Source organism: Bacillus sp. B2-WWTP-C-10-Post-4 (assembly GCF_009183805.1).
Lineage (GTDB): Bacteria > Bacillota > Bacilli > Bacillales > Bacillaceae_G > Bacillus_A > Bacillus_A cereus.
Map to the genome: position 1 here is coordinate 1 of NZ_WEII01000020.1, position 47,529 is coordinate 47,529.

A 47,529-nucleotide genomic window follows, 5' to 3' on the forward strand; every position below is an offset into this window, starting at 1 on the left:
GTGTATTATATGGTTGATATCTTTAGCAGATTCCTTGAGGTAACGAATAATATTTTATGGTCATATATTCTTATTGCAATGCTAATCGGCTTCGGTCTTTACTTCTCTTTTAAATTAAAATTTGTCCAAATTACTCATTTCAGTGAGATGGTCAGCTTAATTAGTAAAGGGTTTAATCGAAAAGAAAAAAAGAAAGATAGCATCTCACCATTCCAAGCATTTTGCTTAAGTGCAGCAGCACGTATCGGTATCGGAAACTTAGCTGGTGTAGCATTAGCAATTTCAATGGGTGGACCTGGCGCAATATTTTGGATGTGGTTTATCGCAATTATCGGAGCAGCTACTAGTTTTGTAGAATGTACACTTGCGCAAATTTATAAAGTAAAAGATGGAAGTAGGTTCCGTGGTGGACCAGCATATTACATGGAAAAAGGGTTAAACAAACGCTGGATGGGCGTCTGGTTTTCACTTCTTATTACAGTTGCGTATGGATTAATTTTCAATTCAGTGCAAGCAAATACAGTAACAATAGCGTTTGAAAATGCTTTTGGACTAGAGCGAACAATCGTAGGAGCTCTATTAGCCTTATTAGTTGCAGTTATTATTTTTGGTGGCATTAAGAGCATTTCACGTATTACAGAAATGATTGTTCCGCCAATGGCAATCGTTTATATCGGCGTGGCTATTTTTGTCGTTATTAACAACTTCAGTATGTTACCAAGCATTTTCATGGAAATCTTTAACGGTGCATTCGGTTTAGACCAAGCCATCGCTGGTGGTATTGGAGCAGCAATCAAGTTCGGAATTCAGCGCGGTTTATTCGCTACAGAAGCGGGAATGGGTAGTTCTCCTAATGCAGCCGCAACATCTGATGTATCTCACCCTGTAAAACAAGGGCTTGTTCAAGCGTTAGGCGTTTTCGTAGATACATTCTTAGTATGTACATCAACAGCATTTATCGTATTATGTTCTGGACTTTACAAAGGATCAAATTTAGAAGGTATCGAATTAACACAAAACGCATTAAGTTCACAAATTGGACCGTGGGCAAGCACTTTCTTAGCGATTATTATTTTCCTATTCGCTTTCAGTTCACTTCTAGGAAACTACTATTATGGTGAAACAAATATCGCATTCATTAAAGAAAGTAAAACATGGTTAATGATTTATCGTGTTGCAGTTGTCGGAATGGTATTCTTCGGATCAATCGCTGCTCTTAAAACAGTTTGGAGTTTAGCTGATTTATTCATGGGACTAATGGTATTCACAAACTTAATTGCCATCTCATTCCTTAGCAAATTTGCTTACGCTGCATTAGTAGACTATTTGAAGCAAAAGAAACAAGGAAAAGATCCTGTCTTCGTTGCAAACTCTATCCCTGGCTTAAAGAATACAGAGTGTTGGGATGGGCAAGATGTAGAAGAAAAACAAAAGGCTGTTTAACAAACAAAGGCCCTATTACTTCACCGTAATAGGGCCTTTTATTTACAACAGTTCATAATTTGTTCAAATTAATTCCAGCAAAAGGGTTGATTTATAGAAATTACTAGATTATAATAATTATAATCTAGTAATTGATATCACATAACAACTCAAAAGGAGATTGATCATAATGAACAAACAAGTAATCGAAGTATTAAACAAACAAGTAGCAGACTGGAGCGTTTTATTCACAAAACTTCACAACTTCCATTGGTACGTAAAAGGACCTCAATTCTTCACATTACACGAGAAATTCGAAGAACTTTACACAGAATCAGCTACTCACATCGATGAAATTGCAGAACGTATTTTAGCAATTGGCGGCAAACCAGTAGCAACAATGAAAGAATACTTAGAACTATCTTCTATTCAAGAAGCAGCATACGGAGAAACTGCAGAAGGGATGGTCGAAGCAATCATGAAAGACTACGAAATGATGCTAGTCGAACTGAAAAAAGGCATGGAAATCGCTCAAGACTCTGACGATGAAATGACATCTGACCTACTACTAGGCATCTACACAGAACTAGAAAAACACGCTTGGATGCTACGTGCGTTCTTGAATCAATAATAATTAAAAGCGGAAGCGGCTCGTTCAGAACAGGAGGGTGTTGGAACTCCTGATTACGAGGCGCTTTTTGCCTCGAATGAAGGAGTGAAACAACCGACTGTTCTAGCCGCTGGAGCTGGATATCACTTAAAAGCGGAGGTAGCTTGTTCAGAATGTGAGAGGGATGGAGCTTTTGACGTAGAGGCGCTCTTTGCCTCGCAGGAAAAAGCGAAGCCACCGAACATTCTAGCTACCGGAGCTGGATATTACTTTAAAGCGAAAGCGGCTTGCTCAGAGTCGCTTTTTTCTATAGATTGGTCGCGCATGCTGGTACATGAAATTTATATCAGCGATTTTTCCAATATATCGGCGATTCCCCCCAACATATCAGCGATTTTCCAATTATATCGGCGATTCCCTCCAATATATCAGCGATTTTTTAATTATATCGACTTATCGACAAATCACGACAATATTAACAAACACCTCTCTCCTACTTTTATCAATATATTACAATCTCATCTATGTTAAAATATAGGCAACACCCTTTAGCTTTTCCAAATTCATCATTTACTACTTAAATGACGGGAGTGGTTCAGTTGAAAGACTACTTAATTAGAGCATTTTTTGCGTTAATAACAGTTGGGATTCTCTTACTTATAGCTAATATTTTCAATATACGTGTCGAGGTTAAGGACTATGCTTTCCTCGTTGTCGTAGCAATTGGTGGCGGCTGGGGTGGCTGGTACCTGTATAAAAAACAAAGCAATCAAAATGATAAAGGCATTCCAAAGTAATACGGAATGCCTCTTTTTATTGCCTTCTGTAATAAATAATGAAATTCAGACCACTAATACAACCAATCGCAATAAACATGTTAAAACTCTGCACATCTCCGGCTAGATTATACTCATCAACGATGAATCCAGACATAAACAACGTTATCGCGGAAACACCGATACACAATACCGAGATAACTCAAAGTGAAAATTTATTAATCAACTCTTTCTTCTGTCTCAAAACAATTAGCATAACAAGAATAGATGCTGCTAAAATACTTTTAAAAACCGGTCTTAAATACACAAACTCCTCCATCTCTTTCTCCTTTTCCAAAAACATTACATCTAAAAATTAACATATTTAACCAAATTAAAAACACATGCCATCTTAAATTAAAACGACATGTGTTTCCGTATTTGCTATGATAGTTGCTTCCACTTCGTTCCCAAAACAGGACGCTCATAATTTTGGATTGCATGAATTAGTTTATCTGCTGTCTCTGCTGAAACGATCAATTCTTTATTTGATGGATTCATAAATCCTTCTTCTGCTGCACGTTCAACCATTTGCAAAATTGGTCCATAAAAACCTTTTATGTTTAATAAACCAACCGGCTTATTATGTATACCAATTTGTGACCAACATACAACTTCAAATAGTTCTTCAAACGTTCCGTATCCGCCTGGAAGCGCAATAAAAGCATCTGCAAGCTCTGCCATTTTAGCTTTACGTTCGTGCATCGTCTCTACTTCAATTAATTCTGTTAATCCTGTATGCACAATTTCTCCTCGGAATAGACCGCGCGGCATAACACCTGTTACACGTCCACCTAAACGAAGAACTTCGTTTGCTACTTCTCCCATTAATCCGACACATGAACCACCGTATACGAGCTCATAGTCGTTCTCAACAAACATTTTACCTAACTGAATTGCCTGCTCTTTGAATTCTGGTCTCTCCCCTAAATTAGAACCTGCAAACACACAAAGCTTTCTCATACCTACACCCCGAAACTATATATTGTTATGATACAATGAACATTGTACAACATATTGAGGAGATGAGGAAGAAATGGATATCGTTGCATTTCAAAGATGGGTTGAGGAATTTTACGAAAAACGAAGCTGGTCACAGTATAATGCCTTTATTCGCTTAAATTTCTTAACCGAGGAAGTTGGGGAAGTTTCACGAGTCGTTCGTGCTATTGAAATTGGCCGCGATCGCCCTGATGAAGATGCGAAAACAGAAGAAGAGCTAAAACAAGAACTAAAAGAAGAACTTGGCGATGTACTATCTAACCTTATTATTCTTTCGCAAAAATATGATTTAGACTTACAAGACATTATGGATGCACACGTCACAAAGCTTTCGAAAAGGTTCGAAGTATCTAAATGAGAATATTATCAATTATGGTATAATATTCTTGTCACAATACTAAGGGGGATTTTATGTTATCAAAAAAATTGCACGACGCATTAAATGAACAAATGAACTTTGAATTTTACTCTGCCCATGCTTATATGGCAATGGCTGCTTACTGTACAGCTGAGAGCTATGATGGATTCGCTAACTTTTTCCTTGTACAAGCTGAAGAAGAACGTTTCCACGCAATGAAGCTTTACAACTATATTAATGACCGCGGAGAGCGCGCTATTATTACTGGATTTGATAATCCGAATAACGAATACGAATCTGTATTAAACGCTTTTGAAGTCGCACTTGAGCACGAGCGTGAAGTAACGAAACGTATTTACAACTTATCTGATATCGCTTGGGACGAGCGTGAACATGCAACAATTACATTCTTAAAATGGTTCGTTGACGAACAAGTTGAAGAAGAAGCTTCATTCGATAGCATCATTCAAAAATTAAAACGTATTACAAGCGATTCAAACGCACTGTTTATACTAGATGCTGAATTAGAGAAACGTACATTTACGCCTCCAGCTGAATAATATTTCAATCACCTTAATACATGTATTAAGGTGATTTTTTTGTTTGCTCTCTATCTTAAAATCACCTTAAATTTCCTCATATTTGACATAGTGCCAGCTATAAAATGGTATTATTTTCAATATAAAAACGAATATACGAGGAGAGGAAAAATGAATCAACGTGTAGAAGCTGTTGATGCAATTCGTGGTTTCGCTTTGTTTGGCATTTTACTAGTCAATATGACATTAATTCAATTCGGGTTCTTCACCAGTGAAAAACCAACTTATCTATTCGGCGATCTTGATAAAGGCGCTAATTGGTTTATTCAATTCTTCGGCACACATAACTTTATATCCCTATTTTCTTTTCTATTTGGGCTTAGCATTATTTTGTTACAAAAAAGTATTATCGCAAAAGGAAAAAAATTCTTCCCCACATACATAAGACGTATTATCATTCTTTTACTACTAGGCTACATTCACGGCACTTTTGTTTGGGAGGGCGATATTTTATTTGCATACGGAATAATCGGGATTTTCTTAATGATGTTCATCAATCGAAAACCGAAAACTTTGCTCATTTGGGCGATTATTCTACTCGCACTTATTACACTTATGTCTTATCAAACTGATCCATCTACAAATACAGATGATTTTGCACCTTATACTGAAAAAGAACATAAAGTCCATCAAACTGGAAGCTATATGGATCACGTCAACTTTAGATTGACTGAAAATCCTTTTGATTACATGGGAATTGACGGTGCATTCGGATTATTTTTCATATCAGTTTTCGCAATAATTTTTATGTCTCCACTGTTCCTACTCGGAATGTATGTAGGGAAAAAAGGCTGGCTATTTGAGGTCAGTAAACATATACCTGCTGTCAAAAAAATATGGTTTGCCACCGGTCTCTTCTCTTTTACAATTAAAATCTTAGCTATGTTCGTAAAGCACCCGCTTTTAATTATGCTACAAGATGGCCTTACACCAGTAACTATGACCTTCTTTTACGGAAGCACAATCATTTTATTATTCCATTACAAAAAAGCAACCCGTCTACTAACATACATGGCGAACATGGGGAAAATGTCCGTTAGTAATTACTTAGCGCAATCTATTATCGCAACAACCATTTTTTACGCATATGGATTTGGCTTATACGGGAAAATTGGCTATTTCTTTGGTATTCTTTTAACCATCGGAATTTATACGATTCAATTATTCGTTAGCACCTATTGGCTCCAAAAATACCGAATGGGGCCAGTGGAATATGCGTGGAGACTAGGAACTTATTTAGAGAAACCACGTTTTAAAAGAGACTTGGATAAAGCAAGTTAAACAAAAAAGCAATGAGCCTACGCTCATTGCTTTTCTTAATTTATTAAAGCATAACCCCAACGATAATCGCTGATAATATACTTACTAACGTTGCACCGTATACAAGTTTTAAACCGAATGATGATACAACGTTTGCTTGTTTGCCATCGATACTCTTCGTTGCACCTGCGATAATTCCGATAGATGAGAAGTTCGCAAATGATACAAGGAAGATAGATAAAATACCTACTGTACGAGCTGATAAATCACCAGCTACTTTACCAAGGTCAAGCATTGCAACGAATTCGTTCGTTACTAATTTTGTTGCCATAATTTGTCCTGCTTGTAGCATCTCTGATGTTGGAATACCCATTACGAATGCTAATGGTGAGAAGATATATCCTAAAATGCTTTGGAACGTGATTCCGAAAATTGAATCGAATACACCGTTAATTGCTGTAATTAATGCTACGAAACCGATTAACATCGCCGCTACTGTTACAGCGATTGAGAAACCAAGCATAATATATTCGCCTAACATTTCAAAGAATGTTTGTTTCTTGTCTTCTTGTAATTCTAAAATATCGTCTTCTTCTTTTACTTCATATGGATTAATGATATGAACGATAATGAATCCACTGAATAAGTTTAATACTAGTGCTGTTACTACATATTTTGGATCAATCATTTTCATATAAGAACCGACGATTGACATCGATACTGTAGACATTGAAGATGCACAAAGTGTGTATAAACGATTTTTCGGTAATTTGCTTAGTTGATCTTTTACTGTAATGAATACTTCCCCTTGACCAACGATTGCAGCTGCTACCGCATTATATGATTCTAGTTTTCCTAAACCGTTAACTTTACTTAATAGGAAACCGACTGCACGAATGATAATCGGTAAAACTTTAATATGTTGCAGAATCCCGATTAATACTGCTAAGAAAATAATCGGTAATAATACTGTTAAGAAGAATGGTGCTTGTCCATCGTTTGCTAGACCACCAAATACGAAATTAACCCCAGCTTCCGCAAATTTTAAAATAGCGCCAAATCCATCTGCGATTCCTTTTACTAATACGAATCCGACCTTTGTATTTAGTAAGAAATACGCAAGTACCAATTGAATGACAAGCATAAGTGCAATTGGTTTATATTTAATTTTCTTACGATCTGAACTGATAAGGAAACCTAGTACAAACACTACAAGTAAACCGACTAGAAACATTACGAACTTCATATGTGAATCCTCCACTTCTCCCACGAGTTATTGGTCGTATAACGAATGACGTCTGACCATTGTTGTTAAAAAAATTTAAAACCCCTAAAACTATTCAACTGTCATCTAAAATCAGTAAGCGTTTACATAAATTGCAATTTATAAAAGGTAGCTTCTTCTCTCCTACCATAATTGAAAGTCTGAAATTGATACCACCTACAAATCAAATTGTAAGCGTTATCTAGACGAAATGCAATATAAATTTTAAAAGATTTTTATATGTTAATATATTCCTAATTAATTGGTTTTTTCATGCAAATTTACCATAAAAATAGCCCTAGCTATGAGCTAGGACCATCTTTTTTTATAACATAACACCAACGATAATCGCTGATAGAATACTTACTAATGTCGCACCGTACACAAGGCGTAGACCAAATGATGATACAACATTTGATTGATTTTCATCGATACCTTTCGTTGCACCTGCGATAATTCCGATAGATGAGAAGTTCGCAAATGATACAAGGAATACAGAAAGGATACCAACTGTACGAGCCGATAAATCACCAGCTACTTTTCCAAGATCAAGCATCGCAACAAACTCGTTTGATACTAATTTTGTTGCCATAATTTGTCCCGCTGTTACCATCTCAGCTTGCGGGATACCCATTACGAATGCTAATGGTGAGAAAATATATCCTAAAATAGCTTGGAATGTAATACCGAACATTGAATCAAACAAGCTATTAATTGCTGTAATTAATGCTACGAAACCAAGTAACATAGCTGCTACTGTAATCGCAATCGTGAAACCAAGCATAATGTACTCGCTTAGCATTTCAAAGAATGATTGTTTTTTCTTATTTTCTAATTTCAGTGTATCTTCTTCTTCTGTAATATCGTACGGGTTAATAATATGAATGATAATGAAACCACTAAATAAATTTAATACAAGTGCTGTTACTACATATTTCGGTTCGATCATTTTCATATAAGAACCAACGATTGACATCGACACTGTCGACATAGAAGATGCACATAATGTATATAAACGATGTTTTGGGATTTTACTTAATTGATCTTTTACTGTAATAAATACTTCTGCTTGTCCAACAATGGCAGCTGCTACTGCATTATATGATTCTAGTTTTCCTAGACCATTTACTTTACTTAACAACGTACCAATAGCACGAATAAATATCGGTAAAATTTTAAAGTGTTGCAGAATTCCGATTAAAACCGCAAAGAATACGATTGGTAATAGCGCTGTTAAGAAGAATGAAACCTCTCCTTTATTAACAAGACCACCAAATACGAAAACGATTCCAGCTTCCGCATATCCAAGAAGTGCGCCAAATCCATCTGAAATTCCTTTTACTAAAATATAACCAACTTGCGTATTTAATAAGAAATAAGATAATGCTAGCTGAATAATAAGCATAATTGCGATTGGTTTATACTTAATCTTCTTTCGATCGGCACTTATAAGAAAACCGAGTACAAATACAACGAGTAATCCTACAAGGAACATAACAAACTTCATTAATAAAATCCTCCATTTAACTCTTCATTAACGTTGAACGTCTGACCATTCAAAACAAGAAATAATCCGAACTTTCCATTTCTCCTCCGTAACCTTCGATTGGATAGGAAATGTCATGAAAACTCTTGTTTCAAAGGCATTTTCCATTCTAACATAAATCACAACTCATATCCGCACTTTTCTTTAAAAAATTACATTTAATTATGAAATGCTCATAAATGTTCGTCTTTTACCATCTATAAACAACTGGATAAAACAAAAAATGAGCATCAAGTTTCACTTGATGCTCACCTCATTATACTGCTTTTTCTTTATCAGCTACTGCTGACTTATCCCAGCACTCTGTATTTTTCAAACCTGGAATAGAATCCGCATAGAATACCGGATCTTTCCCTTGTTTCTTTTGCTTTACGTAATCTGATAATGCCGCAAAAGCATACTTAGAGAGGAATACAATCGCCACTAAGTTAATAACAGCCATAATACCCATGAATAAATCTGCTACATCCCAAACGATTTGAATTGTCGCTACAGATCCTAACATAACCATACCAAGTACAGCAATGCGGTACGCTGTTAATAGCACTTTACTTCCATTTAAGAATTCAATATTTGTTTCACCATAGTAGTAGTTACCTACTAATGAACTAAATGCAAACAAGAAGATTGCAACTGCTACAAATATAGAAGCCCATGGACCGATATGTTGACTTAACGCCTGCTGCGTTAATTGAATTCCATTTAAATCAGCTGCATTATGCACATCTGATAAAAGAATAATAAATGCTGTACAACTACAAATTAATAATGTATCTGTAAATACCCCTAAAGTTTGAATGAAACCTTGTTTAACTGGGTGCGTTACGTTCGCAGTCGCTGCTGCGTTCGGCGCACTACCCATACCTGCTTCATTTGAGAATAATCCGCGTTTTACCCCTAGTAAAATCGCGGCTCCTAGTCCCCCACCTACTACTTCTTTAATTCCGAAAGCATGTAAGAAAATCTCTTTAAATACATACGGAATTGCCGTAATGTTTGTTACAACAACGAATAATGCCACTGCTACATAAATAATTGCCATTACTGGAACAATCATTTCAACCGCGCGAGCAATTCGTTTTACTCCGCCGAAAATAATAACTGCAAGTAAACCAGCCATAACAAGACCTACTAACCTACTATCTGTTTTGAATGCCCCATCAAAGGCAGCCGCTACAGTATTAGACTGTACAGCATTAAAAATTAATCCGAAACTTACTGTTATTAGAACAGAGAACACAACACCTAACCAGCGTTTCTTTAAACCCTTTTCCATATAATACGCTGGGCCCCCACGGAATGCATTCCCATCTTTCACTTTATAAATTTGCGCTAATGTGCTCTCTACAAATGCAGAAGCACCCCCAATTACCGCGATTAACCACATCCAAAATACTGCTCCTGGACCACCCGCTGAAATTGCGATAGCTACACCAGCTAAGTTACCAGTACCTACACGAGAAGCTGTACTCATACAAAATGCTTGGAATGATGATACGCCGCTCTTCTCTTTTTGTGCTTTCCTCGTTTTCGAGCTTGCTCCATCCCCAAGTAATCGAATCATTTCACCGAAGTAACGAACTTGGACAAATTTCACACGAAATGAAAAATAGAGCCCTAACCCAATTAACATCGCAATAATGACATATGACCAAAGGATATTATTTACATCCCCAATTACCCTAGCTAAAAAATCCATATTTGCATTGCCCCCTCTTCCTAACAATAAGAAAATTATATTCTAAAAACTTTTAGTAATCAAGAACTTTATGTTAGGTTTTATGACATGAATACGTTAACTATCTTAACATACGTGTTTTTTCATAAAAATATAGCTATTACATGCATTTATCCAATACTCAATCTCTTATCCTCTTCGACCAGCCATACTTTTAAAACAGTACGTTCCCCACAAATAACGAGAGGAACAAACAAAAAAGTTATATTAATAATTACCCCTCACCCTTTTCATCATTTACTACAACAAAAAAGGCGAGCATCAAATTTACCTCGATGCTCGCCTTTTCAATTACACTGCTTTTTCTTTATCTGTTACCACTGGCTTATCCCAGCACTCTGTATTCGTTAAACCAGGAATAGAATCTGCACTGAAGACTGGATCTTTCCCTTGTTTCTTTTGCCTTACATAGTCTGTTAATGCCGCGTACGCAAATCGGCCAAGAAGTGTAATCGCAATTAAGTTCGTTATTACCATTAGACCCATAAATAAGTCTGCCATATTCCATACAACTTGAAGCGTCGCAACAGAACCGAATAATACCATTCCAACTACCGCAACACGGTAAATTGTTAACCACGTTTTACTTTGCTTAATAAATTCAATATTTGTTTCACCATAGTAGTAGTTTCCTAGAAGTGAACTGAAAGCGAATAAGAAAATAATAATCGCTAAGAAACTGCTCGCCCATGGGCCAATTTGTGAGCTTAATGCATTTTGTGTTAATTCAATACCTTCTAAGTTCGTTGCTTTATATACACCAGAACATAGTACGATAAATGCTGTTGATGTACATACTAAGAATGTATCTACTAAAACGCCGATTGTTTGAATAAAACCTTGTTTGGCTGGATGCGTTACATCAGCTGTTGCTGCCGCGTTCGGCGCACTACCCATACCTGCTTCGTTCGCAAATAACCCGCGCTGAATACCATATTTCATCGCAGCACCGATACCACCGCCTACAGCTGAATCTAAACCGAATGCACCTTTAAAGATTTCTGTAAACACATCTGGTAGTAAATAGAAGTTTTTAATAACAACGAAAATCGCTACTGCAATATAAAGAATTGCCATTGGCGGAACAATCATTTCCGACATACGCGCAATACTTTTTACACCACCAAAAATAATAACCGCAACTAATACTGCTAATACAATCCCAACAACGTAACGCTCAATACCAAATGCATTTTTAAACGCTAATGTAACTGTATTTGCTTGTACTGAGTTGAAAATTAAACCGTAACTAATTGTAATCAGAATAGAGAACCAAATCCCCATCCAACGTTTATTTAAACCTTTTTCCATATAATAAGCAGGACCACCACGGAATCCACTGCCATCTTTTATTTTATAAATTTGTGCAAGCGTACTTTCGACGAAACTTGAAGAAGCCCCGATAATCGCAATAACCCACATCCAAAATACTGCTCCAGGTCCTCCCATAGAAATAGCTAACGCTACACCAGCTAAGTTACCTATACCAATACGAGCTGCAGAACTCATACAAAATGCTTGGAAAGAAGATACACTGCCTTTTTTACGCGTCTTTCCAGTTAACCCATCACTCATTAAACGAATCATTTCCCCTAAATGAGTAATTTGTACGAATTTCAATTTAATAGAAAAATAAAGACCTAAACCAATTAACATTGCAATAAGAATATATGACCAAAGAATTGTATTCGTTGACGAAACGAATTGTTCCAAAATATTCATACAATTAACCCCTCCTTTTCTCCATAAAACGAATTATATTTAAAAAACATTCAAAAATCAACATTTTTCGACAATTTGCAATTTCCAAATATTAGCCAGGTTCACAGTAACAATATCTTTATGACTGACTACCCTCCCTCTAACTGTGCATACTAAAACAAAAAATAAATCTACAAACTACCCCATTGACAAAAGTGTCTAACTGTAACTATAATGATTACATCAGGTTGTAACAAACCTTATTACAACACATTCATTTACTTTCAGATATACACTTTAACAAAACACTTTGGAGGGATTTATTATGAAAATCGGAATTATCGGAGCAACTGGTAAAGCAGGAAGTCGTATTTTAAAAGAAGCATTGGATCGCGGACATGAAGTAACTGCAATCGTAAGAAACGCTGCAAAAATTACAGAAGAAAACGTAAAAGTTTTAGAGAAAGATGTATTCTCTCTTACGTCTAACGACCTGCAGGCATTTGACGTAGTTGTAAATGCATTCGGTGCTCCAGCAGGCGAAGAACACCTTCACGTAGATGCAGGAAACGTACTTATTGAAGCTATGAAAGGTGCACCAAATACAAAATTACTTGTAGTTGGAGGCGCTGGAAGCTTATTTGTAGACGAAGAGAAAACAACACGTGTATTTGAGACACCAGGTTTCCCGAAAGAATATCTTGCAACAGCTCAAAACCAAGGTAAAAACTTAGAAATCTTACAACAAACAAATGACATCACTTGGACATTCATCAGCCCTTCTGCACTATTCGCATTAGGAAAACGTACTGGTTCTTATAAAGCTGGTAAAGACAACCTTCTTGTGAACGCAAAAGGTGATAGCTACGTAAGTTACGAAGACTTCGCAGTTGCAGCACTTGATGAAATTGAAAACCCAAAACATGTAAACGAACGCTTCACAGTAGTTTCTGAAGCTGAATAATAAAAAAATCTCGTAAAACATAATGTTTTACGAGATTTTTTTATTGTTACACTTGTTCTAAACCATTTGGAGTAACCTTAAAGGAAATTTCTTTAAACTTTTTCTTATCTCCTTTTCCAACGAACTCACTATTTTTGTACCAGCTTAAACGATCTGATTCAGCATGATACACTTTTACTACATCACCATACTCGAACATCATACCATTTACTTGCTCAGCAAAATTCTTTGAAGTTTCTTGTCCTTCTGCTGTTACATGTTTTTTCTCCGTTCCATTTTGATCATATAGGGTAATTCCCATATATAATTCATTTTTAAAGTAACTATGAATTTGTTCATTTGTATGCGTTACATGTAGCTTCTTATCTTCATGATTGAACGTTACAATAGAACGAACAACATTACTAAGCCCTTGATATACAATGCTATCTCCATATGTTACTTCTACGGGCACTTCCGTTACTTTCTTATTCCCAAAACGATCTTTCGTTTCTACTTTTACTGTTTGTTTTCCGATTTTTGTTGTATTTGGTTTTTCTACAAATCCAATTACTTCTCCATCTTTCACTTGAACAAAGTTTTTTGCATCTAATTTATCAGCGTTTGTTCCGATTACTACTTTTTGCGGTATAGCTGTTACTTCTTGTCGTGCTTCCATTCTCTCGAAACCTTGCTCTGTCACTTTAAAGGATACTTCATGAACACCATACTGCGTATCTACTAGTTCATTCTTTTTATACACTTTAAATCTATCAAATTCTCTTTGGTATACTTTCACAACATCACCGTATTCAAATTTCATTCCATTGAATTGTTCTGCGAATACTTTCGTATTCTCCGATGCTCTTACCGATAAAGCTTTCTTCTCTTTTCCATCTTTATCATATACAGTCATCCCCATATACTTCTCATCTGCAAATGAAGTATGCATTGGACCTTCTGAATCTGTTGTACTAAATGTCTTTTCTTCATGATTTAACGTTACAACCGATTTAATATTGCTTCCGCCGTGCCATGTACCAAAGAACATAATACTATCTCCGTATATTATTTCTAACGGTACTTCTGTTACTTTTTTATTACCAAGGCGATCTTTCGTTTCCACTTTCACCTTTTGTTCACCGATTTTTGTTGTATTTGGCTTTTCTACAAATCCGATTACTTCTCCATCTTTTACTTCAACAAAATTTCTCGCGTCTAACTTTTCGCTATCAGTTCCAATTACTACTTTTTGTGACATTGCTTTTACTTCTTGTTGAGCCGCCATTCTTTCAAAGCCTTGCTCCGTAACTTTAAAGAATACTTCATGAACGCCATACTGCGTATCCACGAATTCATTCTTTTTGTACACTTTAAATCGATCAAACTCTCTTTGATATACTTTTACTACATCACCATACTCAAAAGTCATTCCATTGAATTGTTCTGCAAATGCTTTTGTATTTTCAGATGTTTTTACAGATACTACTTCCTTCTCTTTTCCACCCTTATCGTATACAGTCATTTCCATATACTTCTCATCTGTAAATGAAGTATGCATTGGACCTTCTGAATCTGTTGTACTAAATTTCTTTTCTTCATGATTTAATGTAACAATCGATTTAATATTCGTTCCGCCGTGCCATGTACCGAAGAACATAATGCTATCTCCGTAAATTACTTCTACAGGAACTTCTGTTACTTTTTTATTACCAAAGCGATCTTTCGTTTCTACTTTTACTTTTTGTTCACCGATTTTCGTTGTATTTGGCTTTTCTACAAATCCGATTACTTCTCCATCTTTTACTTGGACGAAGTCTTTTGCATGTAATTTTTCAACAGCTGTTCCGACTACTACTTTTTGTGGTACTGCTGTTACTTCTTGTAAACCATCAATTAATTCATATCCTTGTGGGGTAATTTTAAATAGTTTTTCCTTTTTCTTTTTAGCTTCCCCTTGATCTACAAGTTTATTATCATCATACCATTCTAAATATTGAGGCTGGATATGATATACCTTAATCATGTCTCCATACTCGAACGACATTCCATCTAACTCTTTTACGAAATTTTTTAATCCTTCATGCCCTTCCGCGGAAACACTCTTCTTTTCATTTCCATTTGCATCGTAAATCGTAACACCTATATATTTTTGGTTTCTATAACTATGCTCCAATATGTTCCTTACTAATGTCGCATTAAATTTCTTATCCTTATGCTGTAAGGTTAGTACCGAGTTTGTGTTCCAATATGTTTTAAATAACATACTATCTCCGTATACCCCATTCACAGAAATAGGAATCGAATTGACATTTTCATTTTCATCTATAATTTCTACATATACAATTTGTTTTCCAGTTTCCTGTTTAGACCATCTGATTTCCCCAGATACTTTTACATTTTCACCCAAGTTTTGTACTAGCTCACTTGCTTTTTTCTCATCTAATTCTTCTCCTGAGCCCGTCCCTATTACAACATCCGGTACCGTATTGACAGCTTCCCCATAAGGTACTTTATATGGTTTCACTTGCTTCTCACGAATAGGAGCATTATCTCTCGATAACCATATTTCGTTTTTCGGTTCAGGTAATTGTAGTTTATCTACTTTTTCTACAGTGTAAGACTCTGCATGTAACCCCCATTTTGCAAAGTAAGGAATCAAATTTTGTCCTGATACTTTGGAAGCCATATAAATAAATAACTGTTTCTTCTCTCTATCGGTAATAACTTGGTCTGAATCTAACAATGGGTAATCTGCATCTGACATCACTCTATACATTTGGTGCAGCCTTGGATAGAACTGATCACCATAAATCAACTGTAACTGCCAGAACATAATAAGTGGATCTGATTTATCAAAATCTTTTTTCTCATCTGGTTGATTCAAATATGCAAAAGCTTTCTCATATCGTCCATCTACTTCCATCCGTGATTTATTTCCAAGAGCCGTTTGCACAGCTAGACTATAAATGTTAACTGTAGTTTCTCCCATTCCTGTCCACTGCCAAGGTTCCTGTTGATGTAAGTGACCAACTTCATGCCATGGCCCCCACCCATCCTTCGTAAGTTCTTCCGTATTCAATATCTTATTCATAACATCTGGGACATAACCAGTATGATAATCTGTAGCAAACATGTGATCCCTTTTTTCCGGGATTCTTTTTTCAACAAACTGTACATAATGGCTCGGAGACTTTGCTACTCCCATACCATCTTCAGATAAACCAGCTACCGAGTTTTCCATTCTAATAATCTTATCATGCAATTTCATTAACTCTACCGGGTCTGTATCTCCCATATGTTTTTTCACAGCATCATAACTCGCCGTAACTAAACTTCTCTCTCCCTTTAATTCTACTGCGTAAGGATTTTTATACTTTTCCAGCATTTCATCCCAATCTGTTTTCGTATGTTTTCCTAATATAAATAACGGGAAGTGACTACCACCTTTTTCAACTTTTGCAGTTACCTCTCCACTATCATTTAAATTATAAAAATACAAAATCCCACCATTAGGTGACTTAATTACATTCTTACCTGGTTTCAAATCAAACTCTTTAAAACCTTCTACATCATAAGATCTCGTTCCTATAAAAGCTTTAATGGACTCTTTCCCTTGTATTTCAATCGTAATTTCTTCATTAGGTTTTGCATAAATTCCAGTTGGTTCATTAGCAGATAAATTAAAATTCTGCTTTAAGCGCACTCTCTCTTCTTCCACATCACCTTTCCCCGGCAACTGAAATACCCTCTGTTCAAAATTACTCGCTTTATTCTCTTCCAACTGCCCGCCCCTATTCTCTTCCAAAGGCGCCGCATACCCGTTCGATGCTTCGAAAGCTACTGGCGATAATAATGTAGATATACATATTCCAGCTACTAATACCCTACTCGTCTTTTTCTTCGACATAATCTGTGTCCCCTGTTCCTTTATTTAGATAAATTACCCTATATATTCATCTAATAAGTAATCCTATTATTTATATAAAAACATTTAATGAATGGACTAACACCTCGCGCACCTGTATCTATTACTACCGCATTTCTCTCCATGCATTCGCTTTCTTACATTGTAAAATTTTTATGTAATATGCCCTCCTCACTTCTCTCTATTTGTGATGAGTTCTCTTGCTACATAAAAAAAGAGAATAGTAAAAGATATTTTTCAGTATTGTCATCTATACATCTAAAAATAAAAACAGCAATAAAAACTTACATTTTCTTCATATATGACCATCTATAGGTAGTTTTTCCAAATGAATTTTACACGCTTTTACCTTCATTTAATAGCCTCCCTCCAAGAATAATATTACAATTTTGTGAATTTAATCTATTAATCGTAACGTCAGGATTTTATTATATTTATATTATTTTTAAATATAATTTAACCTTTAAAAACACTATTTCTATCCATTTTATTTTTTTCAATATAACTTTTATCCTCACATACAAAAAGCATTGGCATATGCCAATGCTTTTTCATTATCTCTTTTGATTCGGTTTATGCGGTTCATTTGGAGTATATGGCTTATTTGGTTTATTTGGAGCCTCAGCCTTTTTCCAACTTACCGCTAACTCTGGACTTGTTTTTTCTTCACTACGCTCAAGTAATACTACTGCATTTTGAATAGTCGGTGTACCTTTATGCGCAATCCCTTGTAATTTCGTTAAATTTCCTGATACTTTAAAGCTAAATCCACCAGCTGGTGTTTGTTTCGGAATTAAAATGCGGAACTTTTCTCCTACATTAAATTCTGTTTTTGTTTCGCCTTTTTCATTTGCAAATTTCACGCCCGCTGGCGCACCTGTTGCTTGCACTTTATACGTTCCGCTTTTTGCATTTGTTTCTACTGTATATAAACCTGTTTCAAAGAAATCATTTTTTAATACTGCTTCTTGTTCTTCTGTAGGAGTTACACTCATCGTAATTTCTTGTAACTCTTCACTAGCGCTTGCTTTTGCAACGATGTCTTTCGTTACTTTCTCTACATTTTTATTGCGGAAATCTAAATCATTAATATCGATTTGTTTTAACGCATTCCACACTGCAAGCTGCGTTGCGTAATGTGCTTCTCTCCAATCAGAAACACCTAATTCTTGTGGACTCTTTTGTGGATATCCATTCAATAGTACACGGTATACGTTAATATCCACTTTCCCCATTTCCGGTAAATCTTGACCGCTTGGAGATTTCAAATCTACATTTAAGCAAAAAGCAATTTTGCCATCTGCGGTTTTAATAAGCTCTGTTCGAATTGGTTTCTTCTTTGACTTACTATAACTCCAATTCATTTCATACTTTGTATGGTCCATAACTTCTGCAAATGCTTTTTGAAGCGGGAATAACACAAATAAAACACTTAAAAACATAGCTAAAATCTTGAACGATTGCTTTATATTCATGTTTACAGCCCCTTATCACAAACTTAATACTAAGTAGTATTTATTTAGAAACTATTTTTATGCACAAAAAAAGAGTGCTTTTACGCACTCTTCTTTCTTACTTTAATCTTAGAAATCGAAGTTATCAGGATCCGGACCAACGCGGTGATTTTGATTTAACGCATCGATTTTTTCCATATCTTCTTTCGTTAATTCGAAATTAAATATATCGGCATTTGCAATAATGCGGTGTTCTTTCGTTGATTTTGGAATAGTGATTACTCCATTTTGAAGATCCCAACGTAAAATAACTTGCGCTGTTGTTTTACCGTGTTTCTCAGCAATTTCTTGTAATTTTTCATTATCTAATAATTGACCTTGCATAAGTGGTGACCATGCTTCCATTTGAATACCTTGTTCTTTACAGAAAGCTTGTAATTCTTTTTGTGTTAAACGAGGGTGGTATTCTACTTGGTTAATCATTGGTTTAATTTCTGCATCTTTCATTACATCTTGTAAGTGATGAATTTGGAAATTACTTACCCCAATTGCACGTACGCGTTTTTCTTTATAAAGTGTTTCTAACGCTCTCCACGTATCTTTGTATTTCCCTTCTACAGGCCAATGAACAAGGTATAAATCTAAATAATCCAGCTCTAATTTTTTTAAGCTTTCTTCATATGCAGCAAGTGTCGTTTCATATCCTTGATCCGAATTCCACACTTTTGAAGTAATGAATAAATCTTCACGAGAAATGCCTGCTTCTTTTATACCTGCGCGAATTCCTTCACCTACAGCTTTTTCATTTCCGTAAATTGCAGCTGTATCAATGCTGCGGTATCCTGCTTTAATCGCCGATTTCACTGCTTCTACAAGTTCTGGTCCATCCTCTACTTTAAATACACCTAAACCGAACCAAGGCATTTCTACACCATTATTTAATACTGTTTTACTTTGTAAGTTTTTCATTTTATTTTCTCTCCTTTTATTTTACTTGATCTCTTTTTTCTAATGTCATACTCCACGCAGTTAAAACAACAGCACCTACTACCATAATTCCACCTACCCAAGCCGTATGAATTAATCCTAACGAGTTCGTTACAATACCGCCCAAGTAAGCACCAAGAGCAATTCCTGCGTTAAATGCTGCAATGTTAATCGCCGATGCTACATCAACAGCGCTAGGTACAAACCTCTCAGCTAATATAACAACATACACTTGTAGCCCTGGAACATTCATAAATGCGAATAGTCCCATGAAAATAATTGTGATGAATCCAGCGACTTTAAATGGCGCTGTAAATGTTAAAACAAATAATACAATCGCTTGAATAAAGAACATGTAAAATAACGCTCGAATCGGATTATGATTTGATAATTTTCCCCCGACCATATTCCCAATCGCAATTGCAATTCCGTATACTAACAAAATAATTGTAACGGTACTTGCTTTAAATCCTGTTACTTCTTGTAATAACGGAGATAAATACGTAAATGTTACGAACGTTCCCCCGTATCCTAATGCAGTAATAATAAATACAAGTAACAGTCTTCCATTCGTAATCAGCTTAAATTGATCGCGAAATGATACAGACGTACCTTTTTTTAAATTAGAAGGAATTAGCATACTATTGGCGATTAAAGCAACGATTCCAATGGCCACAATAACAATAAACGAGGCCCTCCAGCCAAATTGTTGACCGATAAATGTTCCAATTGGTACACCTGTAATAGTCGCAACAGTTAAACCAGTAAACATAAATGCTATTGCACTTGCACGTTTATTCTCAGGTACAAGCGCAGCCGCAATTGTAGATCCAATTGACATAAAAACACCATGCGCAAATGCAGATACAACCCTCGCAATAAGTAACACAGTAAAACTTGTTGCTACCGCCGCAATGCCATTACCAATAATGAAAATAATCATAATCCACATTAATAACGTCTTTCGCGACATACTAGCTGTTAATGACGTTAATACTGGAGCACCAAACGCTACTCCTAATGCATATAAAGAAACAGTTAACCCCGCTGTTGTAACAGAAACATGTAAATCCTCTGAGATAGATGGTAATAAGCCGACACTAATAAATTCAGTTGTACCAATTCCAAACGCACTAATTGCTAGTGCTAATAAAGCAAACATACTTCTCCGATTCGTCTGCATAACCGAAGAAGATACTGTATATGAATTCAATTGAACTCCTCCTTAATGCGAGAAATCCAATCATAATAGTATGATAAAAAGGCCTTTTTATCTTCTACAAAAATAACTTTACTGTTGATATATGCTATTATGAATGGCTTTACTCTTTTTTTGAAGAACGCACTTAAAAGTACGATAGGTACCCAAAAGTAACATAGGCACTTTTTAGTACCGTACTACTCATTTCTCTCTTACGTATGCTATTATGGAACATATTCAACATGATAAAAAGTACGTACTTTAAAGTGCTATAGGCACTTTTTAGTAACATTTAATTGTTTAGCTTCTTTTGTTGGAGAACTTAAATCTACATTCATCAAAGGAGATTTTTATATGAAGAAATACAATATTCCCGTTGAAGCGACTTTAGAGGTTATCGGTGGAAAATGGAAGGTTGTTATCCTTTGTCATCTAACGAAAGGCACAAAAAGAACGAGTGAACTAAAACGTTTAATGCCTGGGATTACACAAAAAATGTTAACTCAGCAATTACGTGAATTAGAAGACGATGGGGTTATTCAAAGAAAGGTATACAATCAAGTACCACCAAAAGTAGAATATTCACTTACAGAATACGGTTGGTCTTTAGAGTCCATTCTTGATTCTCTTTGTACTTGGGGCGAATGCCATCTTGAAAAAAGCGGTAACACATCGATGCTAATTGTAGAAGGTGAATAATAGGAAAAAGGAAAAAACGAACATGAATTTGTTCATTTTTTCCTTTTTTTCTTTATATGTATATACATTTCTAACTGGAACAAAATATTTTATACGCTTTCATACCTTGTCAGCACTACGTTATACACTCAATATCAAATAATTAGGAATCATTTTTATGTTAACATAGGTGTATATAGTATATAATATAGGATATATATTATATACACTTTCCGGTAACGGAGCTTTTCCATTATGCGGACAAGCCATGTATCGGACAGTTCATAAATAATAGGTAAGACGTTATGGTTTTAGATTTATGTTTGCAGCTTACTTGCTGTCATAAATTTAAAGGCATTTTATTGTGTTTTGTGAAACTTTGTATAAAGTTTCGTAAACGTTTACTATCTTACTTATAAAAAATAAGAGTATTGCTATCGTAAAGGAGAATTGGAGATGCCAGAAACTATGACTCAAACAAAGCCAGAACAAGAAACTGTACAAATTTCTGCTAGCCAAGGACAACTTGATGTACTTGATCAGTTGTTAAAACCTGAGGTACAAGAATCATTAACAACACTAGTAGAACAGCTTCCAAAATTAACTGAGCTTGTTAACATTTTAACTAAGTCTTATGACTTCGCTCAAACTGTTGCTACTGATGAAGTATTAAAAAGCGACACTGTTGGTGCAATTACAGAGCTTGTAGAACCTGTAAAAGATACAGTGAAAAGCATGGCTGCAACTGCAATCGAAGCGAAAGATCGTGCTGAAGAAAGCAACGAAGTTATCGGCCTATTCGGTCTGTTAAAATTACTAAAAGATCCACAAGCACAAAAAATGTTCCGCTTTGTGAACGCATATCTTCAAATTAGTGCAGAACGTAACAATAAATAATTTAACTTATAACAACAATTAGTAAAGACGGGGGATATCATACTATGTCAAAACAAATTGTCATCTTAGGCGCTGGTTATGGCGGTCTTCTTGCCGCTTTAAACGTACGTAAATATTACAGCAAATCAGAAGCACAAGTTACAGTGATTAACCAATACCCAACACACCAAATCATCACTGAACTACACCGCCTTGCAGCTGGTAACGTGTCTGAGCAAGCAGTTGCAATGCCACTTACAAAGCTTTTCAAAGGGAAAGACATCGATCTTAAAATCGCAACAGTTGAGTCATTCTCAGTTGATAGCAAAGAAATCAAACTAGCTGGTGGCACTACTTTATCTTACGATGCACTTGTAGTTGCTTTAGGAAGTAAAACTGCTTACTTCGGTATTCCAGGACTAGAAGAAAACAGCATGGTATTAAAATCGGCTGCTGATGCAAACAAAATCTACAAACACGTTGAAGACCGTATTCGTGAATACGCGAAAACGAAAAACGAAGCTGATGCTACAATCGTAATCGGTGGTGGCGGATTAACTGGCGTTGAGCTAGTTGGTGAGCTTGCTGACATTATGCCTAAACTTGCAAAAAGCCACGGCGTAAATCCAAAAGAAGTGAAACTTCTTCTTGTTGAAGCAGGTCCAAAAATCCTTCCAGTATTACCAGACCACTTAATCGAACGTGCAACTACTAGCCTAGAAGCACGCGGTGTTACATTCTTAACTGGTCTTCCTGTAACAAACGTTGCTGGCAATGAAATCGACTTAAAAGACGGTCAAAAACTTGTTGCTAACACATTCGTTTGGACAGGCGGCGTACAAGGTAACCCATTAATCGGTGAATCAGGTCTTGAAGTTAACCGTGGACGTGCAACAGTTGATGCATACCTACAATCTACTTCTCACAAAGACGTATTCGTTGCTGGAGACAGCGCTGTTGTCTTCGCTCCAGACGGACGTCCATACCCACCAACTGCACAAATCGCTTGGCAAATGGGTGAGTTAATTGGATACAACTTATACGCAGCACTAGAAGGCAAAGCATTGGAAGAGTTCGCACCTGTAAACTCTGGAACACTTGCTAGTCTAGGACGTAAAGATGCGGTTGCTACAATTGGAGCAAGCAATACTCCACTTAAAGGCTTACCAGCATCATTAATGAAAGAAGCAAGTAACGTTCGTTACTTATCACACATTAAAGGTCTATTCAGCTTAGCTTACTAAGCTGAATATAAGCCCGAATCATGCCCTGCATGGTTCGGGCTATTTTTTATCCGTAATTTTCTCTAACTTATTTATTCGTCAAAAAAATTATATACCCTTTAAATTTATCTAAATATACTGACTTTTTCAATAAAAGCTGTCCCGTTCGGAACAGCTCTTATTGTCGCTTTTTGTCGGTAAATTGATATATTGGGAAAATCGCTGATATATTCGGATTTGCGCTGATATATTTCAAAAATCGCCGATATAATTTGAGTTACGGTCGATATATTCGAAAAATCGCCGATATATTTTCCAGCCTTACTCATTATCCCAATTTAATTAAACTGTAGTTCTTCTTCCCTTTACGAATAATAATAAATCTTCCATCAAATGAATTTTCTACAGTAACATCTGTACCCACATCTGTTACTTTCTCACCATTCATAGAAATCGCACCATTATTAATGTCCTCGCGTGCTTGTCGTCTAGATGGTTCAATCCCTAAATCGACTAGCCACTCTACGATGTTTTTCGTCTCTTTTGAAGACTGGAATGTTGGCATTTCTTTAAAGCCTTGTTCAATTTCATCAGCTGTTAACGATTTAATATCTCCGCTAAATAACGCTGCTGTAATTTTCTCAGCTTGCAGGAACGCCTCTTCTCCATGAACAAATTTCGTCATTTCTTCCGCTAACACTTTTTGCGCTTCACGTTTATGAGGTTCCGCTTCTACCTTCGTTGCTAATTCATCAATACGCTCTTTCGTTAAGAACGTAAAGTATTTCAAGTATTTAATTACGTCACGGTCATCTGTATTTACCCAGAACTGGTAAAATTCAAACGGTGTCGTTTTTTCAGGATCAAGCCAAACCGCACCACCCGCTGATTTACCAAACTTCGTACCGTCCGATTTTAATAATAACGGAATCGTTAATCCGAATACTTTCGCCTCATGACCTTCTAACTTACGAATTAAATCTAAACCACTCGTAATATTTCCCCATTGGTCACTACCACCAATTTGCAGCTGAACATCCTCTTTCGTGTATAAATGGTGGAAATCCATCGCTTGCAAAATTTGGTACGTGAATTCTGTGAAAGAAATACCTGTATCTAAACGGCTTGCTACAATATCCTTCGCTAACATGCTATTGATGCTAAAGTTTTTCCCGTAATCACGTAAAAACTCAATAATATTTATTTCATGTGTCCAATCATAGTTATTTACCATCTTCACTTCGCTATTTCCACCAAAATCAAATAGCTTTTTCATTTGTGCTGTTAACGCATCTACATTATGCTGAACCACTTCTAACGTTTGAAGCTGACGCTCTGATTGTCGTCCACTCGGATCACCAATTGTTCCTGTTGCCCCGCCAATTAAAATAACAGGATGATGGCCAGCTAATTGGAATCTCTTCATCATCATAAACGGAATCAAATGTCCGATATGCATACTATCACCAGTTGGATCAACTCCGCAATATAGTGAAATCTTTTTCTCTTCTACTAGCTTACGTAAGCCTTCTTCGTCAGTCTGCTGATTAACGGCGCCGCGCCATTCTAATTCATCAATAATATTCATCTTTTGTCATCCCCTTTATTTTTAAAAAACAAAAAAGCCCCTATGTCTACGATAGACATAGGGACGATTATTCACCGTGTTACCACCCAGTTTGCATAAATAGCATAGCTACTCATACCACTCTTAGCAATAATATCGATTGCTAGTCCGCTTAGCATTACCTAAGATACTCCAGAGTGTAATTCGCAAGTTTGTTTGTGCTAGGTTCCAGCAACCCCTAGCTCTCTCGTTAACAGTGACAAACTGCTACTGGGCTCTTTCAACGTATGTTATTTGTTAAATTATTAGCCATTATATTGAATTGAAAACAAATTGTCAACAATACCCAAATGTTATTTTAAAATAATTCATATCTTCATACGTATTTCGTTATTCTTTATCTTCTCCAATAATCCTTACTTCTCGCTCCAACTTCACGCCAAATTTCTCTTCAACTGTCTTTTGTACGAAGTGAATTAAATCGATGTAATCTTGTGCTGTTCCGTTATCAACATTCACCATAAATCCAGCGTGTTTTAAAGAAACTTCTACTCCACCAATTCGCTTACCTTGTAGTCCTGAGTCTTGAATTAACTTACCAGCAAAGTTATTTGGTGGACGCTTAAATACGCTACCACATGAAGGATATTCTAGAGGCTGTTTTGACTCACGTTTAAACGTTAAATCATCCATTTTGGCTTTAATTTCTTCATGTACACCTTCTTCAAGTTCAAATCTCGCTTCAAGAATAATGTAATGGTTGTTCGCAAATACACTCTTACGATATCCAAATTCAAATGCTTCTTTCGTCAAAGTACGTAGCTCTCCATCACCTGTCATTACGACAGCTTCTGTTAATACAAACGAAATTTCACCGCCGTATGCACCAGCATTCATATATAATGCTCCGCCAACTGAACCTGGAATACCACAAGCAAACTCAAGACCCGTTAAGTTATGGTCTAAGGCAATACGTGATACGTCAATAATTGCTGCACCACACTGTGCTACAATCGTCGTTCCTGTTACAGTAACACCTGTAATATGAATTAAACTTACTGTAATCCCGCGAATTCCACCATCTTTAATAATGACATTCGATCCATTTCCTAAAAACGTAACTGGAATATTATATTCGTTCGCATATTTAATAACTTCTTGAATTTCATCATAATTTGTAGGCGCAACAAAAACATCTGCTTTTCCGCCAACTTTAATATGCGTATGATTCTTTAACATTTCATCTTGTTTAACATGTCCTTCAGGCAATACCGTACTTAAATATTTATAAACCTCTTGCATATTCATTTTACGATTCCTCTATTTCTATATTCATTTTATCCCGTTATACGGGCCCATAATATCCCCACGTACATGAAAGAACCTAAAGTGGTGGATACAGTGTACCCAAAATCAATTCGAGACACCTATAAACCTCTTAATTTATAAGAGGTGCCAATCATATTAAAATATATATTGCATAATAAAGCAACCCAAATGGACTACTAAACTTGACATGTCATCAGAAAGACAACAATTTGTAAAATATGTGACTTTTTCAAAACACTATCCCTCAGTATCTTACTATACCATATAAAAAGAAAGTGGTATTTTTTTGTACTTTTTACTTTATTTACATCAATAAAAAAGAGCACATCCCACAGAATGTGCTCTTTCTATACTCTTTATATTACTTTTCGTTCTCTTCTTTTTCTTTATCAAACCATAACAGCTCATCGTTATCAACTTCACCATTATAATTGATTAAAATTTCTTCTCCTGCTTTTATATCTTTATAAGCATAGAAGTTAAATGTATGATTCTCAAAAACGATGTCATACGTTGCATTCGGTGTATATGAATGATTAAATAACATACCATATCCTAAAAGGATTGCCGTATGATTGATTCCATACTCAAATGCGTAATCAGCAAGTAACGTTTTCTCAATATGTTCATGCTGTTCATTCGGATAAGAGATAACTGGTGCTGCGTGTATCAACTCACCCTTTTTAATATCACGAGTTGCAAATACACCTCTATTAAATTCTCCATCACTAAGTTCAGAAGTCTTTACTTCGATCATATACGTCACCTATATAATTCTTTCTTTGAAGTATTTTATTCCGCTATTTGCGGATAGCTTGATTGGTGAGGGCTAATAATCAGTATGTACTAGTCTCACTTTATCTCCTTAAGCTTGGCAGAAAACGCGCAGAAAAGCAATTAAATTCCTATCAAGTATTCGTTTCAATGAAAAAAGAGCACATCACTCGTGCTCTTTCTAAGCAATATTACTTTTCTAAAATATCTTCTAACAACTTCACTTGCTCGCTAACAGTTTGTAACGTCTTCACTGACGTATCATTTCGATGTTTTTCTTCTTCCACACTCGCTAGCACTTCTTCTGTAGCTGTAGAAGTTTGCTGAATTACGTTAGAAGCATGCGTAACATCCTTTACAATATTCGTCGTTTTAACTTGGAAACTTTCTTGATGAACAACAACCTCTCGCATTACTTTATTAATCGCATCAATAAACTTCCCTAAATCAGTTACGTTTGTTAAAACGCTTGCTAACATTTCGTTACACTCTTCTTGTACTCTTTCTGACTTCTCTACCTGCACTTCTACCTTACTTGCCTGATTACTAAACTCCTTCAAAATCCCTTGAATTCTTCCCGCAGAACGATTTGATTCTTCAGCAAGCTTTAACACTTCACTCGCTACAATAGCAAAACCTTTTCCATGCTCGCCTGCCCTGGCAGCTTCAATATTTGCATTTAAAGCTAGCAAACTCGTCTGACTTGAAATATTCGTTATTACATCTACAATTTCATTAATTTGTTTCGATTGCATCATTAAATCTCTAAATATAATTCCAGACTGTGAAACAACATCATTTAAACTTCTCATGTTAGTTTCAAAATTTCTTAGAGTATGTACACTACCTTTTGAAATTTCTAAGCTTTCATCCACATGAGTAGATGCAGTTCTTACTTGAGAGATGATTTTTTCAATATTTCCCTCCATATCATTCAATACTTCTACCGAACGATACATCATCTCTGATTGTGATTGCGTACCAACTGCCACCTCTTCAAAGGCAAAATTAATTTCACTCATCGATTCCATCGATGTGTTCATATTTTGTCTTAAATGATTGAAATTACTATCTAGTTTCACAACTGTTTCTTCAATAAGTCTTTGCGTCTCTTCTAACTCCTGAGCTTTTCTCATTACTTCTTGCTTCTCATCACTTAAACGAAGGAGCAGATTAGAACCGATTTTCGTGACGCCCCACATAGCGATTGTAACAATCGCTAACAAACTTGCGAAATTAGCAGCTTCAGACGAGGCTGTATAAGCAAAAAATTGCTCCGGCCAATAGCTACAAAGGATAAATGTGATCACAACAGCTATCCCGCCAAGAATTAAAATGAGGCGCTCACTTAAGTAAATAAGTGAAACAGCTAATGTAAAATAGACCATTTGAAATACAGCCGGGCTTTCATTAAAAGCTTGTACCATAATGTAAGACATTGTAAGCAACATAAATGTCATGATATATTTATACGCTGATTCCATACTTTTTATAAAAGTAAAAAGCGTTCCAAATGCAACGACAGAAATACCACAAATCCAAAATGCTATTGCTCTCTCTGTAAAAATATATCCATAATACCCAATCGCGATTATCCCAAGGAAGAAACTACAAATCGTTATAAACAGTAATAAATGATTTTTCTGTGATTCTTTCTCAAGGTTAGAAAAACAAGTCCTCTTTAACCACTCCATATGAAGCCCCACCTTCTACTTATACATATCAATTACTTCAGTTTAAATACCGCACTTACTGGGTTATGATCGCTATTTTCAAACTTTAAATCTTTTCCTTGTACATTTACAATCTCTACATTCGGTGAAACGATAAAGCCATCAATAATAGTGACGAAATTTTCACCTTCTACATATTTCTTTACATCATCTCTCACAGTCATAACAGACGGATCTACAGCCCATTTAAAGCCACCGTCTGTAAAGTCCTTCGGTAACTCTACTAACCACTCAGGACGCTCTTTCACGAACTTCGGATCACTTAATTGAGCGTTCGAAACCAATTGATTCCAATCTCCACCCATTATTACGTAATCACCATTTTCATAATGCTTGTTCATATATTCTTTTAAATACTCTACTTGCTGTTTTCTAATTTTCCCGCCTTCATCATAAGCAGACAAATGTAAATTTACGAGTCTAACATGTTTTCCATTATTAACAGGAATTTTATATTCCACAATTGCTCGATCTAAATCAAACAAACGCTTTGGCCAAGGCTCCATTCCAGGCAGCTGGAACCTCTTCGCTTCTTGAACAGTGTATTTAGAAAACGTACTTAATCCAGCCTCCGCATATCCCATTGGATTTGTTATTGGCACTGGAACCCATTTCGTATCGTAGTTCTTGCCAAATGACGAAACATAATCAGGTAATCCTTTTTTCAAAAATTCATGTTCATTTACATCAAATGAACGAAGTGACTTTATATCAACTTCTTGTAATAGTGCAAAATCACTATTCTCATTTTGTAAAAACGAAAGCATATTCTTTAAATTAGTTTCCGTTTGCTCTTTACTACTTGAACCAGATCCCTTTCCACCATCCATAAAGAAATCTTGATCCTTATCTAACCCAGCATATCCAATATTAAATGTTGTAACTTTAAACTCATTTCCAGTCGCTAATACGCGCTCCTTATTATTCTCTACCTTCAAGCTTATAACATCAGCAGGCTGTTCTTTAGTAAGTGTCATATAAGCTAGAAATCCTCCTACAATGCCCGCTACTACTAAAACACATGTAAATACGATTTTTAAAAATTTCTTCAAATAAATGACTCCTTTTCACGCAAATTTATTTTTCTTTATTTTCAGTCAAATAAAACAAAACGACACACATAAGAAACATTTTATCATAATTAAAACCGTATATCACTATATTTAGTTGATAAGTAATCGATCCCATTTTAATTACTTAAAAAGCCTTCAGACATCAAAAAAAGAAAAGTTACACCCTCCTCCTCACTGGAAATTAAACGGTATATTTAGTACACTATATGTAATAATCATAGGCGATGGAGTTCGCCATAAACGCTGCTTAGCTAATGACTCCTACCAGTATGGATACTGGTAGGAGTCTATTTTTTTGAGCAAGCTATTTAAAGGGGTGAGAAAATTGATTTATATTATCGTTGGCATTGCTGGTATATTAGGAGCTCTTTCTCGTTATTATTTAGGTCTTAATATCAACACATTTTGGCATCATTCATTTCCATTGGCAACATTACTCATTAACTTAATCGGTTGCTTTTTCTTAGCGTGGCTAACTACTTATATCGCTCGGCTAAACATCTTACCTTCAGAGGTTATCACAGGCATCGGAACTGGATTCATCGGTTCCTTTACGACTTTTTCAACATTTAGTGTAGAAACTGTGCAATTGATCAATCATTCTGAGTGGAGCATAGCCTTCTTATATGTATCATGCAGCATACTTGGTGGCCTCATTATGTCTGGCCTTGGCTATACACTTGGAGATTTCTTAATTAAGAAATCTCTTACAGAAGGTGATTACTCATGATAGAAGCTTTATTAGTCGCAACAGGAGGATTTTTCGGTGCGATTACACGATTTGCAATTAGCAATTGGTTTAAAAAAAGAAATAAAACACAATTTCCAATTGCTACATTCCTTATTAATATAACAGGGGCGTTTTTACTTGGATATATAATTGGAAACGGAGTCACTACAGGTTGGCAACTATTATTAGGTACTGGATTTATGGGCGCATTCACTACATTTTCTACGCTTAAATTAGAATCTGTTCAGCTTCTCAATCGTAAAAAACTGTACATCTTCCTTTTATATTTAAGTGCTACTTACATAATTGGTATCGCCTTTGCCTTCCTTGGAATGAAGCTAGGCGGAATATAAAAAAAAGCGACTCTAACCAGTCGCTTTCTTTCATAAGAAGTATGTCCCGCCATATGGAATGGAAAATAAACCAGCTGGATGTACATCGTAATGTACAATTTGCATCGGAAGTTGTGAATAGGGCATATACTGACTTTGCATCATTTGTGCAAAATATGCTTGTTGCTGCATTTGAATAGTTTGATTCACAGCATGAATTGTCCCTTGTGCCCCAGCCAGCGTAATAGCAGCTCCTACTTGTCTACCATTATAAAAATAATGATTCATCATGATTCATCTCACTTATTCTTTTTCTTCCATATGGTATGTTTCTATTTCATAGTGAGTGTTTTGTCCCTATCTATTGCCCTTTTTCAGCTTTGAAGTAATAAATCCAAATAGCAATATACCAATACCACTAAGGAACAATATATAACTTATCGGTACTAGGAAAAAGAAAGGTTCTTCAAGAAATCCATCCGCTCCTACTTTACTGTTTGAAGCATGTATCGTTAAAGAAATAATCGCTAAAATCATGAAAGAAATAGCTACTACGTATTTATTTTTCATTTCACATTCTCCTCTACTTATGTAATTCCCCTTAGATTCTTACCATCATATTATCCAAAAAAGAATTAACAGTCAATAATTATTTATTGCTAAACAATAAATAATTATTGACTAAACAAACAACAAAAAGGTTTGCAAAGCATCTTAAATCACTTCGCAAACCTTCTAAATTATAAATATTTACACTTCAAACCTCTTACTTAATACAATATACATTGCGCAAAATAGCACGAATATCCCAGCATAAATTAACAAAATCTCTACACTAAACATATCCGACAACGGACCAAATATTATCATTCCTAAAGGAAGCGCGCATGAATTGGCAATTTGTACAAGGCTAAACATCCGTCCGTGCATTGATGGTTCTACTTTCTCCTGCAATAACACAGTAACTGGTGTATTGAAGCACGGCATTGTTATACCAATTAAAAAATTAAAGACTAAATACATAATAAATATCGGTGCTATTCCGAGTCCAATCATAAGCAGTCCATACAACGCACAAGCTAGCGCTGTTGTATGCATACGATTACGGAAACCACCCCACGCTGCAATCAATATGCCACCAGCTGCCGCTCCCGCACTAAAGGTCATCTCACTAGCAGTAAGTCTCCACATTTCGGCCCCGAAAGAACGAGTTACCATTAAAGGTGTTAAAAAAGCAGCTGGACTTATTAAAATCATGACGATAATCAATAAAACGATTAGCCTTTTAATAAATACATTTTCTTTTAAATGAGTGAACCCTTCTTTAATTCCTTGTAGATTAGATTTTTGCTTACTTTCTACATTCACATGTCCTTCCACATGAATGACAAACATAATACTAATTCCAATCATAGCTGTAATAACATCAATAAAAAATGTTGTTTCAATGCTGGCAATAGAAAGAATCGCAGCACTTGCTGCTGGAGAAAGAAACATAATTAAAGATGTAATACTGCTATTTATTCCATTTACTTTCATAAGATACTCTTTCGGAACGATTTGCGGAATTAATGCATTCACAGCTGGCGTTTGTACTCCTGTTCCAGCTGAACGAATGAGTAACACAATAAAAAGTAACCAAATACTTTTATATCCTGTTAAAAATAAAATTGCTAAGACTAACGTCGCAATCGCTATAATTCCATCCGATAATATAATCATCTTTTTACGGTCATAACGATCAATCCAAACACCTGCAAACAAAGATATCGCAATTTGTGGTAGAAAACCGCAAACAGTTGAAATAGTCAACATCACTCCTGATGATGTTGTAAGGGTGATATACCATATAATCGCGTATTGCACGAGAGAGGAACCGAACAACGAAATAGTTTGAGCGGTCAAAAATAATATAATTTTCGTTTTCCAATTGTTTTCACTCATATGTTTCACACCCCCTTAACTAATCCCGTCTCTATATGAAAGATGCTATCTGCCCAATCAAGATAAAAACTTGCTTCGTGAGATACGAGTATAATGCTGCCCTTAAACTTAATTAACGCCTTTTGCAAAGCTTCCTTCGCTTCTGCATCCAAATGATTTGTCGGCTCATCTAAAATTAAGAAGTTACAAGGTGATAGTAATAATCCACACAGTTTCACCTTCGATTGTTCACCACCACTTAACGTACGAATTTCTTGCGAAACGTGCGTATCCTTCACTCCACACGCAGCTAAATGATGGCGTATTTCCTTCATATTCAGTTTAGAAAACTGTTCTGAAATAATTTGAAGCGGCGTTAAAGAATCATTGCTCCAATTTAAATCTTGCTCATAATATCCAATCTTTATTTGCTCTGAAAAGTGAAACTCTCCAGAAATACTAGCAATATTTCCAACGATTGTTTTTAATAAAGTAGATTTCCCTACTCCATTGAAACCTGTAATGACAAGTTTTTGCCCACCCATTACTGAAAAATTCAACTTTGGTAAGAGAGCGAAGTCGTAACCAACTTCAAGATTATTTACTTCAAGAACTGTCTGAACTGAAATGGGAAGTTCCTGAAAATGAATAGACGGTTTATGAGTAAAACTTGGTGGCGCAATTCTTTCCATACGCTGTAATTGTTTTCTACGACCTTGCGCTATTTTTGAATTCACCCCAGCAATATTTCTACGAATATACTCTTCCGTTTTTTCAATTTTCTTTTGCTGTGCATAATATTGGCGAATATAATCTTTTCGCAAATGCTCCTTTTGTCTTACAAAATCTGAGTATTTGCCGTAATACTTCTTAACTGTTCCGAACTCTACATCACATATGCAAGAAGTTACCTTTTCCAGAAAATCAAAATCATGTGATACGACAATAAACGCTCCTTCAAAATTCATTAAATAATTAGCAAGCCACTCCACATGCTCCTTATCGAGAAAATTCGTCGGTTCATCTAGCAATAAAATATTAGGCTCTTCTAATAAGAGCTTCGCTAAAATTACCTTTGCACGCTGCCCTCCGCTTAATTCACCAATCACACGATTCATCCCAATCACATCAATACCTAAACCGGCTGCCACCTTATTCGTAATACTATCTACTGAATAAAAATCACGAGCCTCGAGCAGTCCTTGAATTTCTGCCGCTTTCAATAGTTGATTTTCATCTCCAGTCATCGCACTTTCTTCATATAACTTGTTCATTCTCTTTTCCATTTCATACAAATCATAAAAGGCTCTCTTTAAATATTGTGAAATGGTATAACCCTCATCAATTTCTGCGTATTGATCAAGATGTCCAATTTGAATATTAGGTTGCCACTTTATGTCTCCCTTATCAGGAATAATTTCCCCCACCAATATTTTCATTAATGTGCTTTTTCCTGCACCATTCTGTCCAACAATTCCCATATGCTCCCCTTTATGCAAATCAAAAGAAGCATTTTCGTATAATACTTTATCTATAAAACTATGTGATAAACTTTCCACTTTAAGTAAACTCATTTTTATTCCTCTTTTCCTGAAATTAAAAAAAGCAGAGAGATAGCGTCATTCGACACTAGCCCTCTGCTTCGTGGTTTTTCCTATACTACTCCAATTTATAGTAAAGACTCATCGGAATAATATACACAAAGGGCCATAGACAAAGCATTGTCTATGGCCCCTTAATCTATTTTATACACCAGCTGAAAAACCATAACGAAATAAGCATAGATACACTATACTTTTTTAGAAAAGTTATTCAGCCGATGAATATAGGGGATTTATGCCCCTTGATTAAGCTCCGTACAACGCTTCACCGTATACATTTGTGCGGAGCAAAGTTTTCTAATGAGTTTTACAAATTTTATATAAAGCATATTATGCACCTTCCTTAATACTTAAAAAGGATTTTAGCATACGGTTTTACGAAGCGTCAACATTACTTCCGAATCTTTCAACTACTTGTTTTCAAAATATTGCTTCTGAAACATACACATTCTTATTGCATTATGATAGTTACCATCAACGAAAAACTCATCGATAAGCTCACCTTCTACCATAAACCCAACTTTTTTATAAACATGTACTGCCTTTTCATTTTCCTTATCCACAACTAAATAAATCTTATGCATATTTAGTACGGAAAAAGCGTAATCCATTGCTAAACGCGTCGCATCCACTGCATAACCATATCCTTGATAATTCGGATCAATAATGATTTGGAATTCTGTTCTACGGTGAATATAATCGATTTCTACTAACTCAACTAATCCAACCATTTCATTGTCTTTCTCAACGATAAATCGGCGTTCGCTTTGATCATGTATATGTTTATCATATAAGTCTTGCAGCTCCACAAATGCCTCATACGGCTCTTCAAACCAATACGACATAATATGCGCATTATTATTCAGTTCGTGTACAAACTTTAAATCTTCTCGTTCTAATGGACGTAACTTCAATTCCTGATTCATTCCTATAACCTCCAAGTAAAAGAAACCTCTTCACTTAATTTCTCAATTTTTTTCGATTTCAAACGCCCTAATTTCATTGTAAACTTTCAAGCAACTTGAAGGTCAAGATGTAAAAAAGTAGTGCAAACTTATGTCTGCACTACTACTCTTTTCTCAAATCTCTCATATTTGATATGTATAAAGCAATAACTAAAACAAGAATTGCTCCTGCGTATAATAACGTCTCCATCGGTTCCTCATGAGACACAATAATTAATCGAATTAAGGCCGTAATTCCGATATAAATAAAATAACGTAACGGGAAATGATAATTCGATTTAAAATACTTAATAATTAATGCAATGAACTCGAAGTATAAGAAATAGACGATGATACTTTCAACCAATTTATAAGACGTATACTCTTTTGCTGAAAAAATATACTGCACGAACGTAATTGTCTCATTCACTAAGAAAATTGATAATACAATGGATAATATAATTAAGGCTATATTTAATATCCATTGCAAAACACTAGCTATAACATGATCGATATTAAATGACTTCATTTTCTCTTTAGACTCCCCTTCGTATAAGTACTTATTTATTATAGCAAAATTACGATTGGAAAGAAGTTAAATCATATATTCGTCCTTTGTTGTTGCCAGTGAAGGTGATGTTCATTGTTTGGAGGAGTCTTTTAACCGCAGAACTAGATTCCATATTAAGAAATTCCCTCAATTCGCTATTAGTAGTTATCACACTAAACAGAAGTGTGTAATCTTGTACAGCACGTAAATGAGCATGTTTAGACATACTATTGCAATTTGAACAACGCCATCCCTGTCTTTCTTTTAACATTGCCATTGTAAAACATTCCTCACACTGTACACCCTTTAGCAATTCCTCTTTTTTAATTTTATATTGCGCAAGAACATTTTGATGTTGCGGAATGTGCTCATTCATAATCTGGCCTATAAGTCCATTTATATTATCAATCACTTTTTCTTTATATTGATTTTTAATCTGTTTTATTCTATTAGGTAAATTTGCACTGTGGATAATTTTACTAGACAGTATTTCATCTGAAGTTTTAATAATTGCGCGAGGGGAACTAATTACAACGAGGGATTCAATCGGAATATTATGTAAATCATGTAGATTCAGCCATTTTCTCAGTTGCATCTCTTGCCGTTTCAGTTGTAAAAGCGGATCTGGGAATCCTTCTTCCGTAGTACCATCTACTATTCGAATAAGTTGATTGAACTTTGTATCAAAAATTAATGTACCAATAATATTTTTTATTTCAAGAAAAAGAAGAAAATAAGATGAAACTATGAGAGTATCAATTTGGAAATAATGTTTTTGATCAAATAACCTAATATCATGTAAAATATGGTATTCTGCTTCGGGTAAAAAACTAAGTGGATACTCAATCGCCTGCTCTTCTTTATAGCCGGCCATAAATTTCGCTAGACTTTCAACCACCACATTCCTTTTTGGATGATGAGCAGGCAATCTTCTAAGTAAAGCTTCTAATTGCAGCAAATATACGGGCATTTTCCGCTCTTTCACAATCATTTTTATCCCCCTCCAAAATATATCAGCGATTTTTCAAATATATCAGCGCAACTCCAAATATATCGGCGATTTTCGAAATATATCGGCGCAACTCCAAATATATCAGCGATTTTCGAAATATATCGACTTACCGACAAAAACCGACACAACATACACACATAAAATCTTATACACAGTATAACACCACATCTAAAATCGCACTGTAAGCATAATGTGTATACCCCAATGTGATTACGCCAGTTTCAAAATGAGAGACTTACATTCACCCCATGTAAAAAACCTTTTTATAAGTATGAAAAAATTTTAGGAATTAGTTTATCTTTTTTTAATGTTTTATTTAGAGGCAGTTTATAGTCGAGTATTAACATAAGAAACGTAGCAACTAAGTTCGTATATGACGCACTGCTACTATAATCGCTAGCCGTACTACCTAAAATCATAAAATAAGGAGACGATAAAACATGAACAAAAAAACAAAAACACTATCATCCATACTGCTCGGATTCACATTAGCATTAACAGGGTGTGCTGGTACTAAAGCTGAAGAAAATCATGGGAAACAAAAGCAAGAACAAGTTGCTAAAGAAACAAAAAAGGAAAATAAATTAACTAAAGGGCAAAAAATGGCTAATATTCTTAGCGAGGCAAATTGGCAAGGTACACGAGTGTATGACAAAGATAAGAATGACTTAACAAAAGAGAATGCAAACTTCATCGGTCTTGCAAAATATGATGCGAAGTCAGGCAGATATGAATTTTTTGATGCTAAAACAGGTGCAAGTCGTGGCGATAAAGGAACTTTCTTTATCACAAATAATGGAAAAAAAAGAATATTAATTTCAGAATCAATGAAGTATCAAGCTGTCGTTGACATGACAAAACTAAATAAAAATGTATTTACTTATAAACGAATAGGGAAAGACGCTAACGGTAAAGATGTAGAAGTTTTCGTTGAACATGTCCCATATAAAGAAAAAGAACTTTCTTTCACTGATCCGGACAAGCAGCTGAACACGACTACAGGAAATATTGTTAAAAACGTTGATGGAGATAAAATTTTAGGCGGTACCCTTTGGCACGGAACAAAGGTATTAGACGAAACTGGTAACGATGTAACACAGTTTAATTCGAATTTTATAAGTCTAGCAAAATTTGATGACAAATCTAATAAATATGAGTTCTTCAATAGCGAAACAGGTCAAAGCCGCGGTGATTATGGCTACTTCGATGTTGTACACGAAAATAAAATAAGAGCCCATGTTTCAATTGGAAATAACAAATACGGTGCTGCTCTTGAACTTACTGAACTAAATAAGAATAAATTTACGTATAAGAGAACTGGTAAAGACCAAGCTGGTAAGGATATAACTATATTCGTTGAACATGAACCTTATAAAGGTGATATGAAACCACAATTTAGCTTTTAAAAACGTTTGATTAAAGATCCTGTACTGAGTTACAGGATCTTTCTTATTAAGCAAGAGAACGAAAAGACGAAAAACATGTAGCTTTTCGTCTGCACAATATTCCCACCTTATAGTTGATGATTTACAAAACTTAAAAACATACCGATACAAAATAAAATTTGTGACCAAGTAAAAAGCGCCCTACTTATAGGGCGCTTGTTTTATACTTAATGACTAATACTAGCTGTTGGGTATAATGTTGTTCCTCCAATTGAAACTTTTATTTCATTTGTTAATGGAACGTTTTGTTCATTAATAATTGTTCTCCACCATTCCCATGCAAGACCTGTACATTCTCTTGCTACAATTTTTATATTTTTTGAATTTGGTGGGAGTGGGATAACTGTAGAGTAATGAGCCGTTTTATCTTTTCCGCTACCATCCCACGTTTTATGTGTTAGTACTTCGTTACCCTTTGGGTCAAATGTGAATTCATCCCAAGATACATCAAATTGAGCAACGTAAGCACCGTAATGATCAAGTGTCATTTTAGCACTTGAATATTCTGTAGTTGTCGTCTCAATATAATCTGTATTGTTATGAACAGCAGCAGTTGCATTATCTTTTAAGAAAGTACTTGTATATGAAATCGGGTATGCTGGATTTTTAAGACTTAATTCAGCATTATCTTTAATGATATTTCGGATTTCATTGAAATCTTTAGTAACAACCTTGTTATGCTCTTTCGCATCTCCGCCTAATACTACAGCAGTAAAGGTACTTTCTTCAAAAATATCTTTATACTGTCCACTCGTTTCAACGCTGTTATTCTTAAGTAAGGCTTTAAAAGCAGCTTGTACATCTTTGCTCTTAGATGTTGTTTCTAATTTTACATAAATCGTTCTACCATAAGCTACATTTGAAACCATAACAGGTGGAGCCGAATTACTTACGCCTTTTCGAGTTAACTCGTCAAAAGTAACACTATTATCAAAAAGGTCAGATGGATTGTTAGGTAGTTCAGCACTTACCGTATAAAATATTTGCTTATACGCCGCTACCATCACTTTTTTCTCTCCATTTGCAACTGCATTAAAATCAATATTTAGACTGTTATCAAGATATTTAGCGTTAACATTAAGAGCACTTGCAATTTGTGATTTACTATAAACCATAGATTCCGTATACTGCATTCTTGCAGGTAACGTATGTGTTGTAGAATACTTTTCATTCCAAGTAGATACTAAATCATCTACCGCTCCAGCTACATTACCATATGTCGGATTTTGGACAGTGATTGTATTTTCTTTTCTCATGCCCGGTAAGTCTATACTAATATTCAAAGGCTTTCTCTTAGCCACTAATAAACTCGGTTGATTGTCTGCAAAAGCTTTATTTGCAAGTTGTACAGCTCCTGGATACGTACGATTCACTACAGAATCAATAATTGAAATATCGACTGGTGACGTTGTAAGTGATTTTTTTTCACGTTCCACTACTACAAATTTACCATTTGAATTGATACTTTCTTTCGGAACAAAACTTTCTACTTTATCACCATTTACAGCTAAAACCTCTTGATTATTATATTTAAGATTTGCTATACCAGTATTAATGCCACTAGCATTTTTGGTTACATCAGTTACATTACTTGCTTGTGTTTCTGCGAAGGAAATAGATGAATAATTAATAGTGCATAGACTAACTAATAAACATGTAAGGAACTTTCTTCTTTTAATGTTTTTCTTAATATTCAGAAAAATCACCCCGTTCTTTTTTTAGTAAAATATGATAATGATTGATAAATGATAGGTAACTGATAAACTTACATAAATGCTTTTAAAAGTTCTTGAATTAACGGGATTACGCCACCTACAAATTTTAAAACTGCCATTGCGATTTCCATATTATTTCCTCCTTTTTATTGCTACGAAAATGTGATTTATCTTTATGCCCTCATTATAGTGACCCCTTACACTTTTATCAATACACTCTGATATGCAATATTACATATCAAAAAACAAGCTGAATTCTTTTAAAAAGTTATACAGGGATATTTTTTTCGTTTAGTACATACTTGAAAAGGTGAAGCATTCTTCTGCATTTTATGAGTAATCACATAAAAAAAGCTGCTGCCTATAAAATACAGACAGCAGCTTCAACTAGAGTAGCTTGCATAATCTACGCAAGCTACGGTATTTTTTACATTTTATAACTAATAAACTGCGATTGGCCCATAAGGACCATTAATAATTTCTATTTTTGTTTCAAAAATATCTGTCAAAAGTGTTGAGTCCATAACCTCTTCTACTGTTCCAAAAGCAGCAATTTGTCCATCTTTCATAGCACAAATTTTATCCGAGTATTTAGCTGCAAAATTTATGTCATGCATGACAGTCAAAATTGTTCTTCCAAATTCATTAGCTGCACGTCTTAAATGCTCCATCATTTGAACAGAACGAGCAACATCAAGGTTGTTCAGAGGTTCGTCCAAAAGTACATATTCCGTCTCTTGGCACAATACCATCGCTACATATGCCCTTTGTCTTTGACCACCAGAAAGCTCATCTAAATATCTATTCTCTAAACTAGTTAAATCTAAGAAATCGATATATTTAGAAATGATAACCTCATCTTCTTTAGTCAATCTTCCCTTTGAATAAGGAAAGCGCCCAAATCCGACTAATTGTCTAACTGTAAGCCTAGTTACAAAATGATTTTCTTGTCGCAATATAGTCAAAACTTTTGCTAAGTCTTTTGATTTGGATTCAGAAACATCCATATTTGCTACCTGAATTTGGCCTTCATCCATATCTAAAAGTCTGCCAATCATCAAAAGTGTCGTGGACTTTCCAGCGCCATTTGGTCCAATTAAAGAAGTAAAGCCTGCTTTTGGTATTTCAATATCCAAAGGTCCTATTTTTACCTTATCAGTATAGAACTTTTTAACATTATCAATTTTTATCATAAAGCCCTCTTCCTTAAAACTATAGTTAAGAATATAATTCCACCAAATAATTCAATAATAACTGAAACTACACCTTGAGCATGGAATACATGATACATTAAAAAGTATGCGCTCGTCATTATTAAAAATCCTATAGCAAAAGCCATCGGAAAAATATATCTATGATCATAAGTTGCCGCTGCCTGATAACTCAAAGTTGCTACTAAAAAGCCGTAGAAAGTAAGTGGCCCAATTAGAGCTGTTGAAATAGACATCAAAATAGCTACTAATACAAGCGTATAAATTACACTAGGTTGATATTTAACTCCAAAAGAAGTAGCAACATCTTTTCCTAGTGACAAAACATTCAAATTCTTAGAATGAGCAAAAATTAATACCGCTACAATTATGATCATAGGAATTACAATAGGAAAATATGCAGGATCTGCATGATTAACAGAACCAAATAATCTTGCTTGTAAAATATCAAATTCTGAAGGCGCAAGTAGTTTTCTCATGAAAGTTGACACAGAATTTAGCCCGGTACCAATAATAATTCCAACTAAAAGCATAAGTTGTAAATTCCCGTATTTACCGGAAAGTAACCATCCATAAAGTATTAAACTCATGAAGACCATAACAACAACTTGGAATAAAAATGATCCAATTCCATTAAAATTTATTAACGCACTAGCACCAAAGAAGAATACTGTACTCGTTTGAATTGCTGAATAAAGTGATTCGAAACCTAAAAGTGAAGGAGTAATAATTTTATTATTCGTAATAGATTGGAAAGCAACTGTCGACAAGCTATGGCAAACCGCAGCAATAATCATTGCAACAATAGCTACTATCCTTCTCTTAACGACTGGGATAAAAGAAGGTGAATCTATCGGAACTGGATTGTTATAAACTAAAAGTCCATATGAAGAAAGAAGACCTAAAGCAATCAATGTTATCAGTAAAATCCAATAACGTCTTGCTTCCTTCTTAGACCGAAAAGCGCTAGCTGATCTACTTTCATTATGAAGGCTAGAATCGATCTCGACATTTTCTTTTTTTCTATATTCTAATGTGATCATCGTAGCCTCCTTGGTTTTCTTTTTCTCAATAAAATAGTAATAAACACGACTGCTCCCACTGTTGCAAGTATTAAAGAAACAGGTAATTCAAAAGGCTGTATAATTGTTCGAGAAATGATGTCACAGGCAGTTATTGATCCCATTCCGATCACACAAACCCAAGGTAAATTACTCCTAAGATCATCACCTCTAAACATTGAAACGATATTTGGCACAATTAATCCTAAGAAAGGTAAGTGTCCAATAACAGCTGCAACAATTCCAACTGCAACAGAGATAAGAGCAGTCCCAAAAAGAACAATTCTATTGTAATTAACTCCAAGACTTGTTGCGACATCTTCTCCTAGTCCAGCTAAAGTCAATCTATTAGCATACATAAAAATAAGAAAAGTAATGATAACAATCAGCCATAAATATTCATATCTTCCCACCTGAATGTTAGCAAATGAACCTACAAACCAAGTTTCAATACTTTGCGTCTTTTGAAAAAGGAGTCCTAAAAAAGTAGACACTGCAGAAATTACTGCTCCAAGCATCAATCCAATAATCGGAACAATTAAAGACGAACGAAGCTTAACTCTTCTTAAAAATAGAAAGAAAATCATAGTTCCTATAAAAGAAAAAATGATTGCACCAGTCATTCTTTGAACTAAAGTCGGGGCAGGAAATAATAAATACACAAAAAGCAGGCCTAAGCCTGACCATTCAATAGTCCCCGTTGTAGTAGGTTCAACAAAGCGATTCTGTGTAATGAGTTGCATGACGAGCCCTGCCATCGCCATCGCAGCTCCAGTAAGCATTAATGCAGCTGTTCTCGGAACACGAGTTATGAAAAACATCTCTGTCCCGTCCTCTTGTCCACGTATATCATAAACTCCAGTAAACAGTGATATAATCCCTAAAATTATAACAACTATAACTGCTATTATAAAAGGTTTTGTCCATATTTTATTTTGATTATAAAACTGGGGTTGAGAAGTATTCTCAACCCTAGAAATCATATTTTTTGACACTGTTTCGTACTCCTTTACACTACTTAGCTAAAGTTTTTGCCATATTTCCAAATAACTCTATATAAGTTTGAATTGATTCATTCGTGTAAGTATCTTCTGGTGCATAAATAACTTGTTTTTTAGAAACAGCAGTTGTGTTTTGAAGAGCAGGTGATTTAGAAATAACATCCTTAGCAGGTGTTGACTTAGCTGCATCAGATGTTGCAGCATCACGATCTAATACGAAAATCCAATCAGGATTTGTTTGTGCAATAGCTTCAACAGAAACGTCATCACCTTTATGACCTGCAGTAGAATTTGAAACTTCTAACGCTGGAGTCCAACCGAAAATGTCATACATAGGTCCCCAAACGCGACCAGAGTGCGGCGCAGCAAAACCAATATTACCACCAGTAACGATAACACTCATAACTTTATCTTTTCCGTTATAAGCAGATTTTGCTTTTTCAATAGATTTATCAAAATCAGCTACTAATTGTTTAGCTTCTTTATCTTTATTAAAGATTTTTCCTAAAGTAATTGTAGAATCTTTAAGTCCTTTTACTAAGTTTTCGCCAGGCTTAGTAGCTTTCTCAGAAACATCAAAATTAAGATCAATAACTGCTGCATTTGGTACTAATTTTTTGATTTCTTCGTAATGGTCAGCAAATCTTTGACCAACAATTACAAGTTCAGGATTTGCCGCTGCAATAATTTCTAGATTTGGTTCACGGTGATTCCCAATATTTTGAACTTTTTCATCCTTTTTATATGCTGAATCAGCAGGCATGATATCCTTTGGAGCAGCCGCTAATTTAATTCCCCAATCAGATAAAGTTTCAAAAGTTCTGTTATCCAAAGCAACTACATTCTTTGGGTTTACAGGTACTTTAACAGTTCCATGAGCATCAGTGATTTCAACCGTTTTTGGCTTATCACTACCATTATCTTTATTATTAGCCTTCGAAGTTTCTTTACTTGAATCTGAGCAAGCCACTAACATTAAAGTGAAAATTGCTAGAATACTCACTAATTTTAAAAGCATAGATTTTTTCATATGTATACTCCTTATAGTGTGATTTATTTCGAAAATGATGACATCCATAGATTGAATTAGAAGGTAACTTTTATTCAATTGAATCGCTATTGATAATCATTTTCATTTGAACATCCTGTTAATTAGTATAGTCATTAATTCTGTGAAAATCTTGTGAATCGTATGAATTCATAAAATCAAGCATAAAAAGTAATATGTGCGGTCAGGACTGTTGATTAACCTTCATTAAATACTTTCTCAACAAATACGGGACAGAGACCTTCCCTTACAAAATACGCGCAGTAATAGCTAATATTTCACAGAAACTACTTTATTATCTTATTTTTATCATTCAACCATTGAATAGCCTCTGCCATGTATCGTTTGAATATATCTATCTTTCTTCTCGCACTTTAGCTTTTTTCTTACATACCCAATATATAAGTCTACTACATTCGGATTTACTACTACGTCATATCCCCAAACTTGATTCAAAAGCATTTCACGGCTTAATATCGTATTTTTATTCTTAATTAAAAATACAAGTAAATCGTACTCGCGCTTCGTAAGCGAGAGATTTTTGCCACCTTTTTTCACAATATTGCTAGATGCATCAACAAAGAGATCTTTAAACTGAAAAAAGTTTGTCTCATTTTGCTGGTTATAGTCACTTCTTCTTAAAATAGCTTGAACTCTCGCTACTAATTCTTCCTTCACAAATGGTTTTCTAATATAATCATCCGCTCCTGCTTGTAACCCTGCTACGCAATCCTTGCTAGAAATATTGTCGGTCACAATAATGATCGGTGTCGTTTTAACAAGTCGTATTTGTCTGCAAATTTCTGGTCCTGATATACTTAATGAATCCCAATCCAATATGATAATATCCCAATCTTGTTCATATATTATATTTAAACCTTCGTTTTCATTGTGAAGTTTTAAAATGAAATAGCCTTCTTGCGTTAGACCGCTTACGATTTTCTTTGCTGAAGACCGTTCATTTTTAATCACCAACACCTGCTTCACCGATGGTTCACCTCTACTTCAATATAAATTATTTAGATAAAAAAATTATCCCGAAAAAATAATTTAAGATTTATAAATTTAAAACCCCTAAATAATCCATTAAAACAGTTTATTAGGAGAACTCTATATAATCTTACAATAGGTATGGATAAAAACACAAAACATATGAAGATTCGAATAAAGTAAAAAAATAATAACTACTTAACAATTGAGCGTTTACAATCTGCTATAGTATCTACCCGCTTATCATCAATAACCATTTTTTATTCTCTCTTTCAGGGATACCGTCCCATCGACTTCAGCATTCTATAAAACCACAAACAAAAAGAACCATAACCTCACCAACCTGGCAAAATTATGGTTCATATTATACAAAATAAAAAACCACCAAATATGTATTGGTGGAGACGGTGGGAGTCGAACCCACGTCCAAAAATATCGGCACTTAAGCTTCTACGAGTGTAGTCGATATATTAGCATTTCGCGAACTCTTCGGCCTATCGACAGGCTTCCAAGTTGCTAGTCTGGTTATTCTCTTCCTTTGTCCTCAGACGGCGAACTCCGGCGTAGTCCACTTAGTTTGAGTCCCTTACCCTACCACATGGACGATGGAGGGAGGAACCTTTAGTGCAATTAAGCAGCTAAAGAAAGATTGTTTTGTTTGCCAATTATAGGCTTTGACGTTTTAACGAGGCCGATCCCCTCGACTCGCAACCTAAGCTCGAACTATCCCTGTCGAATCCGTAACGTCCCCATGATAAAAATGGAGCATACGAAGAAAATATCGTGATAGCTACTAAGAGCTGTTTTTCAATGTGCAACAACCTTACATAAGTTATTATAACATACGCGCTCCATTTTACAAATGTAAATATCTGTATTACATCTTTTGGCGATCACGGAACGCGCGTGCAATTTCACGTTTAGCTTCTTTCTCTTTTAAATCGTGACGTTTATCGTATTGCTTCTTACCTTTTGCTAAACCAAGTGCCATCTTTGCAAATCCATTTTTTAAATAAATTCTAAGTGGAACTAATGCGTAACCTGTTTCTTTCGCAGCGCCCGCTAGTTTATCAATTTCTTTTTTATGCAGAAGTAATTTTCTCGTACGAAGTGGATCATGGTTGAAACGATTCCCTTGTTCGTACGTATTAATGTGCATATTATGAACCCATACTTCACCATTATGTACACGTGCAAACGCATCTTTCAAGTTTACGCGTCCAGCGCGAATCGACTTAATTTCCGTTCCTTGAAGGACAAGCCCTGCTTCGTATGTTTCTTCGATGAAATAATCATGAAATGCTTTTTTATTCTGTGCAATAACCTTACCTGTACCCTTTGGCATATAACGTCCCTCCTCTATTTTTACTATTGTAACAAATGTTAATAAAAAGCGAAAGTGGCTCACTCAGAATCTTTGGACATTGGAACTCCCGACAGAGAAGCGCTTTTTGCTTCGGCCGAGGGAGTGAAATGGCCAACAGATTCTAGCCACTGTAGCTGGATTCCATTAAAAGCGAAAGTGGCTCGCTCAGAATGTGAGGTGGATGGAGCTTCTGACCTTGAGGCGCTCTTTGCCTCTGGGGAAGAAGCGAAGCCGCCGAACATTCTAGCCACTGTAGCTGGATTCCAATTAAAAGCGAAAGTGGCTCGCTCAGAATGTGAGGTGGATGGAGCTTCTGACCTTGAGGCGCTCTTTGCCTCTGGGGAAGAAGCGAAGCCGCCGAACATTCTAGCCACTGTAGCTGGATTCCAACAAAAAGCGAAAGTGGCTCGCTCAGAATGTGAGGTGGATGGAGCTTCTGACCTTGAGGCGCTCTTTGCCTCTGGGGAAGAAGCGAAGCCGCCGAACATTCTAGCCACTGTAGCTGGATTCCAACAAAAA

Annotated in this window: 42 protein-coding genes, 1 other RNA gene, 1 pseudogene, 1 riboswitch and 1 other annotated feature; of the genes and pseudogenes, 14 read left to right on the forward strand and 30 right to left on the reverse strand. The window is 35.4% G+C overall.

Annotated elements, in window-relative coordinates:
• Positions 1-9 precede the first annotated feature (9 nt).
• From GBN78_RS11020 to GBN78_RS11035, 3 genes are all read left to right on the forward strand, one after another.
• The gene (locus tag GBN78_RS11020) at positions 10-1,443 is read left to right on the forward strand and encodes an alanine/glycine:cation symporter family protein (protein WP_000227591.1); all 1,434 of its coding nucleotides are present in this window, start codon (positions 10-12) and stop codon (positions 1,441-1,443) included.
• A gap of 169 nt (positions 1,444-1,612) precedes the next feature.
• Positions 1,613-2,053 carry a Dps family protein gene (locus GBN78_RS11025; protein ID WP_001041895.1) on the forward strand — a complete coding sequence of 147 codons (441 nt, stop codon included), beginning with the start codon at positions 1,613-1,615 and terminating at the stop codon, positions 2,051-2,053.
• 578 nt (positions 2,054-2,631) lie between these two features.
• Positions 2,632-2,829: a hypothetical protein gene (locus GBN78_RS11035; RefSeq protein ID WP_000656312.1), complete on the forward strand. Its 198-nt coding sequence runs from the start codon at positions 2,632-2,634 to the stop codon at positions 2,827-2,829.
• A 16-nt stretch (positions 2,830-2,845) separates the two neighbouring features.
• Here GBN78_RS11035 and GBN78_RS11040 read toward each other — a convergent pair.
• Positions 2,846-3,127, reverse strand: a pseudogene (locus GBN78_RS11040) (hypothetical protein).
• A gap of 104 nt (positions 3,128-3,231) precedes the next feature.
• Positions 3,232-3,810 carry an LOG family protein gene (locus GBN78_RS11045; RefSeq protein ID WP_001228359.1) on the reverse strand — a complete coding sequence of 193 codons (579 nt, stop codon included), beginning with the start codon at positions 3,808-3,810 and terminating at the stop codon, positions 3,232-3,234.
• Positions 3,811-3,883: 73 nt separating this feature from the next.
• Here GBN78_RS11045 and GBN78_RS11050 point away from each other — a divergent pair, with 73 nt between their 5' ends.
• The 3 genes from GBN78_RS11050 (at position 3,884) to GBN78_RS11060 (ending at position 6,087) form a co-directional block, all read left to right on the forward strand.
• On the forward strand, positions 3,884-4,207 hold the full coding sequence (locus GBN78_RS11050; RefSeq protein WP_000355749.1) for a MazG nucleotide pyrophosphohydrolase domain-containing protein: 324 nt from the start codon (positions 3,884-3,886) through the stop codon (positions 4,205-4,207).
• 53 nt (positions 4,208-4,260) lie between these two features.
• Complete coding sequence (locus GBN78_RS11055) at positions 4,261-4,767, forward strand: ferritin (protein WP_070184451.1); 507 nt, start codon at positions 4,261-4,263, stop codon at positions 4,765-4,767.
• Positions 4,768-4,917: 150 nt separating this feature from the next.
• Entirely contained in the window at positions 4,918-6,087 is a 1,170-nt protein-coding gene (locus GBN78_RS11060; RefSeq protein WP_044584969.1) for a DUF418 domain-containing protein, read from the forward strand.
• Positions 6,088-6,130: 43 nt separating this feature from the next.
• Here the strand turns inward: GBN78_RS11060 and GBN78_RS11065 are convergent, their stop codons facing one another.
• The 4 genes from GBN78_RS11065 to GBN78_RS11080 all read right to left on the reverse strand — a co-directional run bounded on the left by GBN78_RS11065 (position 6,131) and on the right by GBN78_RS11080 (position 12,336).
• Positions 6,131-7,312: a NupC/NupG family nucleoside CNT transporter gene (locus GBN78_RS11065; protein ID WP_000673874.1), complete on the reverse strand. Its 1,182-nt coding sequence runs from the start codon at positions 7,310-7,312 to the stop codon at positions 6,131-6,133.
• Between the two features lie 343 nt (positions 7,313-7,655).
• A complete protein-coding gene (locus GBN78_RS11070; RefSeq protein ID WP_000673839.1) occupies positions 7,656-8,837 on the reverse strand; it encodes a NupC/NupG family nucleoside CNT transporter in 1,182 nt (393 codons plus the stop codon).
• Between the two features lie 295 nt (positions 8,838-9,132).
• Entirely contained in the window at positions 9,133-10,575 is a 1,443-nt protein-coding gene (locus GBN78_RS11075) for an alanine/glycine:cation symporter family protein (RefSeq protein WP_000346412.1), read from the reverse strand.
• A gap of 330 nt (positions 10,576-10,905) precedes the next feature.
• A complete protein-coding gene (locus GBN78_RS11080; protein ID WP_152127377.1) occupies positions 10,906-12,336 on the reverse strand; it encodes an alanine/glycine:cation symporter family protein in 1,431 nt (476 codons plus the stop codon).
• A 304-nt stretch (positions 12,337-12,640) separates the two neighbouring features.
• On the opposite strand from GBN78_RS11080, the gene GBN78_RS11085 reads away from it, so the two are divergent.
• On the forward strand, positions 12,641-13,279 hold the full coding sequence (locus GBN78_RS11085) for an NAD(P)-dependent oxidoreductase (RefSeq protein WP_000689895.1): 639 nt from the start codon (positions 12,641-12,643) through the stop codon (positions 13,277-13,279).
• Positions 13,280-13,325: 46 nt separating this feature from the next.
• Here the strand turns inward: GBN78_RS11085 and GBN78_RS11090 are convergent, their stop codons facing one another.
• From GBN78_RS11090 to GBN78_RS11105, 4 genes are all read right to left on the reverse strand, one after another.
• Entirely contained in the window at positions 13,326-17,168 is a 3,843-nt protein-coding gene (locus GBN78_RS11090) for a putative mucin/carbohydrate-binding domain-containing protein (RefSeq protein WP_044584970.1), read from the reverse strand.
• Positions 17,169-17,740: 572 nt separating this feature from the next.
• Complete coding sequence (locus GBN78_RS11095) at positions 17,741-18,661, reverse strand: thioester domain-containing protein (RefSeq protein ID WP_001022514.1); 921 nt, start codon at positions 18,659-18,661, stop codon at positions 17,741-17,743.
• A gap of 108 nt (positions 18,662-18,769) precedes the next feature.
• Positions 18,770-19,609 carry an aldo/keto reductase gene (locus tag GBN78_RS11100; RefSeq protein ID WP_000793548.1) on the reverse strand — a complete coding sequence of 280 codons (840 nt, stop codon included), beginning with the start codon at positions 19,607-19,609 and terminating at the stop codon, positions 18,770-18,772.
• A 16-nt stretch (positions 19,610-19,625) separates the two neighbouring features.
• Positions 19,626-20,810 (reverse strand): MFS transporter, encoded by a 1,185-nt coding sequence (locus GBN78_RS11105; RefSeq protein ID WP_162840098.1) that lies wholly within the window; start codon positions 20,808-20,810, stop codon positions 19,626-19,628.
• 372 nt (positions 20,811-21,182) lie between these two features.
• On the opposite strand from GBN78_RS11105, the gene GBN78_RS11110 reads away from it, so the two are divergent.
• The 3 genes from GBN78_RS11110 (at position 21,183) to GBN78_RS11120 (ending at position 23,626) form a co-directional block, all read left to right on the forward strand.
• Positions 21,183-21,527, forward strand: coding sequence for a winged helix-turn-helix transcriptional regulator (locus tag GBN78_RS11110; RefSeq protein ID WP_000760475.1), 345 nt, complete (start codon positions 21,183-21,185; stop codon positions 21,525-21,527).
• A gap of 435 nt (positions 21,528-21,962) precedes the next feature.
• On the forward strand, positions 21,963-22,403 hold the full coding sequence (locus tag GBN78_RS11115; RefSeq protein ID WP_001115311.1) for a DUF1641 domain-containing protein: 441 nt from the start codon (positions 21,963-21,965) through the stop codon (positions 22,401-22,403).
• 44 nt (positions 22,404-22,447) lie between these two features.
• The gene (locus GBN78_RS11120; protein ID WP_000043203.1) at positions 22,448-23,626 is read left to right on the forward strand and encodes an NAD(P)/FAD-dependent oxidoreductase; all 1,179 of its coding nucleotides are present in this window, start codon (positions 22,448-22,450) and stop codon (positions 23,624-23,626) included.
• A 307-nt stretch (positions 23,627-23,933) separates the two neighbouring features.
• On the opposite strand, the gene tyrS is transcribed toward GBN78_RS11120, so the two are convergent.
• The 5 genes from tyrS to GBN78_RS11145 all read right to left on the reverse strand — a co-directional run bounded on the left by tyrS (position 23,934) and on the right by GBN78_RS11145 (position 30,060).
• Positions 23,934-25,193, reverse strand: coding sequence for a tyrosine--tRNA ligase (gene tyrS / locus GBN78_RS11125; RefSeq protein ID WP_001021095.1), 1,260 nt, complete (start codon positions 25,191-25,193; stop codon positions 23,934-23,936).
• 56 nt (positions 25,194-25,249) lie between these two features.
• Positions 25,250-25,465: a binding site (T-box leader), on the reverse strand.
• Between the two features lie 97 nt (positions 25,466-25,562).
• Positions 25,563-26,480: a UDP-N-acetylmuramate dehydrogenase gene (gene murB / locus GBN78_RS11130; protein WP_001057102.1), complete on the reverse strand. Its 918-nt coding sequence runs from the start codon at positions 26,478-26,480 to the stop codon at positions 25,563-25,565.
• A gap of 382 nt (positions 26,481-26,862) precedes the next feature.
• The gene (locus tag GBN78_RS11135; RefSeq protein WP_000573649.1) at positions 26,863-27,258 is read right to left on the reverse strand and encodes an SET domain-containing protein; all 396 of its coding nucleotides are present in this window, start codon (positions 27,256-27,258) and stop codon (positions 26,863-26,865) included.
• 208 nt (positions 27,259-27,466) lie between these two features.
• Positions 27,467-28,969, reverse strand: coding sequence for a DUF4077 domain-containing protein (locus GBN78_RS11140; RefSeq protein WP_070184453.1), 1,503 nt, complete (start codon positions 28,967-28,969; stop codon positions 27,467-27,469).
• 32 nt (positions 28,970-29,001) lie between these two features.
• Positions 29,002-30,060, reverse strand: a complete 1,059-nt coding sequence (locus GBN78_RS11145; protein ID WP_000714051.1) for an endonuclease/exonuclease/phosphatase family protein — start codon at positions 30,058-30,060, stop codon at positions 29,002-29,004.
• 232 nt (positions 30,061-30,292) lie between these two features.
• Positions 30,293-30,352: riboswitch (Fluoride riboswitch) on the forward strand.
• Positions 30,353-30,406: 54 nt separating this feature from the next.
• Here GBN78_RS11145 and crcB (GBN78_RS11150) point away from each other — a divergent pair.
• Positions 30,407-30,811, forward strand: a complete 405-nt coding sequence (gene crcB / locus GBN78_RS11150) for a fluoride efflux transporter CrcB (RefSeq protein WP_000639312.1) — start codon at positions 30,407-30,409, stop codon at positions 30,809-30,811.
• Complete coding sequence (crcB, locus tag GBN78_RS11155) at positions 30,808-31,164, forward strand: fluoride efflux transporter CrcB (RefSeq protein WP_000568584.1); 357 nt, start codon at positions 30,808-30,810, stop codon at positions 31,162-31,164. Before crcB (GBN78_RS11150) ends, crcB (GBN78_RS11155) begins: the two co-directional genes overlap by 4 nt.
• Before the next feature lie 30 nt (positions 31,165-31,194).
• On the opposite strand, the gene GBN78_RS11160 is transcribed toward crcB (GBN78_RS11155), so the two are convergent.
• The 7 genes from GBN78_RS11160 to GBN78_RS11190 all read right to left on the reverse strand — a co-directional run bounded on the left by GBN78_RS11160 (position 31,195) and on the right by GBN78_RS11190 (position 37,152).
• The gene (locus GBN78_RS11160) at positions 31,195-31,434 is read right to left on the reverse strand and encodes a DUF3947 family protein (protein ID WP_000980957.1); all 240 of its coding nucleotides are present in this window, start codon (positions 31,432-31,434) and stop codon (positions 31,195-31,197) included.
• A 66-nt stretch (positions 31,435-31,500) separates the two neighbouring features.
• Positions 31,501-31,713, reverse strand: coding sequence for a DUF3955 domain-containing protein (locus tag GBN78_RS11165; protein ID WP_000792610.1), 213 nt, complete (start codon positions 31,711-31,713; stop codon positions 31,501-31,503).
• A gap of 180 nt (positions 31,714-31,893) precedes the next feature.
• On the reverse strand, positions 31,894-33,087 hold the full coding sequence (locus tag GBN78_RS11170) for an MFS transporter (protein ID WP_070184454.1): 1,194 nt from the start codon (positions 33,085-33,087) through the stop codon (positions 31,894-31,896).
• 5 nt (positions 33,088-33,092) lie between these two features.
• On the reverse strand, positions 33,093-34,640 hold the full coding sequence (locus tag GBN78_RS11175; RefSeq protein ID WP_070184455.1) for an ABC-F family ATP-binding cassette domain-containing protein: 1,548 nt from the start codon (positions 34,638-34,640) through the stop codon (positions 33,093-33,095).
• A gap of 437 nt (positions 34,641-35,077) precedes the next feature.
• Positions 35,078-35,593, reverse strand: a complete 516-nt coding sequence (speG, locus tag GBN78_RS11180) for a spermidine N1-acetyltransferase (protein ID WP_001071092.1) — start codon at positions 35,591-35,593, stop codon at positions 35,078-35,080.
• A gap of 142 nt (positions 35,594-35,735) precedes the next feature.
• Positions 35,736-36,140, reverse strand: a complete 405-nt coding sequence (psiE, locus tag GBN78_RS11185; RefSeq protein WP_000834708.1) for a phosphate-starvation-inducible protein PsiE — start codon at positions 36,138-36,140, stop codon at positions 35,736-35,738.
• A 49-nt stretch (positions 36,141-36,189) separates the two neighbouring features.
• Positions 36,190-37,152, reverse strand: a complete 963-nt coding sequence (locus GBN78_RS11190) for a nuclease-related domain-containing protein (protein WP_070184456.1) — start codon at positions 37,150-37,152, stop codon at positions 36,190-36,192.
• A gap of 461 nt (positions 37,153-37,613) precedes the next feature.
• Here GBN78_RS11190 and GBN78_RS11195 point away from each other — a divergent pair, with 461 nt between their 5' ends.
• Entirely contained in the window at positions 37,614-38,579 is a 966-nt protein-coding gene (locus tag GBN78_RS11195) for a DUF4822 domain-containing protein (RefSeq protein WP_076774602.1), read from the forward strand.
• A 206-nt stretch (positions 38,580-38,785) separates the two neighbouring features.
• On the opposite strand, the gene alo is transcribed toward GBN78_RS11195, so the two are convergent.
• From alo to smpB, 8 genes are all read right to left on the reverse strand, one after another.
• Positions 38,786-40,324 (reverse strand): anthrolysin O/cereolysin O family cholesterol-dependent cytolysin Alo, encoded by a 1,539-nt coding sequence (gene alo, locus GBN78_RS11200; protein ID WP_070184457.1) that lies wholly within the window; start codon positions 40,322-40,324, stop codon positions 38,786-38,788.
• 449 nt (positions 40,325-40,773) lie between these two features.
• Entirely contained in the window at positions 40,774-41,526 is a 753-nt protein-coding gene (locus GBN78_RS11205; RefSeq protein ID WP_000590071.1) for an iron ABC transporter ATP-binding protein, read from the reverse strand.
• Positions 41,523-42,587, reverse strand: coding sequence for an iron chelate uptake ABC transporter family permease subunit (locus GBN78_RS11210; protein ID WP_000631244.1), 1,065 nt, complete (start codon positions 42,585-42,587; stop codon positions 41,523-41,525). Before GBN78_RS11210 ends, GBN78_RS11205 begins: the two co-directional genes overlap by 4 nt.
• Positions 42,584-43,600 (reverse strand): ABC transporter permease, encoded by a 1,017-nt coding sequence (locus GBN78_RS11215; RefSeq protein WP_044795013.1) that lies wholly within the window; start codon positions 43,598-43,600, stop codon positions 42,584-42,586. The genes GBN78_RS11210 and GBN78_RS11215 overlap by 4 nt, the downstream gene beginning before the upstream one ends.
• A gap of 19 nt (positions 43,601-43,619) precedes the next feature.
• Positions 43,620-44,636 carry a siderophore ABC transporter substrate-binding protein gene (locus GBN78_RS11220; RefSeq protein WP_044795015.1) on the reverse strand — a complete coding sequence of 339 codons (1,017 nt, stop codon included), beginning with the start codon at positions 44,634-44,636 and terminating at the stop codon, positions 43,620-43,622.
• 327 nt (positions 44,637-44,963) lie between these two features.
• Positions 44,964-45,641 (reverse strand): response regulator transcription factor, encoded by a 678-nt coding sequence (locus GBN78_RS11225; protein ID WP_030029214.1) that lies wholly within the window; start codon positions 45,639-45,641, stop codon positions 44,964-44,966.
• Between the two features lie 399 nt (positions 45,642-46,040).
• Positions 46,041-46,395: a transfer-messenger RNA gene (ssrA, locus tag GBN78_RS11230) on the reverse strand.
• Between the two features lie 126 nt (positions 46,396-46,521).
• On the reverse strand, positions 46,522-46,989 hold the full coding sequence (gene smpB, locus GBN78_RS11235; RefSeq protein ID WP_001123919.1) for an SsrA-binding protein: 468 nt from the start codon (positions 46,987-46,989) through the stop codon (positions 46,522-46,524).
• Positions 46,990-47,061: 72 nt separating this feature from the next.
• Here smpB and GBN78_RS30160 point away from each other — a divergent pair.
• A partial coding sequence (locus GBN78_RS30160; protein WP_193224731.1) for a hypothetical protein occupies positions 47,062-47,529 on the forward strand: 468 nt, incomplete at its 3' end.

Coding starts and splice junctions, on each gene's coding strand:
- GBN78_RS11020 (WP_000227591.1), top strand. CDS start 10: ATGGTTGATATCTTTAGCAGATTCCTTGAGGTAACGAATAATATTTTA.
- GBN78_RS11025 (WP_001041895.1), top strand. CDS start 1,613: ATGAACAAACAAGTAATCGAAGTATTAAACAAACAAGTAGCAGACTGG.
- GBN78_RS11045 (WP_001228359.1), bottom strand. CDS start 3,810: ATGAGAAAGCTTTGTGTGTTTGCAGGTTCTAATTTAGGGGAGAGACCA.
- GBN78_RS11050 (WP_000355749.1), top strand. CDS start 3,884: ATGGATATCGTTGCATTTCAAAGATGGGTTGAGGAATTTTACGAAAAA.
- GBN78_RS11055 (WP_070184451.1), top strand. CDS start 4,261: ATGTTATCAAAAAAATTGCACGACGCATTAAATGAACAAATGAACTTT.
- GBN78_RS11060 (WP_044584969.1), top strand. CDS start 4,918: ATGAATCAACGTGTAGAAGCTGTTGATGCAATTCGTGGTTTCGCTTTG.
- GBN78_RS11065 (WP_000673874.1), bottom strand. CDS start 7,312: ATGAAGTTCGTAATGTTTCTAGTCGGTTTACTTGTAGTGTTTGTACTA.
- GBN78_RS11070 (WP_000673839.1), bottom strand. CDS start 8,837: ATGAAGTTTGTTATGTTCCTTGTAGGATTACTCGTTGTATTTGTACTC.
- GBN78_RS11075 (WP_000346412.1), bottom strand. CDS start 10,575: ATGGATTTTTTAGCTAGGGTAATTGGGGATGTAAATAATATCCTTTGG.
- GBN78_RS11080 (WP_152127377.1), bottom strand. CDS start 12,336: ATGAATATTTTGGAACAATTCGTTTCGTCAACGAATACAATTCTTTGG.
- GBN78_RS11085 (WP_000689895.1), top strand. CDS start 12,641: ATGAAAATCGGAATTATCGGAGCAACTGGTAAAGCAGGAAGTCGTATT.
- GBN78_RS11090 (WP_044584970.1), bottom strand. CDS start 17,168: ATGTCGAAGAAAAAGACGAGTAGGGTATTAGTAGCTGGAATATGTATA.
- GBN78_RS11095 (WP_001022514.1), bottom strand. CDS start 18,661: ATGAATATAAAGCAATCGTTCAAGATTTTAGCTATGTTTTTAAGTGTT.
- GBN78_RS11100 (WP_000793548.1), bottom strand. CDS start 19,609: ATGAAAAACTTACAAAGTAAAACAGTATTAAATAATGGTGTAGAAATG.
- GBN78_RS11105 (WP_162840098.1), bottom strand. CDS start 20,810: ATGCAGACGAATCGGAGAAGTATGTTTGCTTTATTAGCACTAGCAATT.
- GBN78_RS11110 (WP_000760475.1), top strand. CDS start 21,183: ATGAAGAAATACAATATTCCCGTTGAAGCGACTTTAGAGGTTATCGGT.
- GBN78_RS11115 (WP_001115311.1), top strand. CDS start 21,963: ATGCCAGAAACTATGACTCAAACAAAGCCAGAACAAGAAACTGTACAA.
- GBN78_RS11120 (WP_000043203.1), top strand. CDS start 22,448: ATGTCAAAACAAATTGTCATCTTAGGCGCTGGTTATGGCGGTCTTCTT.
- tyrS (WP_001021095.1), bottom strand. CDS start 25,193: ATGAATATTATTGATGAATTAGAATGGCGCGGCGCCGTTAATCAGCAG.
- murB (WP_001057102.1), bottom strand. CDS start 26,480: ATGAATATGCAAGAGGTTTATAAATATTTAAGTACGGTATTGCCTGAA.
- GBN78_RS11135 (WP_000573649.1), bottom strand. CDS start 27,258: ATGATCGAAGTAAAGACTTCTGAACTTAGTGATGGAGAATTTAATAGA.
- GBN78_RS11140 (WP_070184453.1), bottom strand. CDS start 28,969: ATGGAGTGGTTAAAGAGGACTTGTTTTTCTAACCTTGAGAAAGAATCA.
- crcB (WP_000568584.1), top strand. CDS start 30,808: ATGATAGAAGCTTTATTAGTCGCAACAGGAGGATTTTTCGGTGCGATT.
- GBN78_RS11160 (WP_000980957.1), bottom strand. CDS start 31,434: ATGATGAATCATTATTTTTATAATGGTAGACAAGTAGGAGCTGCTATT.
- GBN78_RS11165 (WP_000792610.1), bottom strand. CDS start 31,713: ATGAAAAATAAATACGTAGTAGCTATTTCTTTCATGATTTTAGCGATT.
- GBN78_RS11170 (WP_070184454.1), bottom strand. CDS start 33,087: ATGAGTGAAAACAATTGGAAAACGAAAATTATATTATTTTTGACCGCT.
- GBN78_RS11175 (WP_070184455.1), bottom strand. CDS start 34,640: ATGAGTTTACTTAAAGTGGAAAGTTTATCACATAGTTTTATAGATAAA.
- speG (WP_001071092.1), bottom strand. CDS start 35,593: ATGAATCAGGAATTGAAGTTACGTCCATTAGAACGAGAAGATTTAAAG.
- psiE (WP_000834708.1), bottom strand. CDS start 36,140: ATGAAGTCATTTAATATCGATCATGTTATAGCTAGTGTTTTGCAATGG.
- GBN78_RS11190 (WP_070184456.1), bottom strand. CDS start 37,152: ATGATTGTGAAAGAGCGGAAAATGCCCGTATATTTGCTGCAATTAGAA.
- GBN78_RS11195 (WP_076774602.1), top strand. CDS start 37,614: ATGAACAAAAAAACAAAAACACTATCATCCATACTGCTCGGATTCACA.
- GBN78_RS11205 (WP_000590071.1), bottom strand. CDS start 41,526: ATGATAAAAATTGATAATGTTAAAAAGTTCTATACTGATAAGGTAAAA.
- GBN78_RS11210 (WP_000631244.1), bottom strand. CDS start 42,587: ATGATCACATTAGAATATAGAAAAAAAGAAAATGTCGAGATCGATTCT.
- GBN78_RS11220 (WP_044795015.1), bottom strand. CDS start 44,636: ATGAAAAAATCTATGCTTTTAAAATTAGTGAGTATTCTAGCAATTTTC.
- smpB (WP_001123919.1), bottom strand. CDS start 46,989: ATGCCAAAGGGTACAGGTAAGGTTATTGCACAGAATAAAAAAGCATTT.